We start from the raw sequence: 53,954 nt of genomic DNA, 5'->3' as shown, positions 1-53,954 counted from the left end.
GCCATGCTTTTCTCCGCACAATAAAAAGCCCGCCGAAGCGGGCTGTACTTACTCATTCATTACCGAAGATTGATTTCGGCCTTGTAATCGTTAACGCGGTCCTTGAAGTCTCGGGCCTCCTTGCTTTCGGTGAGGTCGCGACCCCACATGGCCGAATCCAAATAGCTTAAATAAGCAGAGTAGAGAGCCTTGATCCTCTCTCGCATAACGTCGCCGTCGGGATACTTATCGTATTCTGATTTGACGAGAGCTTTGATCTTGTCTCTGCTTTCAGTTGCACAGGCCTGAGCATCATCGCTAATTGTTTTTGATTGCTTTCCTTTTGCAGACGCAGCCATCTGTGACTTCAAGCCACACAGGTAAACTTGGCCCCCCATCTCAGCGTCAATGGGTGCCACTTTCTTCTCTTCGGCCATTGCGATTGCCGCAATGAAACACGCAAAAACACCGGCCGCAAAAGACAACTTCATATTTTTTACCTCCCAAATTAACCTAGGGAGGTTAGCAAAATAGGAAGTGAACTGCTGGCGTCACCCAACTTTCCTGCCAGTCAGCGCCTGCCGCAGTTTGTCAGCCACAGCAGAAGGCGATGTCTTGCCATCCTTGGATTTCGTTTTTCCGCCACCGAAGGGGTTCGTCATCTGTGCCCATTCGATCTTGGCGTCCATGGCCAGGAAGAGTTCGGGCATCGGCGTACGCCAGGCCAGGTCTGGAGACCAGCCAAGCCAGCCCGTGGCCACCGCGTAGAGCCGGTCAACATAGCTGCCGTCTTCTACGGCACTTACGCCGCCGGCTTGGCCTTTCCCGCGTCAGGGCCTTTCGGGTTGTACAGCGCCACCAGATAGGCATTCAACTGCACCGAAACTTCCAGCACGCCGGTCTGCCACACCTGCTCGGCGACCGCCTCGGCTGCCTTGCCTTTCAAGCCTGCGCCGCCGGCGATGATCACCGCGCAACCGTCAATGCTGAGGGCGTTGATTGCCTGAGATGCACCGCGCAATCCACCGAAGTGAGCCTCGATCGCCCGAACCGCACCAAGCGTTGGCTGGAGCGTGTACGTCTCGTCATCGAGCTTGATTTCGACGGTACCGTGAAGAGTCTTGCTCATGTTTCGAATCCTTTGGAGTCGGGGCCGAAGCCCCGCAGGTTAGGCAGCGGCGGCCGGGAGGATTTCCAGAATGTCGGAGTTGATGCCGATCGTGACGTTGCGGCGAACCACGTTGTCAGCGGCGCCGGCGGCGACGGTGTTGTTCATCACCTTGCCACGCAGGTAGAACGTGGTCGGAAGCAGCGCCGGGGTGGCGTCCGGGTCGCCGTCGTTCAGGGTGATCTTGATGTTGTAGTCGCCCTTGCTGCGGTCCTTGTGCGCGACCTTCAGCTTTGCCTGCCCCAGATCGCCGTTGTCGAGGCCGACAGTCAGGGTCAGATCGCCAGCGTCAGCGGTGCCCTTGTACTTGCGCACGCGGCCATCGCGTAGCGACGTAAAGGTCACAGAGCTGAACGTATCGCCGAACTCGCCCAGGTCTTCCACCTCGCCGATATCGACGTAGGTGTCTGCCTTGTAGAGCGCTTCGGTATCAGCACCGTTCTTGCTGCCGATGCCGATCCGGCAGCCGGCGGCTGTGTTGAGGTTGTCTTCGGCCATGGGGGTTCCTCCAAAGGCACATTGGATAAAGCCGCGGTGCGGCCGGGTGTGGGATTTAGTGGGTGGTGATAACGCGGACCGTGATCGATCCCTGGTACGTGACGCCGTCAGCATCACGCTGGGCGTCAGCTTGTTCGACTCGGACTGATACAGCGCGGCCGACGGCCAACGGCAAGCGGCGCTCATCCAGAGCCGCCACAACCTCGCCGCTGATCCGCTTGACCTCGGCCTGACCGTGCGCGTCTGACCAGACCGAAAGGTAGATCAGTCGCTGCTCGCGCTTCCTGCCGGCAATCGGCGTGGTGTTGGTGGAGATCTCCCGGTCAATCGAGACATACGGCATATCCGTATCCATGGGCGCGCCGTCGTAGATCGGGCAAGAGACCTCGGCCTCAAGCCGGGCGAACAGCGCTTCCTGCAACGCAACAGAAGGATCACTCATCGCTTGCTCCTATGCTGGCCTTGCGCAGCGTCCTGGCCACCGCTTCGCGGATGTTGGCGAGCACGAATTCGCGGTTCACGTCTTTGGCCGGCCGCAACCATGGATGAGCCGGCCGGGCTGGGATATCCGGGTACTTACCGTAGAACGTGGCTCCATCAGACTTGTTCTTCGTGTCACGGGCGCGCAGCGCGTTGCGTCGACCAGACAGCTTGGACTTGTCGCGGTTGACGGTGTGCTCACCGCCCACTGCGTTTCGGTCTGCTCGCCGATACAGGGTGCCGCTGTATCCCTTCGTCCCGTACTCCAGGAAGCGAAGATAGAAGAACCGCTGCGTGTCGCGCTTGCCCCGGATACCGATCTCGGCATTGAGGCCGCTCTTCGACACAAACACCTTCAGCGCAGCCGATGCGGCTCCCGTGTCCTTGGGAATCAGTTGCCTCATCGTGGTCAAGATCTTGTCAGCGCTTTCCTTCATCACCCCAACCAGCTCGTTATCCATGGTCGCGTGGATGTTGCGCAATGTCCGGCGCAACTTGAAATCGCCTGACATGCGTGAGCGGCGGGCCACGGCCTATTCCTTTGCCTTGGCTGGTTTTTCGGCGGCGGTTTCAGTTACCGGTTCCACCAGTCCGCGCTGCACAAGGTCAGCGCCGACCTTTGCCTCAACTGTGAATTCCTCGCCCTTCTCCCGGTCGCCGGTGGCGCCAGACAAAGCGCCCAATGCAATAACTCTCATGATTCACCTCTATGGATTCGGTACGTTCGAACACAGCAGCCGAAGCATGCTGTGCTCGTTGTCGATCAGCGCTGCGCCGATCAGGTAGGTGGTGGTGATTCCTTTCGCCGTGTGCACGATGCGATTTCCTGCGACGGCATCGGCCCTTGGCCGGACGCGGATCTCGGCGGTGACCACAACTTTCAATTGTTCGGCAACGGGAGATACCCGCCCAGTGGGCAACGTGATCTCAGACCAAAGCTTTCCGATCTCGGACCAGGTGGTATCGAACCCGCCGGATTTGTTTTTGGTCAGCACCGGCTTGAACATGGTGCAGCGATGACGCATCGGGCCTGCTCTCATCAGAAACGCTTCCTTGGCCAGAGAAGTCGGTCAACGGCCAGCGGAACAGCCGATGAGATAGTGCCGATCACAACGGCCTCGCGGTTGGCGTACCAGTGACCAACGAGCAGCAGTACCGCCTGCTCGACGTCCGGGGTGAAGGCCATTTGCTCAGGTCCAGTCGGCACCGATTCGACGAGCTCGCGATCACAGTGCATGGCCACGTGTGCCTTTGCGGCTTCGAGGTAACCGGTGATGAGTGAGTCCTCGTCGTCGCCGTCCACTCGGAGGTGGAGCTTCACTCGTGCCAGATCGATCATTTACTTGTTCTCTTTCGGGGCCGCCGCTTTCGATTGCTTAGGCGCGGAAGCCTTCGTCTGACCTTCGCCGTCGACTTCCTCCGCCAGCCCCTTGCCAATCAGGGTATGGCCGTATTCGTCATCGACTTCGTCGAACACCTGTCCGGCCCTCACCGAACTCGAGTCGGTACCCAGCAGCGTCGCGTTACCGGCGAATCCCCACAATGCTTTGATTTTCATGTTGCCTCCTAAACGAAAAGGCCGGCACAAAGGCCGGCCAGTGGACGGTGCGGGGATTAGGGCGCGACGGTGAAGCGGCCTTTGACCAAACCTTCACGGCGGCGCACACCCAGACCGAGGCGCTCTTCAACCAGCAGTGCGCGTTCGTTCTTGATGAACTGATCGTTGATCAGGCCCATCTTGAACAGGAACGACATGCGATCGAACAGCACGGACGAGCGCGCGAAGTTCGCCACCAGAAACTCGCCGCCGGTGTCGACATCACCCTCGTCGACACTGTCGGAAGTCACCACTGGACGGCCCCAGAGAACCGGCGTGACCAACCCTTGCAGGTTCGCGAACAGATAGCGGTTCTCGCCATCCTTCTGCAGCTCGATGTTCATCCAGTCGAGTTCGGTCATCACGATGCCGTCGGCGGACAGCATCGACTGTTTGCGAACCTGATAGATCGCACGACGCACCAGATCGATGGCGGTATCGCCAGCCTTGGTAAGCGCTGCGTCGTACACGGTGGCCTGGGTCATCAGGCCGTTCAGATTCTCACCGGTGCCGTCGCCCTTCAGAATCTGACGCTCTTCCTCGAGCTTCAGATCGTAGCGCAGCAGCTCCTGCAGGTAGGCCATCAGCTGGGGCACATCGTCCAGCGCCTCGTCGGTCACAGGCATCCAGACGGCGATCTTTTTGACCCGGTCGGTCTGGGTCGTGAAGGTCACGTTGCTGGTTGGCTTCAAACCACCTTCCGCAACCGGCGCTGCACCGCGGGTGTGCAGGTTTTCTTTGAAGTAGGTGTAGTTCTGGCCAGACACTGGAACGGTGGTCAAGAGATCCCGGATGCGCAGCTCTTGGCGGATGCCGGGCTGAATGACGGGATCGTAATTCGGCGCAACGATGCCGGCGCTGGTGACCTTCATTTCCTTCATGCTGGCCATGTCGGACTTGGTCACTTCGATATCGGCCAGGGAAACGCTCTTCGCCTGCAACGATTTATAAGCATCGTCGTTTTTGACCAGGTCGATGAAGCTCTTGGCCTCGCCTGGCTGGCTGCGCAGCTTGATGCCCTTCTCTTCCAGCTTCTGGACCTGCTCGATGACGCGCTCGATCTCGCCCTTCTGCTTTTCGATCTGAGACTTCATCTCGGTGGTGACGGTGTTGCCTTTCTGCATTTCGTCTGCAACCGCGTCGTACTTCTTTTGCAGGCCACTGAAACCTTCCTTCAGTTGGGTTTCGAGCGTGGCTTTTACTTCTTGGATTTGATCGGTCATGGCGACACCTTAAAAAAATTGTCAAAAGTGGTGGAGAGTGATTTCAGCCCTTCCACGATCGCCGTGGCCTCAGTTCCACCATCACGGTGCACTGCGGAGTAGCCGAGCGAGGCGACTGCTGCCGCCTCCTTCTGAGAAAGGCCCATGCGATCGCGCAGGGCCTTCTCAAAAATTCTGATGTCCGACTTAACGTCGGTGACTTGCGCCTCTGGGTTCATCCCGAAAGGCACCAAAGATGCTTCCCAGAGTTCTGCCTGCTTGATGATGCGGATGGTGCGGCCTTCCCGCTCTTCGTATGCCGCAAGGATCGTGTTGAAGCCGATCGACATACTGTCGAGCGTGCCCTCCTTCATCAGCTCGTAAGCATCTCGGGCATAGCTCACTGCCAAGTTGACTTTGCCTTTGATGTAAAGCCCGTGGCTGTCTTGGGTAAAGTCTGCCGAGCCCACCAGTCGAGTGAGGTCGTGAAACAGCGCCAACTTCAGGCGGCCGCCGCGAGTGGTCTTCACCTTGGTGAATGCGCCCGGAAGGATGACGTCATCGCCCAGGTCAACATTGTTGAATACCGCTGCATATCCCTCGAAGTTACCGGCGTCATCACTGGCCTTTACTTCAAAGGGCACTTCAATCTTGCTGAACATTGGTCTGCATCTCCCACCGGGTGACCCGGTCGTATTCTTCGCCAGCCAGCGGAGGAAGGTTTTCTTTACGGCGGACCTCGTTGATGGTCATCCAGCCAGATCCGCCGGAGCCGCCGAGGGCGCCCTTGTAGTAAGTGGCCCGGCCTGCGCTATCTGCGCGCAGCAGCCCCTCGACAACGAACTCGACGAATAAGGCAGTTCCTGCGAACAGCTTGTCGTTGATCTCGTCTTCGATAGCCTTGATGTAGGGGCTCAAGCCGAACGTGATGAAGCCGCTGGTTTGTTGCTCCAGGTTCGATCCCATGATTGAGGTCTTACCTGCGCGGTTGGCCAGGTAAAGCGGAACGCCCCAGATGCCGGCAAGCGCTTCTTCTTGAAACTGCTGGGACTCGATGAACTGACTGTCCTTCTGGGTCATGCCAGCAGGCACGATGGTCGGCCCACCTTCGAGCAGTCCCATCTTCCCGATGTCCTCGACGTCTCCGTCGCGGATTTTCGGAAACTTGTTCAGCACTTGGTCGCGCTGCTCGGACGTGAGGAAGTTTTCGTAAATGACATAGCCACCGGTGAAGCCGCCCTTTCGCATAAAGCGGGCCGACCAGTCCTGTGCCGCCTTGGCCAGGCCCATTGCTTCCTTGTGGAATTCAACCGGTGAGAGACCGCAGATCCCGTCAGCGCTGAACAACTTGAAATGCAGCATGTTCTGAGGCGAGACCGGGAAGCGCTTCCCGTTGAGGGTCACCCAGTACAGCAGATCGTCTTCGGTATCGATTTCGACCGCATCGGCACCGACCGGCACCAGGCCAATGAAGTCCCCGTTATCGGCTCGTTCGATCAGCGCGTACCCGTTGCCGCGCAGGGCCATGTTCACTACGGCTGCTTTGATGAAGTTCAGCATCGTCATATACGGGTTTGGCTTGGCCAAAATCCGTAACGCACGCTTGTTGTTCTTCACCAGAATTCGCCCGGCGGGCTGATCTTCGAACAACTTCAACGGCAACCCTGAAACCGTCTCACTGAGGATCTTGATGCAGGACCAGACAATGGGAATTGCCATGGCTTTCTTGGGTGTGATGACCGCGCCAGAGCGCGTCTGTCCGCCGATGTCTGTCTGTACCTCAACGTATTCGCCCGTCTTGGGATCGTTGAAGCCAAAGAAACTCCAGCTCATTGGGTTGTACCAGCGAGACGCCATATTGAGCCTATAGAAGTCCGGAGTATCCGTTTTTGAGGTAGTCGTCGATGTCGCCCTTGACCTCTTCGGGAGAGCCGAGGGTTGCGCCGAACGCCATTGCCAGGGCTGACATTCCATCGATGCGGCCAGTGGCTTTGTCCTTGGCAAACTTGCGATTGCCTGCCGGGTCTTTCTGAATCACCGCGTTGGATGCGCACATCGTGAGCACTGGGTGCATACCGTGGCTTAGCCTCCCGTTGAGAAGTTCTGACTCCAAGGCGTCGATGGCTGGGGTCATGTCCTTGTAGCCTTGGCCGTACTCGACCAGAGGCAAGGTCACGCCCTGGGCCTCGGCGTCACGTTTGAAGAGATCGATTCGGTAACGGTCGAAAGCAATGGCCTGGATGTCGCCGCCAAGCTCGGCAAGAATCCGAGCGATATCGGCGGCAACGTACGCGTAGTCCACGGTGGCCCCTGGGGTGGTGAACAGAAGGCCCTCACGCGCCCAGACCTCGTACGCTTCTCGGTCACGCTTGGCGCGCTCAGCCAGTCCCTGCTCAGGCGTCCAGAAGAACGGCCACACATTCCAGTTGCCGTCGCGCTTGCCGATGACGACGAAGGCCGTAAGGTCAGTCCTGAACGAAAGGTCAAGGCCGCCGTACAGATCCATGCCATCCGGGCTATCCGGATCATCGCCGCAGCTGACCCAAACACCTTTCGAGACGAAGACGGAAACCGTCGACACCCGCTGATTCAGGCAGAGGTTTCGGAACGTGTTCTCCGATGCCGGCATTCGATTGGCGCGCTCGGCCTGCTTCTCGAGATCCGACAGCGACCTGAATGAACCGAGAGCCGGATTGGCGGCCTTCCACCCTTCGGGGTCTGTGACCTTGCAATCCTTCGGCGCCTGGTAAACGTGACTGACGATGTGCGGGTCTTGAGATTTCTCCGCGTCGTCGAGCCAGATGCTGAACAGGTCACTGTCCTGCGCAGCCTGGGTACTGATCGCAATCAGAAGCGGCGCAGCGTGAGCACCCTGGGCCGTAGTGATCGCGTCAATGAAATCGCTTTGCGGGCCGCGCACCTGACCAATCTCATCGAGGATGGCCAGAATCGGAGACAGCCCGTGCGCAGTTTTCCCTTCGGCGGAAAGCGCGCGGTACTCAACGTTCAGCGGCGTGCCGATCAAGGTCTTGCTGCTCGGCACGATGTGGATCAGCGATTGCAACTCAGGGTTGAGCTGGATCATCTTCACCGCCAGCTTGAACACCAGGCCGGCCTGTTCTCGACTCATGGCGCCGGAAACGATCTGTGAATTCTGCACCGCCTCCGGGCCGACGATATGCGCCAGCAGGATGCCGGCGATTAAGCCTGTCTTGCCATTCTTCCGGGCGATGCTGAGGTAGGCGGTACTGGTTCCTGCCGGGTTGTCGTAGACCGCCAGGATGAAGTCTTTCTGGAACTGGTCCAACACCAGAGCCTTGCCGACGTGCTGCCCTTCTGGCACGCGGCAATATTTCTCGATGAATGCGATGACTTTTTCACCGCGCGTTCTGCGCCGGGCGGCCATCAGTGCATCGCCCGAGGGATCAGGTCATCGTCATCCTGGTTCGCCAGAACCTTCTCTGCAGCCCTCTGCTTGGTCGCCTTCTTGCCTTGGTCGCGCGACTCGCCTTGTGTTGCCTGGGCATGCACTTGCAGTGTCCGGCTCAATGCCACGGCGCGACGGCTCAAAGTCTCCAGAAGGTTGTGCTTGGGGTTGATCACCTGAGTACCGCGATCATTGGTCAGAACATCGCCTTCGATATCGATCTCTTTCTGAAGGCGCTCGATGTCAGACAGGCATCTGGCAAGGTTGCCAGCTAGGACCAGGTCGGAGTCGGTCCAGCTCTCTCGCGTGCGCGCGCGCACAATGGAATCCCAAAATGGCTTGTCGGCTTTGCGGATGTTGACGAAACTTGGTGGCTTCAGCGGCCCGGCGGCTGCGGCCTGCATAGCAGCAACCGCCGATGTCGCGCTATCGGAGCGGGTGCGCTTGGCTGTCATAGTTTTTCTCAATCGTGCCGCGTTGTGTTTTGGCGGCGTTTTCCGGGTTAGAGATGAAGAAGAGGGTCGAGGGCGGTCCTATGTGGCGAAAAACATCATATTTTGACCACCCCCTAGGGGCAGTGACGTGCCTCAACCGATCCCGTCATGGATTCGCTCAATCGCGGTTCCAGTGGTGGTTCGGGTCGACCGGGATGCCTGACACGTCGTGCCCTGGCAGGATGCCGGTCTTCTCCTGCCTCTGCTTGGCGCTGTCGTGACAGGGCTTGCATAGGCTCTGGAGATTCGACGCATCAAAGAACAGACTCTCGTCGCCCTTGTGAGGCTTGACGTGGTCAACGATGTTGGCCGCTTCGACGACGTCCATTGCTCGACACATGCGACAGGTTGGCTCTGCCTGCAACTGGTGCCAGCGGAGTCGGTACCAGCGCTTCGTCTTGTATAGGTGATGCCATGGCGAGGTGCTGGCCATCTCAAGCTACGACCACTCGCTTCAACTGCTCACTGAGCAGTGCGTCAAGGTGACGACTGAGCCGGGTGGACAGTTCGCCTTCAGACTCGGCAACCAATCGCACCGACTGATCTATCGCCTGCTCGAGTGGATCGAGAGTGATCGACGCTGCGCAATCTCGAAGCGTCTCGACTTTGCCGATTGCGAATTCGATACCGGAAGTGTCGACCTCGACCTTCAGGTTGCTGACTAGCTGGCCGCTGACGACGCCGCGCTCTTTCAGACTGAAGATAGTCTCGGAGATCCGCGGCGCCTCGCCGGGACTTCCGAGGCCTCGCTCGCACGACAGATCATGAGACGCGATCTGGACGTGATGCCCGTACTCGCTCCGAAGGGCGCGATCAATCAGCTCCAGCACATGGGACTTACCGCTACCCGTTGCGCCGATAACAACGATCTCTATTACCTTGGTCATGCTGCTTGTCCTCGCCGCGTGTCGCGACACAATTTGAGTGATGTGAAAACGTGTCGCGACTTACTCGGCCTTGCGGGTTGGTAGCTTGAAGTCAGTAACCCGATCGGCAATGTTGCGGATTTTCTCAACACCCAAGAAGCCAACCCAGCCGCCGGCGAATGTGGCCATGCTCTGTGGTAGGCCGAAGAAGTCCAGGCCGCTGATGATGGTCAGGGTCAGTCCACCGCAGATGGCGCCCTCCACCAGCATCTGGCGACGTGTGCCGCCACCGTAAGTGATCCGCAAGACGGCCATGGCGCAGGACAGCGCAGCCGCATAGAGGATTGGCGAATGCTGGCTCAACCACGCAAGCGCTATCGCCCATGTGTCTGGTTTGTCTGGCATGTTTGGCATCTCGGTTCCTCCCCAGTTAGGGAGTGAAGGAATTGGTTGTAGTCCCGTCCTGGGATCAGTTGGCTTGCGGCCGGCGGAAGCGGTTCGATTCGAGATTGGCCAGGCGATGGTCGATCGCGGCAAAGCGACGATCAATTGCCAGTTCAGATTCAGCCGGCTCCCTGATAGCAAACCGGTCTGCCGACACCAGAAACTGGGAGCCCATGCCTAAACCGATACCGGCGGCGACATATTGCCCATTCACCGTGAGCTGCATCTTCACCGACCAATTGGTGGCGATCTTGCTGTCCACCGTGCCGTCCTTAATGAACGCCTCGTTCAGGTAGGTCGTACCATCGATAACGACGAAAGGATTCGCAGGTTGATCAGCAGAGCCATGCGCAGGCTCTGCCGCAGCGAGATTGCCAATCTGGAAACGGATAACGCCGTCGTGGGTGATGGTGGTGACCCCGCCTTCGATCTTGATCTGGGTGCCAGCGCTCTTCGCCTTCTCAAGGCGATCGGCCAACTCCTCGGCAGTTTCGAGTCGCGAGTAGCTCAGGAACAGGCGCGGGCTGAACGAGTCATCGCCGTAGCTCGCATCGAACTCTTCAAACTCTGCAGCGTGCCGGTATTCCTCCGGCACCTTTTGCAGCTCGGCTTCCATGAACTGAACAAGGTTGGCGGCATTCTTGGGTAAGTCGTACTTGCTGTAGCTCGCGACCTCTACTGACACCATCTGGCGATCCGGCGCTTTGCTAGCGCTTCCGAAGGTGCAGGAGTTGATTTCGAACTCGCCGGCTTGCTTGTTTAACTTCCAGCCGGAGACACCCTGCACATAGTCGTGGCTTTGAATGCTGTTGGGCAGGTTCGTGCTCATCGCGCCAATGTGTGAAGCGATCGCCTCACAGGCGCCAGCGCGGACAGTGGATTCTTGTCTGATCGACGCGGTGTTTTCGGCGACCTGCTTCAGCAACTCATCAATCGTGACGTGCTTGGACATTACGGTGCTCCGGAACGAAAAAAGGCCCGCCGATATGGCGAGCCTTGGAATGGGTGCAGGTGGCTGGTGCAACTCTCCAACTCTGGTGGGGCGGATCGCCGGGTCACATACCCCGCCCTCTCATCGCGTAGCCGCCCATTGTCCGCACGGGATTAGACGACGCCTCTACCGACTTAGCCCAGCTGCCTGGGCGATAACCTGCATAACGTGCGTGTCTTCCCACGCTGCCCGCCTGAGCCGACCCCGATAGCACACAGGTTTGGATTGCTCATGCTGCCGGTGTTCTTTCGTAACGCGTGACGAACCGGCGATACCGCGTCCAGGCCCGCCCAAAGGCCCACCCTGGCTGTGGCTTACGCTCAAATAAAATTCTTGGCACAAAAAAGCCCGACGCAATGGCCGGGCTTTGTCTGTTGTGTCGCGCTTGAAAAGCTGAACACGGTTCCATGAAAACAGGTGTTTATCCGGCAGGAAAGAACTTTTTACGCTGCGAGGCGAATTTCCTCGATCGCGCAATCAATCCACGCTACACCGGCCTTGATCACCTCCCGTGCCGAACGTTCGGAGATCCTCGCCGACTCGCCAACTCTGACCATCGTCCACTTCGCACCGAAGTACAGCCAGATGAAATTCCCCATCTGCTCGTCACGCTGAGCCAGCTTGGCCACCGCGCGATCAACTACCAAGGCGGTGTCATCCGTGACGCAATAGTTCTTCACGCCGCCCTCGGTCACGTTGTTGTCACGGATCAGCGCGTACAGCGGAGACACGTACCGGGGCACACCCATTCCATCCATGCGCCACCACCCCCATTGCTCCAGCAGGTATTCGGTGTCACCCAGTGGCTTGTCTGCGTACGTTCGTTTTTTCATGCTGCCTTCCTCGGGTTTGGCTCATCCATGCCGAACAGCTCCCGCAGCAGCTTGTCAGCGATCTTGTTTTTTGCGTTGCCTTCAGTGATCCAGCGCCTGGCGAAGTCCTCGAAGCCCAGGTTGGCGCGAGACGCGTGCCAGTCGGCAATGATGTCCATGAAAGCCGCCGAGCCGATCCGGCCATTGTGTTTTTCCAGCAGTAGGCGATTTCCCTGTTTCAGGAACTGGCACTCGACCGGGGTCAAGCTTTTGCGCGGCAGCGCCGCCGTTACGTTGTTCATAGCGTGGCACTCCGAACTTTCAGATATTCATTTGGCTTCATGTTGTTCCGGGCTTGGGCGGATAGCGCGAGGCTCCATGATCGATACGCGTCCGCCGGCGAACTGCCGATGCCCATCCAAGGCTTGCCTTTGGAGAAGCAGCAGTAGGTGGAATCGCGGCCGAAGATGGTCACCTTTGGCGGGCGCCCAGTGAAAACAGTCTTCCGATGACCCAGCCAGTCCTTGACCGCGGGCCAAATGATTTGCTGTTCTGCTTTCGAGAAGTCCGTCTTGCCGTTGTTTTCGTGCACCTCGGCGAGGCCATAGTCCTCGTTCGCGACCCAGAGCCGGAAACCGCTTGGCACGTGCAGGATGTCGTACCCCTTCCGCGCCCAGGCCCAATCATCTGGGTAGTCACGGATCGACGTAGCGATCAATTCAGCTTCCGGATACTCGGGTGCCTTGACCACTACCGCACCTTTCGGGAGGACGACTGCCCTGCCCGGTTCCAGCAATGGCGTTTTTGAAACCTCGCAGTTGGTTGCTTCGTCAGTTGCCGTGCGGGGTGTCTCCGGCGGGCGTTCCGGCGAACTGTTGAAATTCTCAAATCTAAAGCCGGTCAATCGACGGAACATCTGTTTCAGCTCGATCATGCCTTTTTCCTCCCCTTGTACTGTTCGGAGAAGGGGCGGGCGATCTCCACCTCTTCTTGGGTGGGCTCGCGGCCCGCAAAGTTTACGAAACGGCCAAATTGACCTTGGCGCTGTACCAGGCATGAGCCAGCTTCCGCCTGACGTCCCTTGTCGAGGATCAGCTCAGTAACTCCCTGTTCTCCCATTTCAGACTCTCGGTCGTAGTGCACCAAGATCACCGCGTCCGCATCCTGCTCGATCTGGCCACTCTCCTTGAGGTCGCTCGCTTGCGGCTTCTTGTTGGTCCGATTGGTGGGGCCACGGTTTAATTGAGCAAGCACCAGTATCGGAATCGCGAGCTCTCGACTGAGGTTCATGATTGCGATGGACACCTTGGCCACCGCATCCGCCCGGTTCTGCGACTTCCCATCACTCCCTACGATTTGCACGTAGTCGATCATCAGGATGTCCAGCCCGACCTCACGCCGGAGCTTGAGCGCTTCGGCGCGAATCGCCGGCATCGTCAGCCCGGGCGTGTCCAGCAGGTAGAGCTCAGCATCTTTGATTTTTCCGGCCGCGACGCCGATCCGTGTCCACTCCTCCTGCTCCAGGCACTTGACCTCATCCATCCGGCGCAGATCTACGCCGCCCAGACTCGCGATCGTCCTCAGCGTCAGTTGCTCGCCCGGCATTTCGAGACTAACAACCAGTCCGACGCCGCGACCTTGGGTGGCAACGTGATTCATGATTTGCAGTCCCAGCATCGTCTTGCCGCTACCAGGTCGGCCCCCTATCACGACCATCGATTTCTGGCGAAGGAAGCCAATCAGCTTGTCGAGATCCGCAAGCCCGGTGGATAGCTTCGGTGGCGCTCGATCGTTGAGTACGTCGTCCATGTGGTCGAGCACCGCCGGCAACACGTCACTCATGCGCTTGTAACCGGCTTTGCCGGATGCTTGCAGGTCTCGCAGGTCTGCCAGCGCCAGTCCGCACTGATCGAGGATTTCATCCGCCGGTAGGTCATCATCGACGCAGGTGTCAACGATGCGCCCGAGATCACGAAACTGGCGCACTAGCGCCCACTTCCTAATGGTCTGGGCGTAACTCTTCCAGTTAGCTGCTGACGGAACGCCACGGCAAATATCGATGGTGTATTGCAGGGTGGATGCCCCGCTCGGCAGATAGCGCTGTATTGACCCGAGAGTCACTGCGTCGACTGGCATCCGCTGCCCATGGCAGTCGCAAATTACATCGAACAGCGCCGCGTTATCTTCGTGCCAAAAGTCTCCCGATTTCATCTGAAGGATGATCTCGTCCAGCATTCCGGCGCTTTGATTGAGCGAGGCAATCATGATTGCGCCCAGCACGCCCTGTTCTGCCTCAATGCGGTAATACTTGTCCTCTTCGCTCATGTGCGCCCCCGTGCCGAGGCCCAGGTGAAGCCGACCAGCAGCGCGTTGTTCTCACGCAGCCGGTCCAGTGCCCGGGCTCCGATGTATTGCTCGAGGCTTGGCGTCGATTTCCCGTCAGCGTTCTGTTTCGACGTGGCCGGCAGATTGGAGACCACCACAGTGGGGAGAACCATCTGATACCTTCGATCAACGATTTCGTGGAGCACGCCCAGCTCGTATTCGCTCCCCTTCTGCGCGCCGATCTCATCGACCACCAACAAATCAAAACTCGCCAGCTCATTGATCACGTCGCCCTCCGTATAACCGGAGTCCCGCGCCATTGAGCGCTTGAACACTCGGACAATCTCAGCGGCCGTGGTGATCACTGCCACCGCCCCGTGCTGGCGAATAACGTGCTGAACGATGCCGCTGGCCAAGTGAGTTTTGCCGGTGCCGATATTTCCGCACATCAGCAGATTGCGGCCTGCCTGGAAATGCTCGCCGAAGTTATCGGCATAGCCCCGGCACGTTTCGAGCGCCTGGATCATGGCCGGTGTGTTGGCTCGATAGGTGGCGAAGGTGCTTTCGGCGAACCGAGGCGTGATACCCGAGCCCACAAGGGCGCTGTTGACGCTTTCAGCTTGCAGGTTGGCCAGCGCCAGCGAATGTTCCTCGCTGGACCGAGGCGCTACGCGTAGGCCGTGGAATTGGCACTGCTTGCACGGACGCACAGCCATCGAACTATCGAACTGCTCAACCTCGGAGCGATCAACCTCGCCATGAATCGGGCAGTTGCCGACGAAAGTGCGCTGCTCAGGCTGGCGACGAAAATTAGAACGCTGGGCCATTGCCGCCTCCTTGGTACATTTCTTCGGTGTGCTGTGGCAGGTTGTTGTAGGTCGAAGGCTTACCGCCCTTCGCGCCAGCGCCTGGCAGAACCGAATCGGGATAGATGTCCGACCAACTGCTGGTAGTGGACTTATCCAGCACTGCGTCCGGCTCTGGATGGTTGGCCAGCTTCTTGGCGATCAGCTCGCAGGCGCGGAGTGTCAGCGGCGCCCGTTTGGCCTTTCGCATTTCGCAGAAATCTGCCCACGCCTTTTCGGAAGCGTTCGCCGGTTTGGCCATCAGCGGATCGAACTTCTGAGCCTTCGACTTCCCACCCTTCTCTAGCGCCTTGTCGCCTTCTTTTTGGTTAAGGATGGTTAATGGGTGGTTAATGGATGGTTTGGGTGCACGCTGTGCACCCCGTTCTGTCGTGGCATGCACCCCGTTCTGTTCTGGCATGCACCCCGTTGCGTCGTCTGGTGCACCCCGTTCGGCACGGGGTGCATCCCGTGCACCCCGTTTAAGATCAAGGTCATAGCACACAGGAACGCGATCGCGCTGGGTGATGTAGGCCGCTGCAATTGCCTGATTGCCTCGAAGGATCAGCCCGGCCGCTTCCAAATCTCGGAGCCGATATTGAACCGTGCGAGGTGCCAGCCCAGTGTCCAGCGCGAGACTGGAAACCGCGGGGAAAGCAGCGCGCCCCGACTGGTCTGCGTAGTTGGCCAAGCACAGCAAAACGTGCCGCGAATGCGACTCGGTGACTTCCTGCTGTGCAAGCGCCCATGCCATGGCTTGAACGCTCATAGATCAAGCTCCCCAGTCACGCGGCGAATGAAGGCGTCGTAGGTCTCAGCCATTACCAGCCCCTGATTCTCCAAGGCCTCGCGATACGCCTTGGCCGATCCATAGAGAACCCAGCGATCACGCTCTGGCAGGCCTTTGAATGCCGCGTAACTCGGCCACGGACCGGCAATCACCGAAACCGGACCTTTCTCGGCGGTAGTGGTTTGCGTGAGGCGGTTCATTGCAGTGTCTCCCCTGGTTTGCGGCCAACGTGACCCGCCAGGGTTTCCATTGACCCTCCAGAAAGTCGAAGCACCAGCAAATGCAGCGCAGTACCCGCATTGATCACTTCATCGTTCATCGTCGCGGTTATTTGCGCGTTGCCTGCTGCAAGCGTGGCCAGCCCTCCGAGCCTTACTCGGTCGTTGTAGTTGAAAGCCGCGCACGCCAGTTCAAGATCAGTCAAATGAATGAAGTTTTCGGGCGAAACTGGCTGAGCCAGAGACTCCGAAATCGGGATCTGCATGTCTGGTGGGGTCTCGCCGGCCAGCAGGCACTTGCTCGCGATCTCCCAATGCTCGTCGGAAACCTTCTTGGCATCTGCGCCTGTCTTGCGCTCGAACAGTACCTTCAACGTCCAGTACGCCTCGATCAGCCCGACGTATACGTCATCCCGAACTTCGATGGCGCCACCATCCTCCACGAACTCCGTCGCATCCTTGACGCACTCGAAGCACTTCAACAGCAATGCAGCATCCGCAAACTTTTCGAAGAAAGCCTGATCAATTGTTTCGGGCTGCGCAGGCTTGGGAAAATCAATAACTTTACTCATGCAGAAGTCCTCTGGCGCAGCTTGAACCGGCCTTGCTGAATATCAGGATGGGTGGCGCGCTCGGCCGTCTCGAAGGTGCATTCGGCCGCGAACCGGTCGAAGCGGCGGGTGATGTCTGCTGTTGGCCAGATCGCGTATGGCTGGGCGCCGTCGTCAGCGTGCGCACTGCGAACCATGGCGAACGGCAGTGGCGCGCCGGCGATATCGCGCATCACGGCGTTGATAACCCAATGCGGAAGGCCGTGGCGCAGGTTAATGCGCTCGCGGATCGTGGTCATCGACTCAAAACCAGCCGGCCTTGAGTCGAGGTAACGGACCTGCTCGACCTGGGCGACACGGGTTTCGATCCGATCCAGCGCCAGCCGCTGCTCGGCCTGCTGGCGCTCGATGGTAATCACCGCGTTGGCCTGCGCCAGCAACTGCTCGCCGGGCGTCATTGGGCGTTGATAGCTGCCCGTCCTGCGAATGCTCGGCAGCACCTCGCCCACTACCCACGCTTCGAAGGCCTCGGCCGCTGGCATCTTCGAGCGCATGATAAGCCGGTAAAGATCGCGTTCAGGGATGACCTTTACATGCCGGACCTGACCCGCCATTTCGACGGGGTAGGTCTTCGATGCTTTGCAGTGGTTGCGCACCGCTTGATCGGTATCGGAATACTCGAGCAGATCGGCGACGTCCTTGGCGACAAACCATGGCTCGCCCTGATCATCGGTGATCACTCGGATCTCGGCGCCGCTGAAGCTGAAGGGAGTCAGGTTCATTGAGTGACCTCCGATCCGAACGCGAGCCAGTTGATATCGACCCGGCAGGCGCGAGCGATCTCGGCAATGTAAGAGGTTCGCTTCGTCCTCCCGCTTTCGATCTGGCTGATTGAGGTTTGCTCAATGCCGGCCAGCTTTGCGAGTTCGTCTTGACTCAGTCCGATAGACTCTCGAGCCAGCAGCAGCCGCTCGGCGAGGCTCGTACTTGGACCATCAGGAATGCATGACACGTTTTCCGATCGGTGATTTTGTGGCGAGGGTTCAGACTCGCCCAGCTCTTTGAACTGGTCGATGGCGCTGTAAACTCCGCCAAAACCGGTATCGCTGAAATACTTCGCGAGTTCGGCCAGGGCGCCAGCGGATTTACCGCCCCCGTGCAGATGATCGAGGTGGATGGCGCTAGTCAGTGCGTATTGCCATTCGAGCAGATCTTTGGCCGCGAGCAGTTGAAACTCAGCCTCTTGAGCCGCTTCTTGCATAGTTGGAAGTGGACTGTTCATTTGGCGACTCCCTGGTGCGGGATGTTCGCCAGCTTGTAAGCGGCCGCAGCGCCAGCGTCGGCCATGGACATCGACAGCAACGCAAGCGAGTTGATCAGCCAACCGGCGCTCATTGCGAGTTCGTCAGTGAGCTCGTTGTGATTAGCAGCATGAGCGATGAGCTCACCAATGGCGGCTACTCCATGCAGCGCGCTGATCTGAAAATTGTCATTGGCGTTGTCGATCAATTTCAGCTGGTCGACCTGCTCGGGCGTGAGTTTCGTCCCCTTCGCTGAGACGGCCGGAAATTCACGCTCAACGTCGACAATCAACTGGTTCCACATTGGCGCTTTCATTGAGCGTCCTCCTGCTTGCGTTGAACAGAACGAAGCAGCGCGGCGACGGTGCCACTGAGGAAGCTGAGGGCGCGAAGTTCGGCGCAGTAGCAGATCTCGCCATAGTTCGTGACGAAGTCGAGTCGCGAGGCCAGCTGCTCGACACCCTCGGCCAGGTCTCGGGCCAGTTCAATTCCATGATCAATGTCCCCTCCATCAAGGACCTCAAGCAGGTTGTTGTTGATTCCGCCGAACGCGATGCGCGACAGAGCTGGTTGTTGCGTTGTTTGTGGCGCGGTGCTATTTTCTGAACTCATTTTGGTTTTCCTGAAGCAAAGTGATACCGAGACACCCGTTGGCGCGGGTGCCGACTTGAAGGCTCGACTTAGGTCGGGCTTTTTTGTGCCTGGCGTTTAGGTTTCCCCATCATCCACGACACAAAATTAATGCAACCCCCTCCCCTGAGAGGGTCGTTACCTACCCGGGACGGGCTGGCGGAATAGTTGTTCGAGCGCGCATATCACATCTCCAAAAATTGCAACTCATGCCTAAACAGTGCGAAGGCAGGGGTCCGCTTTAACGATTAAAAATTTTCACAAAGGTGCACCTGTCGCCTTTTCGACTGAAGTCGTCGCAATTAATGAAAATTCTAGAAAAATAACTAGCCGCGCATTGCGCGAATCAGAGTTTGCGCATGCGGAAACTTTCGACTTGGCGTGCAGTTTCCATTGACGGCGATGCTCGAACGTCTGAGAGGTCACTGCGACATACCACTGGATGAATTCACAGCACCCCCAAAGGACTGTGCTCGAACCGAGGGCTGAGCCACAATTTGCTCCATGGTCGGCAGCCGTTCTGCCAGTTCAGGCCAGACCAAGTGCCAGTCGTGCGGTCGAAGCTCTTTTCTCGTAACTAGTCCAGAAGTAGCTCTCTCAATTCCAGAGGCCATTTCAGCTGATGCTATTTTTTGTCCGTAAGCGATGCGTCGCAGGTAACCAGCGGTCGTCTGCGTATCAGCAATGGCTTGTGGGGACGCAGTTTTCAGCCACTCCAAGAGGGCTTTGTTTCTTGCATTCATGGATAAATTCTCTTTTATCTATGCACAAAAGATAACCCAGAGGTTACCAAGCGACAACACCTAAAGGGAATTTACCCGCAGATCATTTTTTTGGGATCATGGATCGCATGGATATTTTCGAAGTTCGTCGTCAAAACCTGCGATTGCTGGTTAAAGAGAAATTTAACGGCAAGATCGCAGCGCTGGCCGAGGCTGTTGACCGCGCCGCCAGTTACCTCTCGCGCTGCCTAACTGATAATCCCAGCCACCGCAAAGGCATAGGCGAAAGGGTGGCGCGAGATATTGAGAGCAAGCTTCTTTTACCTCTCAATTGGCTCGACGTGGACAGAAGCGCAACATCTGGCCAACCCCTCGCACCAGGCGCAAGTAGCCCGGAGCATGAAGACGAATTTGGCTTGCAGCCGATGGACGCTTGGGATGAAAACACTCCCGTAAGCGCGGATGAGGTTGCTGTCCCGTTCCTTCGGGAAGTCGAGTTGTCCGCCGGATCAGGAAGGTTCTCTGTTGAGGAAAGCACGGATGCAGCGCTGCGCTTCAGCAAGCGGGACTTGAGGAAAAGTGGTGTTCAGTTTGATCAAGCTCGGTGCGTGAAGGTTCGGGGCAACAGCATGCTACCGATCCTCAGGGATGGAGCCACTGTAGGGGTGGATATTGGAAAGAGCTCGATCGGCGAGGTAGTCGATGGTGAACTGTATGCGATCAGTCACAACGGCCAGCTTCGCGTAAAGCAGGTCTATCGATTGCCGACCGGCATCCGATTGAGGAGCTTTAACCGTGAAGAACACCCCGATGAGGACTACACATTTGCCGAGCTAGGCAATGAAGAGATGCGCTTTATTGGCCATGTATTTTGGTGGGCGATGTACGCGAGGTAATGCCCACCTCTCGAAGGTAACCGCCAAACGGCGGTTTTTTTTCGCCCGCAAAATAAAAAATAACCTACAGGTGTTGCTTTAAAAATAACCTCAGGGTAACTTTGTTCCATCGCAGCCTTGCATGGAGCTACCCAAATGATCACCCCAACCATCACCGCACACGGCTTTACAGGCTTCCTCGGTCGTGGTGCAGCTCCTCGTGAGCTGGAGTGCCTGCTGGCTGTTGCAGCCGGGCGGACTTCGAAGGAAGTGGCGCGTGATCTCGGGGTCGCTCCAGACACGATCGATAAACGCCTGCTGGCACTCACTACGAAACTCGGTGTTACCCGGCGCGCTGCATTGGTGGCCGAGGCCTTCAAGCGGGGATTGATCTCACCAGCGGCTGTATTGGCAATGATCCTGGCTGTACACGCTTCGATGGCGGAAGACCCAGCGCTTCGTGTTCGCCGAGGCAGTGGTGAGCGCCGCGTCGAAACCCGCGTGGCCGTGCGCCGCATTGAGGTCGCCCTCACCGCTTAACCCAATCTGATTTTTCGCGAAAGCCAAAACCGCGGCCGGGATTCGATCGGCCTTAAAAAGCTTCACCCAACCCACGAAAGAGGATTCACCTCATGTTAAGCAAATTGTTCGGCAAGAAATCTGGCCAAGCCCGCGCAGCAGTAGCGAAGCTGGCGAACCGCGACCTGATGGAAGCAGTCGTCTACGGCAGCATCTACGTCGCGGCGGCTGACGGCGACCTCGAAGACAGCGAGCTATCCAAAATCGAGACCATCCTCAGCAACAACCCGGCCCTGCAAGGTTTCGGCGCGGAGCTGTCCAACACCATCGACCGCGCCAAGACCGATTTCAAATCCGGCGCCCGCATCCTTCGGCAGAACGCTGAAAAGGAACTGGGCGACCTGGCGCACTCCCCCTCCGAAGCTCTGACCGTACTCAACGTGATGCTGACCGTTGCCGAGGCTGACGGTGAGATCGAGCCGGCCGAACTGACGGCGCTGGAGCGTAGCGCGAAGCTCCTCGGGCTCAACCTGAAAGACCACCTGTAACCATGCTGGCCAACCTCGGCAGTAAGGCGCGTTCGCTGGCAGCCTACGGGCTCGCTGGTGGCGTCGTCTTCGTCGACTCGGCGAGTCGCATCATTTCAATGGTGGGCGACCTGGTGCTGGTCGCCTTGCTGCTGGTGGTGCTGATGGCGGGAAAGTCGAAGACCAAATAATCGGCCGGGCGGTCCAACCGCCCCGCCGCTCTCAAGGAGCAGGACCATGTTGATTCTTACCCGCCGATCTGGCGAGACGATCCGTATCGGCAATGACGTCAGCGTCACTGTTTTGGGTATCACTGGACAGCAAGCGCGCATCGGGATATCCGCGCCGGAGTCGGTCGCAGTACACCGTGAGGAAATTCACCAGCGCATTCAGGCAGGCATCCCTAAAAAGCCGGTAATGAGCCCGGCGGAAGCCCATGCCCAATTCATCGAGGATCACCTCGGCAAGCTGCCGGTTGATCAACAGCCGATGCACATCGACGACCGCGTCCGAATGGTCAACGCCGAGCCGGCCTTCCTCACTGTCGTGTTCAAGCTACCGAGCCTGAACGACGCCCAGGCACTGATAGCGCACCTGCCATATGGGCAGAAGGCGCTCGGTACCGAAGCAGAGGTGTTCGGTTACTCGGCCGGCAACCTGATGGAGAACCCCCCATGCGAGCAATGATCATCGCCGCCTTGCTGCTGATCGCCGGCCAAGCCATCGCCAGCGAGCAGGTCATCAGCGTCCAACACGACAGCCAACGCGGCGTGACTTGCTGGATCTTGAACAACACCGGAATCAGTTGCTTGCCGGATAGTTCGCTCCCAGAGCAGGCCACCCCCTCTAATCATGCAGGTCGGGCATCTCAAGCCAGTTCAGACCAAGTAAAGGCGTCGTTGGTGGCCGCCCCGCTCCCACAGGTCGAGAGGTTCCAGCTATGACCATAATTCCAGAAGGCGCAGTGATCGTTAAAGGCCAGGGCAACGAGTTCGCAAACCTTGGCTCACGCCTAGTTCGCTTCGGCCAGGCTCTGCAAGAACCCAGCACCACAGTCAGCGAGCTGGCCAAGTTGGCCGGCGCCTGCGGGATCTCGCTGAAGTTGCGGGCAGTAAGTGAGTCGGGAGGCGATCGCGATGAGTAAGCCAAATGCAGCCCAGAAGCTCGCCGCCGATCTGGCGATGCTGGCGAAGGCCGCGACGCCCGGGCCATGGGTCACTGATGGCGATTACGTGAACGAACACGGGAGCGTCACCCACGCCTACATCGCAAATGGTCGGCGCGGCGGCGGGCGTATTGCTGGCGCCTTCGCCAACTGCTTGGTGAAGACCGATGAACAGTGCCGGGCCAACGCCGCGTTCATTGCTGGAGCGAACCCCAAAGCGGTGCTGGTGCTGACGGGTGAAATCGAACGACTGCAAAACAAGGTCGACGCACTCATAGCGGCCGCACCCGTCGCCGGAGGTCTTCAATGATCAAGCGCCAAGCAATCTCGCCCACAGCGCTGCCCGCCATCGGCCAGCCGTTCGCCGGCGGCTTCTACGCTGGGCGACTGTTCTTTGATGGCGCTGAGCACGCCCTTATTGATGCCGGCCGAGAGTTCGAGCAGCCCGCGCAATGGTGGGACCGGTCCGGCCCGCGACTGAATGTTCGCGCCAGCAAGTCATACCACGATGGCTTGGCCAACACCCGAGCGATGGCCGAGGCAGGAAGCGCGATCGCGCAGAAGGTGCTGACCATGTCGATCCGTGGGCACCGGGGCTGGCACATCCCGGCGATCGAGGAGTTGCAGCTGATGCGAGCCAACCTGCTGCAGCTCGAACCTTGGGACAAGCACTGGCCCGCCGACGGCGCTGGCGGGCCAGCCCAGGCATTCGCATTGCGGGAGTACTGGTCGAGCACGCAGAAGTCATCCGCCGGCAGTGCCTGGTGTCTTCACATGCTGCCTTGGTGCACGCCGGACACGAACTGGACGAGCAAGGAAAAGGCTGTTCGGCCGGTACGCACCCTGCCAATCAAGACCGGTGCCTTCGTGCACGCCCCATCGACTGATTCGCCAGCAGCAGCCGCGGATGTGCAAGGACTTTCCAATTCGGCGGCGGTGGCCAGCGTGATCGAACGCTTCGTGAACGAAGACACCGGCAAGTTCTACGGGCGCACCGATGCGCTAGTGGCCGAACTGGCACTCATTGCAGGAGGTCGCGTATGAGTGCCGATCTGACTAAGTTGAAATCAGAGCTGCTGCTGGCGATCGAGAAGGCCGAGCATAAGCCAGGTCAGTGGGCAGAAACAGCACAGAGCATGGGCGGCATCTGTTCTCCCGGTCAACCGTTCAAAGTCGGGGAGCCATGGGCGAAAGAAATTCCATGGGCCAGCTTCAGCTTCAAACGCGACTCCTGGCTAGCAGTAGCAGCCGTGAACGCATTGCCTCGTTTTCTAGCGGAGATCGACGAGCTCACGCTTCGGGCTTGTTATTGGAGGCAGCGCGCCAAGAGCGCGGAAGGGCATCTCTGCTCTAGCGATACCAAGGCCGCAGCCATGGCATTGCAGGCGCGCACCGAGTTCGCTGGCGAGGAATGGGAGAAACTAAGCGGCTGCCAGCGGGCCAAGTTGTTGACAGCCGCAGCCATTGTGATTGGCACCGTTAACGCTCGTCGTGACTTGCGAGAACCGAAGCATAAGTGCGACGAGGTCGATCATGGCTAAGACCATCCTGCGCGTTCGTCAAGGCGCTATCGCCTACTACTTGAACGAGTCATCGGTGGGTGCCAAGAACAGCGGTCGTCGATTCATCCTGAGTCGCACCAGCGACCACGGAAAAACAAAAGACGGTTGGATCAAGGTCAACTCGACGGAGCACCAGGGGCTGGTCGACTCGGAAGGCGAAGCCGAGCGGTTCGCCGCCTGCGCCAGACTGTTCGCAAGTAAGCCACATCGCCCGCACGTTGATCGGCACCACATCCGTGGAATGGCCGGTAAGTGGGAAGGCGTGGCATTTCAAGCTCGCGTGACGCATGGGCGTGACGCGACACAAAACGCAAATCAAGAAATCGTGTCGCGACACGAAGGGGGCGGTTATGTTTCTGACGCCTGAAGAGGTTGCAGACCTGACCGGCTACAAGCGGCCGGCAGCGCAAATACGGTGGCTTACAGCCGAAAGATATGGCTTTGCAGTCGGTGGGGATGGGCACCCGAAAGTCCTACGCCAAGTTGTCATTGGCAGGATGGGTGGAGTTCAATCAAGGAAGGAGCCGGAACTTCGGCTGGGGTGAGGTGAATACAGATGCGTCCTCGCAAGAAAGACCGGCACCTGCCGGCGTGCATGTACGAGAAGCATGGCGCTTATTACCTGGTGCGCAAAGGCAAATGGAAGCGCTTGGGCTCGGACTTTCAAGCCTCGCTCGCTGAGTACGCCAAGCTGCTCGACAAGGGCAGCCAGGGCGGAATGCCGAAGCTGATTGATGACGCGCTCGAGCACATGCGCAACCGGGTGAAGCCAAAGCTCAAGCCCAACACCATTACGCAGTACGAGGCCGCTTGCGAACAGCTCAAAGAGACGTTCGCCGACTTCGAGCCGAGGGAAGTTATGCAGCGGCATGTTGTCGCCCTGAAAATGCACGGGGCGAGCACGCCCAATATGTCGAATCGAGTAATCTCGGTTCTGCGCGCTGTGTTCAATTACGCCTTGGAAAAACAGCTGGTCGATTCAAATCCGTGCATCGGTGTTAAACGTCACCCCGAACACAAACGAGACCGTTACATCACTCACGCCGAATTCGAAGTGATCTGCGCCAACTCAAGCGAAAATATGCGTGTGATTTATGAGATGTGCTATCTGACTGGGCAGCGCATTGGTGACGTTCTTGCTATTCGACTTGCCGATATAACTGCTGACGGAATAGCGTTCAAACAAGAAAAGACCAGCGCCAAACTTATCGTTCAAATGACTCCCGATCTTGAAGCGCTGATTGCACGAACTAAGGCGCTTACTCGCAAGATACGTGGCCTCACACTTTTCTGCTCTCCGCGCGGCGGAAAGCCTGTTCATTACAGCTCGGTCAAAGATGCATTTGCGATCAGTTGCAAGAAGGCTGGCGTCGAGGATGCTTCACTTCATGACCTGCGCGCGAAGTCCCTTACAGACACCGACGACCAAGGCAACGATGCGCAGAAGCTCGGCGGGCACACAGACGCCAAGATGACGCAACGTTATCTGCGCCTTCGCAAAATCAACGTAGGACTGCCGCCAACAATGCCGAAAAAATCCCTGTAGTATTAGACAGATGTGAGTTGTCAAATAGACAGGTAGAGCTGAACCCCGCGTATGACAGACCTTTCAAGCCACACTCCGATGATGCAGCAGTACTGGCGCCTGAAGAACCAGCACCCGGATCAGCTGATGTTCTATCGCATGGGCGATTTCTACGAAATCTTCTATGAAGACGCGAAGAAGGCAGCCAAGTTGCTGGACATCACTCTGACAGCGCGCGGGCAGTCGGCGGGGCAGGCGATTCCGATGTGCGGGATTCCTTACCACGCGGCGGAAGGGTATCTGGCGAAACTGGTCAAGCTCGGCGAGTCGGTGGTGATCTGCGAGCAGGTTGGCGACCCGGCCACCAGTAAAGGCCCGGTAGAGCGCCAGGTTGTACGAATCATCACGCCGGGAACGGTCAGCGACGAGGCGCTGCTGGATGAGCGCCGCGACAACCTGATTGCTGCTTTACTGGGTGACGAGCGTCTGTTCGGTCTGGCGGTGCTGGACATCACCAGCGGCAACTTCACCGTGCTGGAGATCAAGGGCTGGGAAAACCTGCTGGCGGAACTGGAGCGCGTCAATCCGGTTGAGCTTTTGATCCCGGACGATTGGCCGAAGGATCTGCCGGCGGAAAAACGCCGTGGCGTGCGTCGTCGTGCGCCGTGGGATTTCGAGCGTGACTCGGCGCTGAAAAGTCTCTGCCAGCAGTTTTCCACACAAGACCTGAAAGGCTTCGGCTGCGAAACCCTGACCCTGGCCATCGGCGCCGCCGGTTGCCTGTTGGCCTACGCCAAGGAAACCCAGCGCACCGCCCTGCCCCACTTGCGCAGCCTGCGCCACGAACGTCTCGACGACACCGTGGTACTGGACGGCGCGAGCCGGCGCAACCTGGAGCTCGACACCAATCTGGCCGGTGGCCGCGACAACACCCTGCAATCAGTCGTCGATCGCTGCCAGACCGCCATGGGCAGCCGCTTGCTGACCCGTTGGTTGAACCGTCCGTTGCGCGATCTGACTGTATTGCTGGCGCGCCAGACCTCGATCACCTGCCTGCTCGACGGTTACCGCTTCGAAAAGCTGCAACCGCAGCTCAAGGAAATCGGCGACATCGAGCGCATTCTTGCGCGGATCGGCCTGCGCAATGCCCGTCCACGAGACCTCGCGCGCCTGCGTGATGCCCTCGGCGCGCTGCCGGAACTGCAAGTGGCAATGACCGATCTCGAAGCGCCGCACCTGCAAGGCCTGGCAACCACCACCAGCACTTACCCGGAACTGGCGGCGCTGCTGGCAAAAGCCATTATCGATAACCCACCTGCGGTAATCCGTGATGGCGGTGTCCTGAAGACCGGTTACGACAGCGAACTGGATGACTTGCAATCGCTGAGCGAAAACGCCGGGCAGTTCCTGATCGATCTGGAAGCGCGGGAGAAAGCCCGCACCGGCCTGTCCCACCTGAAAGTCGGCTACAACCGCATTCACGGCTACTTCATCGAGTTGCCGAGCAAACAGGCGGAATCGGCTCCGGCAGACTACATCCGGCGCCAGACGCTGAAAGGCGCCGAGCGCTTCATCACGCCGGAACTGAAAGAGTTCGAAGACAAGGCGCTATCCGCCAAGAGCCGCGCCCTGGCGCGCGAGAAGATGCTCTACGAGGCGCTGCTGGAAGATCTGATCAGCCAGTTGCCGCCGTTGCAGGACACCGCTGGCGCACTGGCCGAACTGGACGTGCTGAGCAACCTTGCCGAACGTGCGCTGAACCTTGATCTGAACTGCCCGCGTTTTGTCAGCGAGCCATGCATGCGCATTACCCAGGGTCGCCACCCGGTGGTCGAGCAAGTGCTGACCACGCCGTTCGTGGCCAACGACCTGAGTCTGGATGACAACACGCGCATGCTGGTGATCACTGGCCCGAACATGGGCGGTAAATCCACCTACATGCGTCAGACTGCTCTGATCGTGCTGTTGGCGCATATCGGTAGCTTCGTGCCGGCTGCCAGTTGCGAACTGTCGCTGGTCGATCGGATCTTCACCCGGATCGGTTCCAGCGATGACTTGGCCGGTGGCCGTTCGACCTTCATGGTGGAAATGAGCGAAACCGCCAACATCCTGCACAACGCGACCGAGCGCAGTCTGGTGCTGATGGACGAAGTCGGCCGCGGTACCAGCACCTTCGACGGTCTGTCGCTGGCATGGGCGGCGGCTGAGCGTCTGGCGCACCTGCGTGCCTACACGCTGTTCGCGACTCACTATTTTGAACTGACTGTTCTGCCGGAAGCCGAGCCGCTGGTGGCCAACGTGCATCTCAACGCCACCGAGCACAACGAGCGCATCGTGTTCCTGCACCATGTGCTGCCGGGGCCTGCGAGCCAAAGCTACGGCTTGGCGGTTGCACAACTGGCAGGTGTGCCAAGCGAAGTGATCGTGCGTGCCCGCGAGCACTTGAGCCGCCTGGAAGATACGGCATTGCCGCATGAGGCACCGAAACCAGCCGCCAAAGGTAAACCGGCCACGCCACAACAGAGCGACATGTTTGCCAGCCTGCCGCATCCGGTACTGGATGAGTTGGCTAAACTGGATATCGACGACATGACGCCACGCCGTGCGCTAGAAATGCTCTATGCATTGAAGAACCGGATATAAGCACTGAAGAAGCGGATATAACGCAAACGGCTTCAAGCTGTTAGAATCTCGCGCGGTTTGGGATGCTGCTGGCTAATAGCCTGGCCAGCAGGCATCGCTCCCGAACCTGGCGACCCCAACCGTGAAGGGGCAACGCTGCCGCCGCCTGAGGAGAAAATTAGAAATGACCTTCGTCGTCACCGACAACTGCATCAAGTGCAAGTACACCGACTGCGTAGAAGTCTGTCCGGTGGACTGCTTTTACGAAGGCCCGAACTTCCTGGTCATTCACCCGGATGAGTGCATCGACTGCGCCCTGTGCGAACCAGAATGCCCGGCCGTAGCCATTTTCTCCGAGGACGAAGTTCCGGAGGAGATGCAGGAGTTCATTCAGTTGAACGTCGAGCTGGCCGAGATCTGGCCGAACATCACCGAGAAGAAAGAATCGATGCCGGATGCCGAAGAGTGGGATGGCGTCAAAGGCAAGATCAAAGACCTCGAACGCTGATCTGCCCCGCGTTCAATAAAAAGGCCCCTTGCGGGCCTTTTTGCTTTTCCGGGATTGCTTTTTTGCAGACAAAAAAAGGGGCGGTTTGACCCGCCCACATTTTTTCCCTATTCCCTGTGTTCCTTTTCATCGTCCTGATGAATCGCGTCCTGCGATGTCCTTTCCCCTCGTCCTTGAAGGGCGTGTCTGTCCGTCGACACAACCCCGATACTAAAGAGTTCCCTGCCAAGAGCAATTGGCGCTGGAGGCTGGAATGGGCTGTCATAAGCACTTCAAATTAATAAATCAATATATAAATCAATAAGTTAGAAAAATACCGCAATCAGAATAGACGTCTGCCTCCGTGCAAATCTTGCGAACACTTACGAAAGAGTAAGCCGAAGCTTACACAGAGAGACTACAAATGATGGAAATGCTGACCGTATGTCCGGCAACAAAAAACCCCGAACCAGTCGGGGCTTTTTGTGGGCGGTGGTTCGATGCGCTTACTGGAACAACGACTCGCTCGACAGGCCATTCTTCTCGAGAATTTCCCGAAGGCGCTTGAGGCCCTCCACCTGGATCTGTCTCACCCGTTCCCGGGTCAGGCCAATCTCAAGACCTACGTCTTCCAGTGTGCTGCTCTCGTGGCCGCGCAGACCGAAGCGGCGTATGACCACCTCGCGCTGCTTGTCGGTCAGCTCCGACAGCCATTGATCGATGCTCTGCGACAAGTCGTCATCCTGCAGCAGTTCGCATGGATCGGTTGGCCGATCATCCGTCAGGGTGTCCAGCAGGGTTTTATCCGAATCCGGACCCAGCGAGACGTCGACCGAAGAAACCCGCTCGTTCAGGCCCAGCATGCGCTTGACCTCGGCCACTGGTTTTTCCAGCAGGTTGGCGATTTCTTCGGGTGAAGGTTCGTGGTCGAGCTTTTGCGTCAGCTCCCGTGCAGCCCGCAGGTACACGTTGAGCTCCTTGACCACATGAATCGGCAGCCGAATGGTCCGGGTCTGATTCATGATGGCGCGCTCGATGGTCTGACGAATCCACCAGGTCGCGTAGGTCGAGAAGCGGAAACCGCGTTCGGGATCGAACTTTTCCACCGCGCGGATCAATCCGAGGTTGCCCTCTTCGATCAAATCCAGCAGCGACAACCCCCGATTGACGTAACGCCGGGCGATTTTGACCACCAGCCGCAGGTTACTTTCAATCATGCGCTTGCGCCCGGCGGGATCGCCACTTTGCGACAAGCGCGCAAAATGAACTTCTTCCTCCGGGGAGAGCAATGGGGAAAAGCCGATTTCGTTGAGATACAACTGCGTGGCATCGAGTGCCCGCGTGTAGTCGATGTACTTATGTTGTTTAAGTGAAGCGGAGTGTTTGGATTTGGAACGAACGGAAGGTGGAGCAGCCCCTTCATCATTCGACATCGAATCCGAATCGATGCCGGCCTCCATAAGGAGAACCTCATCGTCGATGTCAAACTCCGGCACTTCTTTACTGAGAGCCATTGTTATAGTCCTTTGGTGAGTTCGACCCCAAGCTCAAGCGACGCCTTTATCCTTGGCAGCGCTGGAGCCTGTCCCCTCTACGTGACGGAACAGGCTGGCTTACAAATCAACGTCTTGGCAGGAACTGCAGCGGATCTACAGGTTTACCTTGTCGGCGAATCTCAAAATGCAGTTTCACCCGGTCTGTACCCGTTGACCCCATTTCGGCAATTGTCTGTCCGACCTTGACCTGCTGTCCCTCCCGAACCAACAGCCGACGGTTGTGACCGTAAGCACTGACGTAGGTTTCGCTGTGTTTGATGATGACTAATTCGCCGTAGCCCCTTAAGCCACTCCCGGCGTATACCACCGTCCCATCAGACGCAGCTAAAACAGGCTGTCCCAAATCCCCGGCGATATCAATTCCTTTATTCAAACTACCGTTTGAAGAGAATTTTCCAATCAGAATGCCATTAGATGGCCATCCCCAGCCGGTCGGGGCTGGACCCGCTGGAGGCAGTGGAGCTTGGGTTTGCTTGTTGGCGACGGACGGTACTGCACCAGTAGAACCGCCCGCAGAACCGGTGGTTGTAGTGGTGGTTGTGCCATTTGCCTGACGCCGGATTACCGTAGTTTTGCTGGATGATGAAGGCGAAGAACTGGCGTTGCTTACCACCGCCGTGGACGTTGAACCGGCGCGGCCGTCGAAGCGAATTGTCTGACCCGGATGGATCGTATACGGCGTAGGAATATTGTTCCGGGCTGCGAGGGCTTTGTAGTCCCAGCCGTAGCGAAAAGCGATGGAAAACATCGTATCGCCCGGACGGACTACATATTGCCCGGTCGTCACTGTAGGACGCTGCGCGACTGCATTGTTGCGATCGACTACCCGGACATTGCTCGATTTGGTGCTGGAGCAACCCACCAGCAAGGTGCTCAAGACAAGGCCAGTCACCAGGCGCTGAAAGCTCGTGTTACCCATACGCTGCGCAATGACTGTGAGACTCACCCGCCGCTCCCTTTGTGGTGGCTGAAAAATTTTGAATGCCGGATTTCGGCATAAGTGTCGCAAGTATAACGGGCCGAATCGGCTTTACCTTTAATGAAGCGAAATCGCTTCGCGCACACGTTTGCAAGCTGACAATCTGCGCCGTTTAAACCATCGTCGCCGGAGTAAGACCGAGGCGAACGAAAGGAATTCAGCGCCTGTGCATAAATGCTCAGGCCAACGGCCCATTGAGCAAAGGCACGAAGCGAACAGCGCCCAAAACGTGTCGTGAGAAACCGTGCTCTTCACGCACGATCAGCATCAATTGCTGTACTTCCCCCGAGCCTACCGGGATCACCAGACGTCCACCCGGAGCCAACTGATCGAGCAACGCTTGCGGCACGTCGGTGGCCACGGCTGTAACGATAATGCCGTTGTAAGGCGCCAGGGCCGGCCAGCCTTCCCAACCGTCGCCCCAACGAAACACCACGTTGCGCAAGTTCAACTCGACCAGACGTTCCTTGGCGCGATCCTGCAGAACCTTGATGCGCTCAACCGAGAACACCCGCTCCACCAGTTGCGACAACACGGCCGTCTGATAACCCGAACCGGTGCCGATCTCCAGTACCTTGTCCAGCGGACCGGCCTCAAGCAGCAGCTCGCTCATGCGCGCCACCATATAAGGCTGGGAAATGGTCTGGTTATGGCCAATGGGCAGCGCCGTGTCTTCATAAGCGCGGTGCGCCAGCGCTTCGTCGACAAACAGGTGTCGCGGCGTGCGGCGAATCACTTCCAGCACCTTGGCGTTGGACAAGCCTTCTTCGTACAGGCGCTGGATCAAACGTTCCCGCGTGCGCTGGGACGTCATGCCGATGCCGCTGCGCATTCTGTCTTCGTGTTCACGAGCCATCAGCGCAGTCCCTCCAGCCAGCCGTCGAGACTTCTGAAGGCATCGTTGAAGGTGCGATCGAGCTGCAAAGGGGTGATGGAAACATAGCCTTGCATCACGGCATGAAAGTCCGTGCCCGGTCCGCCATCTTCAGCATCGCCAGCGGCAGCAATCCAATAACCGGCTTTGCCGCGTGGATCGACGACTTTCATCGGCGCCGCCGCCCGGGCACGATGGCCAAGTCGGGTCAGCTGAATACCGCGAATATGGTCGATGGGCAGATTGGGAATGTTCACGTTGAGCACCGTGCGCGGCGGCAGATCGAGCCCGGCATGGGCCTCGACCAGTTTGCGCGCAAAGTAGGCCGCCGTAGGAAGATTATCCACCTGACGTGAGACCAGCGAAAAGGCAAACGACGGACGTTCGAGGAATCGCCCTTCAAGGGCGGCCGCCACTGTCCCGGAATACAACACATCATCGCCAAGATTGGCGCCGAGGTTGATACCGGAAACCACCATATCCGGCTCACGTTCCAGCAGACCATTAAGGCCCAGATGCACGCAGTCGGTCGGTGTGCCATTGAGGCTGATAAAGCCGTTGGCCAGATATTGCGGGTGCAACGGACGGTCGAGCGTCAGCGAACTGCTGGCGCCGCTTTTGTCCTGCTCCGGGGCGATAACTACGCACTCGGTGTAATCCGCCAGCGCAGCATAAAGCGCGGCGAGACCGGGTGCGGTTACCCCATCGTCGTTAGAAATCAGAATACGCATGGGCTGTCCGTCTGCCCCACCGGCACCAGATCAACGAGTTCGCGCACCAATACGGTGGCGAAGCATCCGGCCGGGAGGACGAATTCCAGTTGCAGAATGTCAGGCTGGGGATAATGCCACGTCAACCCGCCAATGGGCAGCCGCAGGATGCGACGTTCGTGGCTCATGCCGGCGTGAATCAACCAATCTCGCAGATCCGCTTCACGGGCGGCAATCCCCTGCTCCAGATCATGGACAGCGCCAGCGGCCGGGGAGTCACCTTCGCCCCACTGCGGGCCGGTGGGATGCAGGTCGAGAATCGCCAGACGCGGATCGCTGCATTCAGCTTCACCGGCTGGAAAAAAGCTGCGGCTGTCGGTGAATGCCAGCAGATCGCCAACCAGCGCGCGCTGCCAGGTGCCATCGGCGACCCGCGCCGCCAGCACCTGATTGAACAGAAAACTGCGTGCCGTCGACAGCAGTCGCGAGCGCACATTGCGTTGCTCAGGCAACGCCTTGCGCGCCGCCCACGCACGCGCATCGACGACGTTGCCGCCGTCATGGCCGAAACGCTGAGCGCCGAAATAATTGGGAATGCCTTGCTTGGCGATCAGTTGCAGACGCTCTTCAATAGCCGCTTTATCGCCGGCGAATTGGGTCAGGCGCAGGGTAAAACCATTGGCCGAATGCGCGCCGCGTTGCAGCTTGCGCTTGTGGCGGGTGGTTTTGAGAATCTTCAGCGTATCGTTTTCCGCTGCCGACAGATCCGGATCAGCCTTGCCCGGCAGCTGCACGCTGAACCACTGACGGGTCAGCGCCTGACGATCCTTCAGCCCGGCATAACTGACCGTGCGCAGAGGCACACCGGCAGCCTTGGCGATGCGCCGTGCAGCCTCTTCAGTATTGAGGCCGCGTTTTTCGACCCAGATCCATAGGTGTTCGCCGTCACCGCTAAACGGAATATCGAGGACTTCATCGACCTGGAAATCTTCAGCGATGGCTTTCAGTACTGCGGTGCCGAGGGGTTCGCCATAGGCCCGCGGGCCGAGCAATTGCAGTTCATTCATGCGCGCAGCAACAAGGCAACGGAGTGCACGGCAATGCCTTCTTCGCGACCGACAAAGCCAAGCTTCTCGGTAGTAGTAGCTTTCACGTTCACTTGATCCAACTCAACTTGAAGATCCGCAGCGATCAGCGCGCGCATCGATTCGATATGCGGGGCCAATTTGGGTGCCTGCGCGACGATGGTGTTATCGACGTTGCCGACTTTCCAGCCTTTGGCGTGGATCAGCCCGACCACATGGCGCAACAACGCACGGCTGTCGGCGCCCTTGAACTGCGGATCGGTGTCCGGAAAGTGTTTGCCGATATCACCCAGCGCAGCGGCGCCGAGCAAGGCATCGCTCAAGGCGTGCAGCAGGACGTCACCGTCGGAATGAGCGAGCAGCCCGAAGCTGTGTGCGATTTGCACGCCGCCCAGAGTAATGAAATCGCCTTCAGCGAAACGGTGCACATCATAGCCGTGGCCAATACGCATAAGAAAAAACGCCCCGATTTTTGTCAGGGCGTGATTCTACCTGCATTAACCGCGCAGAGCGCGTGCGTGATGCTGCAAGTGGTCGTCTATAAAGCTTGAGATGAAGAAATAGCTGTGGTCGTAGCCCGGTTGAGAGCGCAAGGTCAGCGGATGGCCCGCTTGTTTTGCTGCTTGTTGCAGGGCTTCCGGTTTGAGTTGGGTGGCGAGGAAGTCGTCGCGATCACCTTGGTCAACCAGCAGCGGCAGCTTTTCATCGGCCTCGGCGATCAGCGCGCAGGCATCCCATTCTTTCCACTTCGAACGGTCTTCGCCCAGGTAACGGGAGAACGCCTTCTGCCCCCACGGGCAATCCATTGGATTGTTGATCGGCGAAAACGCCGACACCGATTGGTAACGCCCCGGATTGCGCAATGCACAAACCAGCGCTCCGTGACCGCCCATAGAGTGCCCGCTGATGCTGCGCTTATCGGACGCCGGGAAATGCGCTTCAACCAGTGAAGGCAATTCCTGCACGACATAGTCATGCATCCGATAGTGCCGCGACCAGGGTTCCTGCGTGGCATTCAGATAAAAACCGGCACCGAGACCGAAATCCCACGCGCCATCCGGATCGCCCGGGACATCAGGGCCGCGCGGACTGGTGTCCGGCGCCACGATGATCAAGCCCAGCTCGGAGGCCATGCGCATGGCGCCAGCCTTCTGCATGAAGTTCTCATCGGTGCAGGTCAGACCCGACAGCCAATACAACACCGGCAGCTTGCCGCCCTGCTCCGCCTGCGGCGGCAGGTACACGGCAAATACCATGTCGCAACCGAGCACGTCGGATCGGTGGCGATAGCGCTTGTGCCAACCACCGAAACTTTTCTGACAGGAGATGTTTTCCAGACTCATGTAAAGACTCCTACGCGGCCACAGCAACAAGCCTTCACGACTTGTTGCCATGTCACCACGATTGATCAGAAATGAATGACGGTGCGAATGCTCTTGCCTTCGTGCATCAGGTCGAACGCCTTGTTGATATCTTCCAGGCCCATGGTGTGGGTGATGAAAGTATCCAGCGGGATTTCGCCGCTTTGCGCCATGTCGACATAGCTTGGCAACTCGGTACGGCCGCGCACGCCACCGAACGCCGAACCGCGCCAGACGCGACCGGTGACCAACTGGAATGGACGGGTAGAAATTTCCTGACCCGCGCTGGCAACACCGATGATTACCGACTCGCCCCAGCCTTTATGGCAGCACTCAAGGGCTGCGCGCATCAGTTGCACGTTGCCGATGCATTCGAAGGAGAAGTCGACGCCGCCATCAGTCATGTCGACGATCACTTCCTGGATCGGACGATCGAAGTCTTTCGGGTTCACGCAGTCGGTGGCGCCGAGCTGCTTGGCGATTTCGAATTTGGCCGGGTTGATATCGATAGCGATGATGCGTGCAGCCTTGGCTTTCACCGCGCCGATCACTGCAGACAGGCCGATGCCACCCAAACCGAAGATCGCCACGGTGTCACCCGGTTTGACTTTGGCAGTGTTGAGCACTGCGCCGATACCGGTGGTGACACCGCAACCGAGCAGGCAGACCTTTTCCAGTGGCGCATCTTTAGAGATCTTGGCCACGGAGATTTCCGGCAACACGGTGTATTCCGAGAACGTCGAAGTACCCATGTAGTGGAAAATCGTTTCGCCCTTGTAGGAAAAGCGCGAAGTGCCATCCGGCATCAGGCCTTTGCCCTGAGTCGCACGAATCGCCTGACACAGGTTGGTCTTGCCCGACTTACAGAATTTGCACTGGCCGCATTCCGGGGTGTATAGCGGAATCACGTGATCGCCGACGGCAACCGACGTCACGCCTTCGCCGATGGCTTCAACGATTGCGCCACCTTCGTGGCCGAGGATCGACGGGAAGATGCCTTCCGGGTCAGCGCCGGACAGGGTGTAAGCGTCGGTGTGGCAAACGCCGGAAGCCACCACGCGCAGCAACACTTCACCAGCCTTGGGCATGGCGACATCGACTTCTACGATTTCCAGCGGCTTCTTGGCCTCGAAGGCAACGGCGGCGCGCGACTTGATCATGCTGACTCTCCAGTGAATCCATTGAATAAAAAAACCAGACAAGGAGTGTAATACATGGCTTTACGATGAATAATCAGGCCAAAAGCAAAACATTATTGCCACACAGGGATAATCCCGATGTCCGAAAACCGCTGGGAAGGCATCGACGAGTTCGTCGCCGTCGCCGAATGCAGCCAGTTCACCGCCGCTGCCGAACGTCTTGGGGTTTCTTCCTCGCACATCAGTCGACAAATCGTACGACTGGAAGAGCGCTTGCAGACACGCCTGCTCTATCGCAGCACACGTCGCGTGACGCTGACCGAAGCCGGGCAAACCTTTCTCCAGCACTGTCAACGATTGCAGGACGGTCGCGAAGAAGCCTTGCGCGCGGTCGGTGATTTGACCAGCGAACCGAAGGGCATGCTGCGCATGACTTGCGCGGTGGCCTATGGCGAACGTTTTATCGTGCCGCTGGTGACGCGATTCATGGGGCTGTACCCACAACTGCGCATCGATATTGAATTGAGTAACCGCCAGCTCGATCTGGTGCATGAAGGGCTGGATCTGGCGATTCGACTGGGTCGACTACAGGACTCGCGCTTGGTCGCCACACGGCTGGCGCCAAGGCGCATGTATTTGTGCGCATCACCGTCCTACGTCGAACGGTATGGACGCCCACACAGCTTGTCCGAATTGACCCGACACAATTGCCTGATCGGCAGTTCGGACATCTGGCAGCTTGAGCAAAACGGCCGGGAATTTTCCCAGCGGGTACAGGGAAACTGGCGCTGCAACAGTGGGCAAGCGGTGCTGGATGCCGCGCTACAAGGGGTTGGATTGTGTCAGTTGCCGGATTATTACGTGCTGGAGCATCTGCACAGTGGCGCGTTGATTTCGTTGCTGGAGGCGCATCAGCCGCCGAACACGGCGGTGTGGGCGCTGTATCCGCAGCAGCGACATTTGTCGCCGAAGGTGCGCAAGTTGGTGGATTTTCTCAAGGAAGGATTGGCCGAGCGGCCGGAGTATCGAATTTAAAGGTTTTGATCTTCTAGCGGCGGTTAGTCCAACGCTGCCGCAACCATTCCAGATCTTCAGGACGGGTCACCTTGAGGTTATCCGCGCGCCCCTCGATCAGACGCGGCGCCAGGCCCGCCCATTCCATCGCCGAGGCTTCATCGGTGATCACGGCATCCGCCACCAGGCTGTCCGCCAACGCCCGATGCAACGCGCCAAGGCGGAACATCTGCGGCGTATAGGCCTGCCAGATCACACTGCGATCGACGGTCTCGACCACACGACCGTTTTTGTCGACCCGCTTCAGCGTGTCGCGCGCAGGCACTGCGAGCAAACCACCCACCGGATCACTCGCCAGTTCAGCGAGTAACTTGTCGAGATCATCGCGACTCAGGTTGGGCCGTGCCGCATCGTGCACCAGCACCCAATCCTCATCATCGGCACCTTGGGCATGCAGATGCAGCAAGGCATTGAGCACCGAACCGGAGCGCTCGGCACCGCCCTCAACCCGCTGAATACGCGGATCGTTGACGCAGGCGAGGTTCGGCCAATAAGGATCATCAACAGCAAGACTGACCACCAAGCCCTTGAGGCTCGGGTGATCAAGAAAACAGCCGAGGCTGTGTTCGAGAATTGTGCGCCCGCCCAGTTGCAAGTATTGCTTGGGACGGTCCGCGGCCATACGGGCACCGACGCCCGCGGCAGGAATCACGGCCCAGAAGGCCGGCAGGGAATCGATCATTGGGCCAACTGGTAAAGGGTTTCGCCGTCCTTGACCATGCCCAGCTCATGACGAGCCCGCTCTTCAACGGTCTCCATGCCTTTCTTCAGCTCGCTGACTTCTGCGTCCATCACCCGGTTGCGCTCCAGCAAACCTTCGTTCTCGGCATGTTGCTCAGCAATCTGCTGATTCAGCTCGGCGACTTGCGCCAGACTGCCATTGCCCACCCACAGGCGGTACTGCAGACCGGCCAGCAGCAAGAGCAAAACGAGAAACAACCAGTAAGGACTGCGCATCGAATATCAGGTATCCAGTGAAAAAAGACAGCCACGCCAAAACTTTGAAACGTCTGATAGCACGAAGCCTGGAAGATCCAGGCTTGTGCTGTTAAGGCATCAGATTAGTGGCAAATCCATCGCTGTCACGACTTTTCCGACACAATCCGGTGTCTTTTTACCATTTACAACTTAGCCGCGGAACTCGGAGCGACCGTTGTACTTGGCCTTGCCATTCAACTGCTCTTCGATACGCAGCAGTTGGTTGTACTTGGAAACGCGGTCGGAACGGCACAGCGAACCGGTCTTGATCTGGCCAGCCGAGGTGCCCACAGCCAGGTCGGCAATGGTCGAATCTTCGGTTTCGCCGGAGCGGTGCGAGATCACGGCGGTGTAACCGGCAGCCTTGGCCATCTGGATGGCTTCCAGGGTTTCGGTCAGGGTGCCGATCTGGTTGAACTTGATCAGGATCGAGTTGGCGATCTTTTTATCGATGCCTTCTTTCAGGATCTTGGTGTTGGTCACGAACAGGTCGTCGCCTACCAGTTGAACCTTCTCGCCGATCTTGTCGGTGAGGATCTTCCAGCCAGCCCAATCGGACTCGTCCAGACCGTCTTCGATGGAGATGATCGGGTAACGCTCGGTCAGGCCTTTGAGGTAGTCAGCGAAACCTTCAGCGGTGAACACCTGGCCTTCGCCGGACAGGTTGTACTTGCCGTCTTCGTAGAATTCGCTGGCCGCGCAGTCCAGTGCCAGGGTCACGTCGGTGCCCAGTTTGTAACCGGCGTTGGCCACGGCTTCGGAGATCACTTTCAAAGCGTCTTCGTTGGACGCCAGGTTCGGTGCGAAACCGCCTTCGTCGCCAACGGCAGTGCTCAGGCCACGGGCCTTCAGCACAGCTTTGAGGTGATGGAAAATCTCGGTGCCCATGCGCAGACCTTCCGAGAAAGACTTGGCGCCAACCGGCTGAACCATGAATTCCTGGATGTCGACGTTGTTATCGGCGTGCTCGCCACCGTTGATGATGTTCATCATCGGCACCGGCATCGAGTAAACACCCGGTGTGCCGTTCAGGTTAGCGATGTGTGCGTACAGCGGCAGATCCTGATCCTGTGCAGCAGCCTTGGCCGCAGCCAGGGACACGGCGAGGATGGCGTTGGCGCCCAGGGTCGCTTTGTTTTCAGTACCGTCGAGTTTGATCATCGCGTGATCCAGCGCTTTCTGGTCGCTTGGGTCGGTGCCCAGCAGCAAATCGCGGATCGGACCGTTGATGTTGGCTACCGCTTTGAGCACGCCCTTGCCCAGGTAACGGCTCTTGTCGCCATCACGCAGCTCGAGCGCTTCACGCGAGCCAGTGGATGCACCGGACGGCGCGCAAGCGCTGCCGATGATGCCGTTGTCGAGAAGCACGTCCGCTTCCACGGTGGGATTGCCACGGGAGTCGAGAACTTCACGACCTTTGATGTCGACGATTTTTGCCATTGTTGTAAACACTCCAAAGTTGACGAAAACGACGCAGCTAGAGGAAATCTTTTTACCGTCGGCAAGGGGTGTACGGCGGGCAGCTTGCAGACGATAACGCTCATGCCCGAGGGCATGAGCGACAAATCGTGCGGTACTTTACCGGAGAATTGAGGTTTACGCGGTTTCTACCGTCGGAAAACTCTTCACCAGTTCGTCCAAGGCTTTGAGCTGGGCCAGGAATGGCTCCAGTTTGTCCAGACGCAAGGCGCAAGGGCCGTCGCATTTGGCGTTGTCCGGATCCGGGTGAGCTTCGAGGAACAGACCTGCCAGGCCTTGGCTCATGCCAGCCTTGGCCAGATCCAGAACCTGCGCACGGCGACCGCCGGCGGAGTCGGAACGACCGCCAGGCATTTGCAGCGAGTGGGTCACGTCGAAGAATACCGGGTACTCGAACTGCTTCATGATGCCGAAGCCGAGCATGTCGACCACGAGGTTGTTGTAGCCGAAACTCGAACCACGCTCGCAGAGAATCAATTGATCGTTACCCGCTTCCACGCACTTGTTCAGGATGTGCTTCATTTCCTGAGGCGCGAGAAACTGGGCTTTCTTGATGTTGATGACAGCGTTGGTCTTGGCCATCGCGACGACCAGATCGGTCTGGCGCGACAGGAAGGCCGGCAGTTGAATGATGTCGCAGACCTCCGCGACGACCGCGGCCTGGTCAGGCTCGTGGACGTCGGTGATGATCGGCACGCCGAAGGCTTGTTTGATGTCCTGGAAGATGCGCATGCCCTCTTCCAGGCCAGGACCGCGATAAGAGGCGACAGAAGAACGGTTGGCCTTGTCGAAACTGGCCTTGAACACGTAAGGGATGCCGAGTTTTTCGGTGACCTTCACGTACTCTTCGCAAACCTGCATGGCCATGTCACGGCTTTCCAGCACGTTCATGCCGCCGAACAGCACCATGGGTTTGTCGTTGGCAATCTCGATGTCGCCGACGCGGATGATCTTCTGTGCCATCGGGGTTACGCCTTCTTCTGGTGTTGAGCCAACGCTGCTTTGACAAAACCGCTGAACAGCGGATGGCCATCACGTGGTGTCGAGGTGAACTCAGGGTGGAACTGGCAAGCGACGAACCATGGATGATCCGGTGCTTCGACCACTTCAACCAGCGCAGCATCGGCGGAACGACCGGAGATTTTCAGGCCGGCTTCGATGATTTGCGGCAGCAGGTTGTTGTTCACTTCGTAACGGTGACGGTGACGCTCGACAATCACGTCCCTGCCGTAGCAATCGTGCACTTTGGAACCGGCTTCGAGCAGGCAGTCCTGAGCGCCAAGGCGCATGGTGCCGCCCAGGTCAGACGATTCGGTACGCACTTCAACGGCGCCGGTGGCGTCTTCCCACTCGGTGATCAGACCAACGACCGGGTGACCGCTGGCGCGATCGAACTCGGTGGAGTTGGCGTCTTTCCAGCCCATCACGTTACGGGCGAACTCGATGACCGCCACTTGCATGCCGAGGCAGATGCCGAGGTAAGGAACCTTGTTTTCGCGAGCGTACTGAACGGCAGTGATCTTGCCTTCCACACCACGCAGACCGAAGCCACCCGGTACCAGAATCGCGTCAACACCTTCCAGCAGCGCAGTGCCCTGGTTTTCGATGTCTTCGGAATCGATGTAGCGCAGGTTGACCTTGGTACGGTTGCTGATGCCGGCGTGACTCATCGCTTCAATCAGCGATTTGTAGGCGTCCAGCAGTTCCATGTACTTGCCGACCATGGCGATGGTGACTTCGTGTTCCGGGTTCAGCTTGGCATCTACCACCGCTTCCCACTCGGACAGGTCAGCGCTGCCGCATTGCAGGCCAAAACGCTCGACAACGAAATCATCCAGGCCCTGGGAGTGCAGGATGCCCGGGATCTTGTAGATGGTGTCGGCGTCTTCCAGCGCGATCACCGCACGTTCTTCAACGTTGGTGAATTGCGCGATCTTGCGACGAGACGAAATGTCGATCGGGTGATCGGAGCGGCACACCAGTACGTCTGGCTGCAGGCCGATCGAACGCAGTTCCTTGACGGAGTGCTGGGTAGGCTTGGTCTTGGTTTCGCCAGCAGTGGCGATGTACGGAACCAGGGTCAAGTGCATCAGCATCGCGCGCTTGGCGCCGACTTCGAAACGCAACTGGCGGATGGCTTCGAGGAACGGTTGCGACTCGATGTCACCCACGGTGCCACCGATTTCGACCATCGCCACGTCAGCGTCACCGGCACCCTTGATGATGCGGCGCTTGATTTCGTCGGTGATGTGCGGAATCACCTGGATGGTTGCACCCAGGTAGTCACCACGGCGCTCTTTGCGCAGCACGTGCTCGTAGACACGGCCGGTGGTGAAGTTGTTGTTCTGGGTCATGGTCGTGCGGATGAACCGCTCGTAGTGGCCCAGGTCCAGGTCGGTCTCGGCGCCGTCGTGGGTGACGAACACTTCACCGTGCTGGAACGGGCTCATGGTGCCCGGGTCGACGTTGATGTACGGATCCAGCTTAAGCATGGTGACCTTAAGCCCCCGCGCCTCCAGGATGGCCGCCAATGAAGCCGAGGCAATGCCTTTCCCCAATGAAGAAACAACACCGCCCGTGACGAATATGTAGCGCGTCATGAAAAACCCTAGAAGTCTGCGTTAAAGCGGTACGAGCCGCCGGGGAAAGCGAAGGAAGGCCGAAGCCCCCGATCACCTGCATTAATCACAGTGCACCTTTCAAAAAAACCGCCGCGTTGGGACAGACCGGCAGATGAAACACCGGTACGTTGCTCGCTACACATTTTTTGGAATCGCCCAGCAAAGACTGCTTGGTAATCGGCAACTCCTGCAATTCAGGCGAATCCACAGAAGTTGTATCAAGAAGGGAGCGTAGTCTACCGGAATGCCCCTTTCATCTCAAACCTTGATCTTCGTCTGTTGGCTGCCAATGCAATTGCCAGCCGTCCTGCCCATTGCCATCAAGACCCGGCAGGTTCGCCACCGCGAGCAATTCTTCGCCCCGAAACAGCAGCGGCAATCTGCCACGCACGAAGCCCGGCACCGCGCGTTCATTGAGCAGCCGCTTAAGATCGCGACGGCCGCGATCCGCGAGATGCATCACTTCGCCGCCCTGACGATAGCGGATCTGCAACGGCCCGACGGGAGTCTGACCGCTGAACATGACACGTCCGTTATCGGGCAAGCGTAGCGGTGACGACAGGTCATGCCAGTCGCTGCCGATCATCGGTGCTCGCAGCCACTTGCCGCTCAACCACCACAGACGACCGACGCTGCGGTGCAACTCGCCATCGGCCAGACGCCAGACCGGTGTCGCATCGTGGGCGGCGTCGCACAGATCCGACCAACCCGACCAATGGTCAGTGTCGGGCAACCGTGTCAGCGGTTCGAGCCAGTGACTCAAGGCATTTCGCTGACGAGCGGCAGACAGCGCGGCCAGCGGCGCCAACTCAAGTGAGCGCAATCCCAGCCATTCGAATTCATGACGGGTGAGGGCCTGGGCCAGATCCACCTGCGCCAACTCGTTAAGCAAGCCTTGCGCCTCGCGCAGATGCGCGGCGCTGCGGGCCATGCTGGCCTGCGCTTGCGGCCAGCGTCCGGTCAGCGCCGGCATGACCTGATGGCGCAGATAATTACGCGAAAACTGCCGGTCCTGATTCGACGGATCTTCAATCCAGTGCAATTGATGAGTTTGTGCGTAGGCTTCCAGCTCCGCGCGGGTAACATCGAGCAACGGCCGAACCAAAGCCCCCTGCCCCAGCGGACGCTGTTGTGGCATCCCCGAAAGACCGCGCATTCCCGCACCGCGCATCAGACGGAAAAGCAGGGTTTCGGCTTGATCATCACGGTGCTGACCGGTCAGCAAGACGTCATCAGACTGCGTCACCGAACTGAACACCGCATACCGCGCATCCCGCGCCGCCCGTTCCAGACTCGCCCCCGGTTGCACCGTCACCCGCTCCACTCGTAACGGAACCCCCAGCGCATCGCAGACAGACTGGCAATGCGCCGGCCACGCATCGGCCGCAGCCTGAAGGCCGTGATGGATATGGATGGCGCTTAGCGCCGGAAGGGATTCGGATTTAGCGAGATGAGCGAGCAGATGCAGCAGGACGGTGGAGTCGAGACCACCGGAGAAAGCGATGCGCCAATGAGCGGCATTGCGCCAAGGCTCAAGACTCAGCAGAAGCCTTGCAGGCAAATCAATCGATGATCGATCCATATCTTTCTCTTTGCCCAAATCAAATGTGGGAGCGAGCCTGCTCGCGATAGCGGTGTAACAGCCAACACATTGGTTGAATGTTACCCCCTCTTCGCGAGCCGGCTCGCTCCCACATGGGTATTGCGCAGTCGACTTAGAGACCGTAGCTCATCAGTCGATCATAACGGCGCTTCAACAGCGCTTCGTTGTCGAACTTCTTCAGCATCGCCAGTTGCGAGCTAAGCTCGGCACGGATCGAAGCCGCAGCGCTTGCCGGATCACGGTGCGCGCCGCCCAGAGGCTCGCCAATCACCTTGTCGACAATGCCCAGGCCCTTCAGACGCTCGGCGGTGATGCCCATCGCTTCAGCGGCATCCGGCGCTTTTTCGGCGGTTTTCCACAGAATCGACGCGCAACCTTCCGGCGAGATCACCGCATAGGTCGAGTATTGCAGCATGTTCAGCTGATCACAGACACCGATCGCCAAAGCACCGCCGGAACCACCTTCACCGATAACAGTGGCGATGATCGGGGTCTTCAGGCGCGACATGACCCGCAGGTTCCAGGCAATCGCTTCGCTCTGGTTGCGCTCTTCAGCGTCAATGCCAGGGTAGGCGCCCGGGGTGTCGATGAAGGTCAGGATAGGCATTTTGAAACGCTCGGCCATTTCCATCAGGCGACAGGCCTTGCGGTAGCCTTCCGGACGCGGCATACCAAAGTTGCGGCGTACCTTCTCGCGCACTTCACGGCCCTTCTGGTGACCGATGATCATCACCGGTTGATCGTCCAGACGGGCGATGCCGCCAACGATCGCAGCGTCGTCGGAGAAGTGACGGTCGCCGTGCAGTTCGTCGAACTCGGTGAAGATGTGCTCGATGTAATCGAGGGTGTACGGGCGTTTCGGGTGACGCGCCAGGCGTGCGATCTGCCAGCTGGTCAGCTTGCCGAAGATGTCTTCGGTCAGCGTTTTGCTCTTGTCCTGCAGGCGGGAGATCTCATCGCCGATATTCAGCGAATTGTCATTACCGACCAAGCGCAACTCTTCGATCTTGGCTTGCAGGTCGGCGATCGGCTGTTCGAAATCTAGAAAATTCGGGTTCATAGGCGTCCGTCTTGGGTCGTGTCCCAAATGAGCTTGGGCCGGCCGGTTGTCTATTCGCGCCCTACCTTAAGGAAAAGGCGCGCTAAGGTCGAGATTAAAAATTCAGGTCGCGGGCAAGGCGCTTGATAGCACCCTGCCGGTCAACGGTATTGGAGGAAGACGTTGTCTCGCCCGAACTGGTCACGCAGGGCTTGAATCAACGCATCCGCCGGGTCGATCCGCCAGGTCTCGCCGAACTGCAGCAAGGTCTTCGCATCAGGACTGGTGTACTCCATGGTGATCGGGCACGCCCCGCGGTGACGCTTGAGCAAATCACCCAACCAGCGTAGCTGATCGCCTTTCAGATCCTGGGTCTGCAGTTTCAGACGCAGGCTCTCGGCGAGGTTGGTACGCGCATCTTCCATGCTCATCACCCGCTTGACCCGCAGGCGCAGGCCGCCGGAGAAGTCATCGTTGCTGACCTCACCTTCAACAACCACCATCGCGTCGGTCTGCAACAACGACTGCGCGGAATGGAACGCTTCGGCAAACAGCGACGCCTCGATCCGTCCGGAGCGGTCGTCGAGGGTGATGAAGCCCATCTTGTCGCCCTTTTTGTTCTTCATCACTCGCAGGGCAATGATCATCCCGGCCACGGTCTGCGTATCGCGGGCCGGTTTCAGATCGATGATGCGCTGACGGGCAAAACGGCGGATCTCGCCTTCGTATTCGTCAATCGGGTGACCGGTCAGGTACAGGCCCAAGGTGTCTTTTTCACCCTTGAGGCGCTCCTTGAGAGTCAATTCCTTGGCCTTGCGATGAGTCGCATAAACGTCAGCATCTTCCTCGACAAACAGCCCGCCAAACAGGTCGGCGTGACCACTGTCGTGGGTGCGAGCGGTTTGCTCGGCAGCCTTGATCGCCTCTTCCATCGCCGCCAGCAGCACGGCGCGGTTGCGGTCGATGTTGGCCTGATAAGCCTTTTGTTCGTCGTGGAAATACGGCCCAAGACGATCCAGTGCGCCGCTGCGGATCAGACCGTCGAGGGTGCGCTTATTAATGCGCTTGAGGTCGACACGGGCGCAGAAATCGAACAGATCCTTGAACGGGCCTTCCTGACGCGCCTCGGTGATCGCTTCCACCGGACCTTCGCCGACACCTTTGATCGCGCCGAGGCCGTAAACAATGCGGCCGTCGTCGTTCACCGTGAACTTGAATTCCGAAGTATTCACATCCGGCGCGTCGAGACGCAGCTTCATGGTGCGAATTTCTTCGATCAAGGTCACGACCTTGTCGGTGTTGTGCATGTCCGCCGACAGTACCGCGGCCATGAATGGCGCCGGGTAGTGAGTTTTCAACCAGGCCGTCTGGTACGACACCAGACCATAAGCGGCAGAGTGAGACTTGTTGAAGCCATAACCGGCGAATTTTTCCACCAGGTCGAAAATGTTACCGGCGAGGTCAGCGTCGATATTGTTGGTCTTGCAACCTTCAATGAAGCCGCCGCGCTGCTTGGCCATCTCTTCGGGCTTTTTCTTACCCATTGCCCGACGCAGCATGTCCGCACCGCCGAGAGTGTAACCGGCCATGACCTGAGCAATCTGCATCACCTGTTCCTGATACAGGATGATGCCGTACGTCGGCGCCAATACCGGCTTGAGGCCTTCGTATTGGTAGTCGGAGTGCGGATACGCCAGTTCGGCGCGACCGTGCTTACGGTTGATAAAGTCGTCAACCATGCCGGACTGCAGCGGGCCCGGACGGAACAGGGCCACCAGTGCGATCAAGTCTTCCAGACAGTCGGGCTTGAGTTTTTTGATCAGCTCTTTCATGCCGCGGGATTCAAGCTGGAAGACCGCCGTGGTTTCAGCTTTTTGCAGCAGCGTGTACGTCGGCTTGTCATCCAGCGGGATAAACGCGATATCCAGCGGCGGCTCGTCGACCTTGGCGCGGTCACGGTTGATGGTCTTCAGCGCCCAGTCGATAACCGTCAGGGTGCGCAGACCGAGGAAGTCGAACTTCACCAGACCGGCCGCTTCAACGTCGTCCTTGTCGAACTGGGTTACCAGACCGTCACCGGCCTCGTCGCAGTAGATCGGCGAGAAATCAGTCAGCTTGGTCGGCGCGATCACCACACCACCGGCGTGCTTGCCGACGTTACGCACAACGCCTTCAAGCTTGCGCGCCATCTCCCAGATTTCCGCAGCCTCTTCATCGACCTTGATGAAGTCACGGAGGATTTCTTCCTGCTCGTAGGCTTTTTCCAGGGTCATGCCGACTTCGAACGGAATCATCTTCGACAGGCGATCCGCCAGGCCGTAGGACTTGCCCTGCACCCGCGCCACATCTCGCACCACAGCCTTCGCCGCCATGGAACCGAAAGTGATGATCTGGCTTACCGCGTTGCGGCCGTATTTCTCGGCCACGTAGTCGATCACCCGGTCACGACCGTCCATGCAGAAGTCGACGTCGAAGTCGGGCATCGATACCCGTTCCGGGTTAAGGAAACGTTCGAACAGCAGGTCATATTCCAGCGGGTCAAGGTCAGTGATTTTCTGTACGTAAGCCACCAGCGAGCCGGCACCCGATCCACGGCCAGGACCTACTGGTACGCCGTTGCTCTTGGCCCACTGGATAAAGTCCATCACGATCAGGAAGTAACCCGGGAAGCCCATCTGGATGATGATATCCAGCTCGAAATTCAACCGGTCGACATAGACCTGACGCTTGGCCTCGTAATCTTCGGTGGTGTCTTTTGGCAGCAGAACCGCGAGTCGCTCCTCCAGACCGTCGAAGGACACTTTGCGGAAATACTCGTCGATGGTCATGCCATCGGGAATCGGGAAGTTGGGCAGGAAGTGCGTGCCCAGTTTCACGTCGATGTTGCAGCGCTTGGCAATCTCGACGGTGTTTTCGATGGCGTCGGGAATGTCGCTGAACAGCTCAGCCATTTCCTCGGCACTTTTGAGGTATTGCTGGTCGCTGTAATTCTTCGAACGCCGTGGATCATCGAGGGCGCGGCCCTCACCGATGCATACGCGGGTTTCGTGGGCAGCGAAGTCTTCCTGCTTGATGAAGCGCACATCGTTGGTGGCCACCAGCGGCGCGCCAAGCTTGTCAGCCAGGGCCACGGCGCCATGCAGTTGCTCTTCATCGTTGGGACGGTTGGTGCGCTGGATTTCCAGATAGAAGCGATCCGGGAACACGCTCATCCATTCGCGCGCCAGGGCTTCGGCTTCAGCCGGGTTGCCACCGATCAGCGCCATGCCGATCTCGCCTTCTTTGGCGGCGGACAGCATGATCAGGCCTTCGTTGGCTTCGGCGACCCACTGGCGCTCGATGATAATCATGCCGTTGCGCTGGCCGTCGATGAAGCCGCGCGAGATCAACTCGGTGAGGTTGCGATAACCCTTGGCGTTCATCACCAACAGACTGATTCGGCTCAGTGGCGCGTCCGGATCCTTGTTCGACAGCCAGAGGTCGGCGCCGCAGATCGGCTTGATGCCCGCGCCCATGGTGTTTTTATAGAATTTGACCAGGGAGCACATGTTGTTCTGATCGGTGACCGCCACGGCCGGCATGTTCATGCCGGTCAGCGCCTTGACCAGTGGCTTGATCCGCACCAGCCCGTCGACCAGGGAGTATTCAGTGTGCAGGCGTAGATGAACGAATGAAGCCGGCATAGTGATCCTGTCCAGTTACATAGAGACAACAAGGCCCGGATTGTACCGGGCCTCGAACAAAACATCAGCCTTGCGACTAAACCTGCGTCAGCCCTTCCAGTGCCTCGTATGCCTGACGCACCGGGGCGAACGAGCGCCGGTGAATCGGCGTCGGGCCAAGACGCACCAACGCTTCCAGATGAACGGGCGTCGGATAGCCTTTATGGCCACCAATGCCGTAACCCGGGTAAATCAATTCGAATGCGGCCATCTCGCGGTCACGGCTGACCTTGGCCAGAATCGATGCCGCTGCGATGGCTGGAACTTTGCCGTCGCCCTGCACCACGGCTTCAGCGCGCATCGGCAATTGCGGGCAGCGGTTGCCGTCAATCATCGCCAGTTTCGGTTGAATGTGCAGGCCGGCCACGGCACGCTGCATGGCCAGCATGGTTGCGTGCAGAATGTTCAGTTCGTCGATTTCTTCGACTTCGGCACGAGCAATGCACCAGCTCAAGGCTTTTTCGATGATCTCGTCGTAAAGCTTTTCGCGTTTGGCTTCGGTGAGTTTTTTCGAGTCGTTGAGGCCAAGGATCGGTCGGTTTGGATCAAGGATCACCGCCGCCGTTACCACCGCACCGCACAATGGGCCGCGACCGACTTCATCGACACCGGCCACCAGCTCTTCGACTTCGGCGACCAGGGTGAAATCCAGGCCCATCTGCAGATCTTTTTTGCTCATCGCGTTTGACCGATCAGGTTGAGGACGGCATCCGCCGCCTGATTGGAAGCGTCCAGCCGCAGCGTGCGATGGATTTCGTCGAAGCCGCGAGTCTGCTCTTCACCGCCCTCGATCAGGGGCGAAAGGGTCTGTGCCAATGCCTCGACTGTCGCATCATCCTGCAACAGTTCCGGAACCAGCAGGCGCTGGGCCAGCAGGTTCGGCAGAGACACGTACGGGCTCTTGACCATGCGCTTGAGAATCCAGAACGTCAGCGGGGCCAGACGATAAGCCACCACCATCGGCCGCTTATACAGCAAGGCTTCAAGGGTCGCCGTACCGGAGGCGATCAACACCGCATTGCACGCGGCCAGGGCCAGATGAGACTTGCCGTCGAGCAAGGTCACTGGCAAATCGCGGCCCGCGAGCAACTCTTCAAGTTGCATGCGGCGTTCTGCATTGGCGCAAGGTATGACGAAACGCAGCCCGGGGCGCATGGCACGCAAACGCTCGGCGGTATCGAGGAAAAGCGCCCCCAGACGGGCGACTTCGCCACCACGGCTACCGGGCATCAATGCCACCAGCGGGCCGTCGGGCAGACCCAACTCGGCACGTGCAGCAGCGCGATCAGCCTCCAGCGGAATGGTATCGGCCAGCGTGTGACCGACGAACCGAACCGGCACGCCTTTCTCTTCGTAAAATTTTGCTTCGAACGGCAGCAGCGTCAACATCAGGTCGCAGCCTTCGCGAATCTTCAACACGCGCTTCTGCCGCCACGCCCACACCGACGGGCTGACGTAATGCACGGTCTTGATCCCGGCCTGACGCAGCTTGAGTTCGATATTGAGGTTGAAGTCCGGCGCATCGATGCCGATGAACACGTCAGGCTTTTCGGCGATCAGCGTGGCGATGAGTTCCTTGCGGCGCTTGAGCAACTCGCGCAACCGACCAAGCACCTCCACCAGCCCCATGACCGACAAGCGTTCCATGGGGAAGTAGGAGGTCAGGCCTTCGGCCTGCATCAACGGTCCACCGACACCGATAAATTCGACTGCCGGATGCTGTGCCTTTAGGGCGCGCATGAGACCGGCGCCCAGAATGTCACCGGAAGCCTCACCCGCCACCAGCGCAATACGCAGACTGGCCATGATCAGCGGGTGATGCCGCGAGTCGACGACTGGATCGAATCACGGAACACCGCGACTTCCGGGAACTGAGCAGCAGGTTCAGCCAGTTCGGCCAGTGCCTGCTCGACCGTCAGGCCTTGGCGATACACAGTCTTGTAGGCGCGACGCAGTGCGTGGATAGCGTCTTCGCTGAAACCACGACGGCGCATGCCTTCGAAGTTCATGCTGCGCGCTTCAGCCGGATTGCCAAACACGGTGACAAACGCCGGAACGTCTTTACCGATTGCCGTGCCCATACCGGAAAAGCTGTGGGCGCCGATGTGACAGTACTGATGCACCAGGGTGAAACCGGAGAGGATCGCCCAGTCTTCGACATGCACATGGCCAGCCAACGCGGTGTTGTTGACCAGGATGCAGTTGTTGCCGATGACGCTGTCGTGACCGATGTGGGCGTAAGCCATGATCAGGTTGTGATCGCCCAGCGTGGTTTCCGAACGGTCCTGCACGGTGCCACGGTGAATCGTCACGCCTTCACGGATGACGTTGTGGTCACCGATCACCAGACGAGTTTCTTCACCTTTGTATTTCAGATCGGGCGTGTCTTCGCCTACCGAGGAGAACTGGTAGATGCGATTCTGCTTGCCGATGCGGGTCGGGCCTTTGAGGATCACATGCGGCCCGATTACGGTACCCTCGCCGATTTCCACACCTGCGCCGATGATCGACCACGGGCCGACCTCGACGCCGTCAGCCAGAACGGCCGACGGATCGATGATTGCGCGAGGGTCAATCAAACTCATAGCTTGCGTTCCGCACAGATGATTTCAGCAGAGCAGACTGGCTTGCCGTCGACCGAAGCCTGGCATTCGAATTTCCAGATCTGGCGCTTGCAGCTGATGAACTTGGCTTCGAGGATCAACTGATCGCCCGGCAACACTGGCTGGCGGAAACGCAGCTTGTCGGAACCGACGAAGTAATACAGGGTGCCGTCGGCCGGTTTGACGTCGAGCATTTTGAAACCGAGGATCCCGGCAGCCTGAGCCATCGCTTCGATGATCAGCACACCCGGCATGATTGGGTGCGCAGGGAAGTGACCATTGAAGAAGGGTTCATTGATGCTGACATTCTTGTAGGCGCGAATGCGCTTGCCTTCAGTGTCCAGTTCCACCACCCGGTCCACCAGCAGGAACGGGTAACGGTGAGGCAGGTATTCGCGAATCTCGTTGATGTCCATCATTTCGGGGGGAAGCCTATGTAAAGATTGGGAGCGCGACTGACGCGCACTCCTCTAGCAAATCAAGGAGGCAGTCTAGAGGCTGTGCACACTTGATATGGAAATGGTATCAGCCATCTGATGAAGCATTGCCGTCAGGGGTCACTTCCCCTACGCGCTTTTCCAGCTGTTTCAAACGTCGCGCGATGTCATCGAGCTGACGGATGCGTGCCGCGCTTTTGCGCCATTCGGCAGCCGGTTGCATGGCTGTGCCGGAAGAATAGGCACCCGGCTCGGTAATCGAGTGGGTCACCATGGTCATCCCGGTCAGGAAAACGTTGTCGCAAATATCAATGTGCCCGACCAGACCGACACCGCCAGCAAGCATGCAATGCTTGCCGATTTTGGTGCTGCCGGAGATCCCGACGCACGCAGCCATGGCGGTGTGATCACCGACCTGGACGTTGTGGGCGATCTGGATCTGGTTGTCGAGCTTAACGCCATTGCCGATCACGGTATCGGCCAACGCACCGCGGTCGATGGCGGTATTCACGCCAATCTCCACATCGTCGCCGATGGTCACGCCACCGATCTGGGCGATTTTCTGCCAGATACCTTTTTCGTTGGCAAAGCCGAAGCCTTCCCCACCGAGTACGGCACCGGACTGGATAACCACACGCTTGCCGATGCGCACATCGTGATACAGCGTCACCCGTGGAGCAAGCCAGCCGCCCTCACCGATTTCGCTGCGCGCACCGACCACACAATGGGCGCCGAGCGTGACTTGCGCTCCAATCCGCGCACCGGCCTCGATCACCACGAAAGGACCGATGCTGGCGGTTGGATCAACCACCGCATCGGCAGCAATTACCGCCGAGGGATGAATCCCCGCAGTGGCCTTTGGCTTGGGATCGAACAAGTGAGAGATACGCGCATAGGCCAGGTAAGGATCCGGCACCACCAATGCATTACCGGCAAAACCTTCGGCATCCGCTTCCTTGAGCAGCAAGGCTGCAGCCTGCGAACCCGGGAGGTATTTGCGATATTGAGGATTTGCCAGAAAGCTCAACTGAGCTGGGCCAGCCTCTTGCAAAGTGGCTAGCCCAGTAATTTTCTTCTCCGGGTCGCCACGCAGGGTGGCGCCGAGGAACTCGGCCAACTGGCCGAGCTTGATAGTCACGGTCATGGGTTACTTCAGCTGATTCATGCGCTCGATAACCTGGCGCGTGATGTCGTACTGAGGTTTGACATCAATCACTGCGCCACGCTCGAACACCAGGTCAAAACCACCTTTCTTGATGACTTCTTCCACTGCCCCATCCAGTTTCGGCTTCAGTTGCTTGAGCATTTCGCGGTCGGCAACGGCTTTGGCTTCATTGAGTTCCTTGGACTGGAACTGGAAGTCACGGGCCTTTTGCTTGAATTCCAGCTCCAGACGCTCGCGCTCACCTTGCTGCATCTTGTCGCCACCGGCCATCAGACGATCCTGAATGCCCTTGGCGCTGCTTTCGAGAGTTTTCAGCTTGGTCAGTTGCGGACCGAACTTCTTCTCGGCATCCACGGCGTATTTCTTCGCCGCGTCGGATTCCAGCAGTGCCATCTGATAGTTCAGAACAGCGATTTTCATGTCGGCGAACGCCGGACCTGCCACCAGTACGGAGGCCAGAAGAACCAATTGAGTCAACTTACGCACGATGCACCCCTACAAAATCCATTGTCGTTATCTTGGGTCAGACGCTTAGAACGTCTGGCCGAGGGAGAATTGGAACACTTGAGTTTCAGCTTCATCCGGTTTCTTGATCGGCATTGCCAACGCGAAGCTCAGAGGACCCAGCGCGGTGACCCAGGTCACGCCTACACCGACGGAACTGGCCATGTTGCTCAGACTGATGTCGTTGCACTTGGTGTTCGACGACGAGCCGTTGGCGTTGGTGGTGTCCTTGCACTGCGAGTCGAAAACGTTACCCACATCCCAGAATACCGAGGTACGCAGGGAGCGCTGATCCTTGACGAACGGCAGTGGGAACAGCACCTCAACACCGCCCTGGATCAGGACGTTGCCACCGAACGGCAGTGGATCCTGGTCCGGGTCAGCAATGGTGCCCGGATTCGTG

At 58.5% G+C, this 53,954-nt stretch carries 70 protein-coding genes and 1 pseudogene (2 of these 71 running past the window's edge); 16 read left to right on the top strand and 55 right to left on the bottom strand.

Annotated elements, in window-relative coordinates:
- The 32 genes from ACA043_RS05980 to ACA043_RS05825 all read right to left on the bottom strand — a co-directional run.
- A protein-coding gene (locus ACA043_RS05980; RefSeq protein WP_497658802.1) for a tape measure protein crosses the window boundary here: on the bottom strand, positions 1-5 show its 5' end (the start). 3,427 nt of this gene lie to the left of the window's left edge; only the first 5 of its 3,432 coding nucleotides appear in the window; it begins with the start codon at positions 3-5; its stop codon lies off the left edge, out of view.
- A gap of 54 nt (positions 6-59) precedes the next feature.
- Complete coding sequence (locus ACA043_RS05975) at positions 60-470, bottom strand: hypothetical protein (RefSeq protein WP_497658801.1); 411 nt, start codon at positions 468-470, stop codon at positions 60-62.
- A 60-nt stretch (positions 471-530) separates the two neighbouring features.
- A complete protein-coding gene (locus ACA043_RS05970) occupies positions 531-689 on the bottom strand; it encodes a hypothetical protein (protein WP_497658800.1) in 159 nt (52 codons plus the stop codon).
- Between the two features lie 92 nt (positions 690-781).
- A complete protein-coding gene (locus ACA043_RS05965) occupies positions 782-1,108 on the bottom strand; it encodes a hypothetical protein (RefSeq protein ID WP_497658799.1) in 327 nt (108 codons plus the stop codon).
- A 39-nt stretch (positions 1,109-1,147) separates the two neighbouring features.
- Positions 1,148-1,645, bottom strand: coding sequence for a hypothetical protein (locus ACA043_RS05960; protein WP_127648850.1), 498 nt, complete (start codon positions 1,643-1,645; stop codon positions 1,148-1,150).
- Positions 1,646-1,700: 55 nt separating this feature from the next.
- Positions 1,701-2,087: a DUF3168 domain-containing protein gene (locus tag ACA043_RS05955; protein ID WP_497658798.1), complete on the bottom strand. Its 387-nt coding sequence runs from the start codon at positions 2,085-2,087 to the stop codon at positions 1,701-1,703.
- Positions 2,080-2,655, bottom strand: a complete 576-nt coding sequence (locus ACA043_RS05950) for an HK97-gp10 family putative phage morphogenesis protein (RefSeq protein WP_497658797.1) — start codon at positions 2,653-2,655, stop codon at positions 2,080-2,082. Before ACA043_RS05950 ends, ACA043_RS05955 begins: the two co-directional genes overlap by 8 nt.
- 3 nt (positions 2,656-2,658) lie before the next feature.
- On the bottom strand, positions 2,659-2,823 hold the full coding sequence (locus ACA043_RS05945) for a hypothetical protein (protein ID WP_497658796.1): 165 nt from the start codon (positions 2,821-2,823) through the stop codon (positions 2,659-2,661).
- A gap of 9 nt (positions 2,824-2,832) precedes the next feature.
- The gene (locus ACA043_RS05940) at positions 2,833-3,165 is read right to left on the bottom strand and encodes a head-tail adaptor protein (RefSeq protein ID WP_497658795.1); all 333 of its coding nucleotides are present in this window, start codon (positions 3,163-3,165) and stop codon (positions 2,833-2,835) included.
- Positions 3,165-3,464, bottom strand: coding sequence for a head-tail connector protein (locus ACA043_RS05935; protein WP_497658794.1), 300 nt, complete (start codon positions 3,462-3,464; stop codon positions 3,165-3,167). The genes ACA043_RS05940 and ACA043_RS05935 overlap by 1 nt, the downstream gene beginning before the upstream one ends.
- Positions 3,465-3,683 carry a DUF7302 family protein gene (locus ACA043_RS05930; RefSeq protein WP_497658793.1) on the bottom strand — a complete coding sequence of 73 codons (219 nt, stop codon included), beginning with the start codon at positions 3,681-3,683 and terminating at the stop codon, positions 3,465-3,467.
- Between the two features lie 56 nt (positions 3,684-3,739).
- On the bottom strand, positions 3,740-4,945 hold the full coding sequence (locus tag ACA043_RS05925; protein ID WP_497658792.1) for a phage major capsid protein: 1,206 nt from the start codon (positions 4,943-4,945) through the stop codon (positions 3,740-3,742).
- Complete coding sequence (locus ACA043_RS05920; protein ID WP_258450325.1) at positions 4,942-5,586, bottom strand: HK97 family phage prohead protease; 645 nt, start codon at positions 5,584-5,586, stop codon at positions 4,942-4,944. The genes ACA043_RS05925 and ACA043_RS05920 overlap by 4 nt, the downstream gene beginning before the upstream one ends.
- The gene (locus tag ACA043_RS05915) at positions 5,570-6,781 is read right to left on the bottom strand and encodes a phage portal protein (RefSeq protein ID WP_497658791.1); all 1,212 of its coding nucleotides are present in this window, start codon (positions 6,779-6,781) and stop codon (positions 5,570-5,572) included. The genes ACA043_RS05920 and ACA043_RS05915 overlap by 17 nt, the downstream gene beginning before the upstream one ends.
- A gap of 7 nt (positions 6,782-6,788) precedes the next feature.
- A complete protein-coding gene (locus ACA043_RS05910) occupies positions 6,789-8,330 on the bottom strand; it encodes a terminase large subunit (protein WP_497658790.1) in 1,542 nt (513 codons plus the stop codon).
- Positions 8,330-8,806: a phage terminase small subunit, hendrixvirinae-type gene (locus ACA043_RS05905; RefSeq protein WP_127648860.1), complete on the bottom strand. Its 477-nt coding sequence runs from the start codon at positions 8,804-8,806 to the stop codon at positions 8,330-8,332. Before ACA043_RS05905 ends, ACA043_RS05910 begins: the two co-directional genes overlap by 1 nt.
- 157 nt (positions 8,807-8,963) lie before the next feature.
- Positions 8,964-9,185, bottom strand: coding sequence for an HNH endonuclease (locus ACA043_RS05900; protein ID WP_497658789.1), 222 nt, complete (start codon positions 9,183-9,185; stop codon positions 8,964-8,966).
- Between the two features lie 94 nt (positions 9,186-9,279).
- Entirely contained in the window at positions 9,280-9,732 is a 453-nt protein-coding gene (locus tag ACA043_RS05895; protein ID WP_497658788.1) for a hypothetical protein, read from the bottom strand.
- Positions 9,733-9,792: 60 nt separating this feature from the next.
- On the bottom strand, positions 9,793-10,125 hold the full coding sequence (locus ACA043_RS05890) for a phage holin, lambda family (protein ID WP_085731213.1): 333 nt from the start codon (positions 10,123-10,125) through the stop codon (positions 9,793-9,795).
- A 55-nt stretch (positions 10,126-10,180) separates the two neighbouring features.
- Positions 10,181-11,107, bottom strand: coding sequence for a phage tail tip fiber protein (locus tag ACA043_RS05885; RefSeq protein WP_497658787.1), 927 nt, complete (start codon positions 11,105-11,107; stop codon positions 10,181-10,183).
- A gap of 482 nt (positions 11,108-11,589) precedes the next feature.
- Positions 11,590-11,979 carry an antiterminator Q family protein gene (locus tag ACA043_RS05880; protein ID WP_353188529.1) on the bottom strand — a complete coding sequence of 130 codons (390 nt, stop codon included), beginning with the start codon at positions 11,977-11,979 and terminating at the stop codon, positions 11,590-11,592.
- Positions 11,976-12,260, bottom strand: coding sequence for a hypothetical protein (locus ACA043_RS05875; protein WP_497658786.1), 285 nt, complete (start codon positions 12,258-12,260; stop codon positions 11,976-11,978). The genes ACA043_RS05880 and ACA043_RS05875 overlap by 4 nt, the downstream gene beginning before the upstream one ends.
- Positions 12,257-12,892, bottom strand: coding sequence for a hypothetical protein (locus tag ACA043_RS05870; protein WP_497658785.1), 636 nt, complete (start codon positions 12,890-12,892; stop codon positions 12,257-12,259). The genes ACA043_RS05875 and ACA043_RS05870 overlap by 4 nt, the downstream gene beginning before the upstream one ends.
- A complete protein-coding gene (locus tag ACA043_RS05865; RefSeq protein WP_497658784.1) occupies positions 12,889-14,283 on the bottom strand; it encodes a replicative DNA helicase in 1,395 nt (464 codons plus the stop codon). Before ACA043_RS05865 ends, ACA043_RS05870 begins: the two co-directional genes overlap by 4 nt.
- Complete coding sequence (locus ACA043_RS05860) at positions 14,280-15,110, bottom strand: ATP-binding protein (protein ID WP_497658783.1); 831 nt, start codon at positions 15,108-15,110, stop codon at positions 14,280-14,282. The genes ACA043_RS05865 and ACA043_RS05860 overlap by 4 nt, the downstream gene beginning before the upstream one ends.
- On the bottom strand, positions 15,094-15,897 hold the full coding sequence (locus ACA043_RS05855; RefSeq protein WP_497658782.1) for a phage replication initiator YdaU family protein: 804 nt from the start codon (positions 15,895-15,897) through the stop codon (positions 15,094-15,096). The genes ACA043_RS05860 and ACA043_RS05855 overlap by 17 nt, the downstream gene beginning before the upstream one ends.
- A complete protein-coding gene (locus ACA043_RS05850; RefSeq protein WP_497658781.1) occupies positions 15,894-16,118 on the bottom strand; it encodes a hypothetical protein in 225 nt (74 codons plus the stop codon). Before ACA043_RS05850 ends, ACA043_RS05855 begins: the two co-directional genes overlap by 4 nt.
- The gene (locus ACA043_RS05845) at positions 16,115-16,708 is read right to left on the bottom strand and encodes a hypothetical protein (RefSeq protein WP_497658780.1); all 594 of its coding nucleotides are present in this window, start codon (positions 16,706-16,708) and stop codon (positions 16,115-16,117) included. The genes ACA043_RS05850 and ACA043_RS05845 overlap by 4 nt, the downstream gene beginning before the upstream one ends.
- Positions 16,705-17,469, bottom strand: coding sequence for a BRO-N domain-containing protein (locus tag ACA043_RS05840; RefSeq protein WP_497658779.1), 765 nt, complete (start codon positions 17,467-17,469; stop codon positions 16,705-16,707). Before ACA043_RS05840 ends, ACA043_RS05845 begins: the two co-directional genes overlap by 4 nt.
- Complete coding sequence (locus ACA043_RS05835; RefSeq protein WP_497658778.1) at positions 17,466-17,969, bottom strand: helix-turn-helix domain-containing protein; 504 nt, start codon at positions 17,967-17,969, stop codon at positions 17,466-17,468. Before ACA043_RS05835 ends, ACA043_RS05840 begins: the two co-directional genes overlap by 4 nt.
- A complete protein-coding gene (locus ACA043_RS05830; protein ID WP_497658777.1) occupies positions 17,966-18,304 on the bottom strand; it encodes a hypothetical protein in 339 nt (112 codons plus the stop codon). Before ACA043_RS05830 ends, ACA043_RS05835 begins: the two co-directional genes overlap by 4 nt.
- Complete coding sequence (locus ACA043_RS05825; protein ID WP_497658776.1) at positions 18,301-18,600, bottom strand: hypothetical protein; 300 nt, start codon at positions 18,598-18,600, stop codon at positions 18,301-18,303. Before ACA043_RS05825 ends, ACA043_RS05830 begins: the two co-directional genes overlap by 4 nt.
- 868 nt (positions 18,601-19,468) lie before the next feature.
- Between ACA043_RS05825 and ACA043_RS05820 the strand changes: the two genes are divergently transcribed.
- The 15 genes and pseudogenes from ACA043_RS05820 (at position 19,469) to fdxA (ending at position 28,643) form a co-directional block, all read left to right on the top strand.
- Positions 19,469-20,236 carry a S24 family peptidase gene (locus ACA043_RS05820; protein ID WP_497658775.1) on the top strand — a complete coding sequence of 256 codons (768 nt, stop codon included), beginning with the start codon at positions 19,469-19,471 and terminating at the stop codon, positions 20,234-20,236.
- Positions 20,237-20,371: 135 nt separating this feature from the next.
- A complete protein-coding gene (locus ACA043_RS05815; protein WP_497658774.1) occupies positions 20,372-20,755 on the top strand; it encodes a LuxR C-terminal-related transcriptional regulator in 384 nt (127 codons plus the stop codon).
- 92 nt (positions 20,756-20,847) lie between these two features.
- Entirely contained in the window at positions 20,848-21,282 is a 435-nt protein-coding gene (locus tag ACA043_RS05810; protein WP_497658773.1) for a tellurite resistance TerB family protein, read from the top strand.
- Positions 21,283-21,284: 2 nt separating this feature from the next.
- Positions 21,285-21,452 carry a DUF3927 family protein gene (locus ACA043_RS05805; protein ID WP_497658772.1) on the top strand — a complete coding sequence of 56 codons (168 nt, stop codon included), beginning with the start codon at positions 21,285-21,287 and terminating at the stop codon, positions 21,450-21,452.
- Between the two features lie 46 nt (positions 21,453-21,498).
- Positions 21,499-21,675: pseudogene (gene csrA / locus ACA043_RS05800) on the top strand (carbon storage regulator CsrA); the annotation flags it as partial.
- Positions 21,676-21,935: 260 nt separating this feature from the next.
- Complete coding sequence (locus tag ACA043_RS05795) at positions 21,936-22,205, top strand: hypothetical protein (RefSeq protein WP_497658771.1); 270 nt, start codon at positions 21,936-21,938, stop codon at positions 22,203-22,205.
- The gene (locus tag ACA043_RS05790; protein ID WP_497658770.1) at positions 22,202-22,405 is read left to right on the top strand and encodes a hypothetical protein; all 204 of its coding nucleotides are present in this window, start codon (positions 22,202-22,204) and stop codon (positions 22,403-22,405) included. The genes ACA043_RS05795 and ACA043_RS05790 overlap by 4 nt, the downstream gene beginning before the upstream one ends.
- The gene (locus ACA043_RS05785; protein WP_497658769.1) at positions 22,398-22,736 is read left to right on the top strand and encodes an ead/Ea22-like family protein; all 339 of its coding nucleotides are present in this window, start codon (positions 22,398-22,400) and stop codon (positions 22,734-22,736) included. The genes ACA043_RS05790 and ACA043_RS05785 overlap by 8 nt, the downstream gene beginning before the upstream one ends.
- Positions 22,733-23,470, top strand: a complete 738-nt coding sequence (locus ACA043_RS05780) for an Lcl C-terminal domain-containing protein (RefSeq protein WP_497658768.1) — start codon at positions 22,733-22,735, stop codon at positions 23,468-23,470. Before ACA043_RS05785 ends, ACA043_RS05780 begins: the two co-directional genes overlap by 4 nt.
- Positions 23,467-23,967, top strand: coding sequence for a hypothetical protein (locus ACA043_RS05775; protein WP_497658767.1), 501 nt, complete (start codon positions 23,467-23,469; stop codon positions 23,965-23,967). Before ACA043_RS05780 ends, ACA043_RS05775 begins: the two co-directional genes overlap by 4 nt.
- Entirely contained in the window at positions 23,960-24,355 is a 396-nt protein-coding gene (locus ACA043_RS05770) for a hypothetical protein (RefSeq protein WP_497658766.1), read from the top strand. Before ACA043_RS05775 ends, ACA043_RS05770 begins: the two co-directional genes overlap by 8 nt.
- Entirely contained in the window at positions 24,339-24,533 is a 195-nt protein-coding gene (locus tag ACA043_RS05765; protein ID WP_123587084.1) for a DUF4224 domain-containing protein, read from the top strand. Before ACA043_RS05770 ends, ACA043_RS05765 begins: the two co-directional genes overlap by 17 nt.
- A gap of 11 nt (positions 24,534-24,544) precedes the next feature.
- Positions 24,545-25,534 carry a tyrosine-type recombinase/integrase gene (locus tag ACA043_RS05760; protein WP_497658765.1) on the top strand — a complete coding sequence of 330 codons (990 nt, stop codon included), beginning with the start codon at positions 24,545-24,547 and terminating at the stop codon, positions 25,532-25,534.
- Positions 25,535-25,585: 51 nt separating this feature from the next.
- Positions 25,586-28,156, top strand: a complete 2,571-nt coding sequence (mutS, locus tag ACA043_RS05755) for a DNA mismatch repair protein MutS (RefSeq protein ID WP_497658764.1) — start codon at positions 25,586-25,588, stop codon at positions 28,154-28,156.
- Between the two features lie 163 nt (positions 28,157-28,319).
- Positions 28,320-28,643 carry a ferredoxin FdxA gene (fdxA, locus tag ACA043_RS05750; RefSeq protein WP_054047139.1) on the top strand — a complete coding sequence of 108 codons (324 nt, stop codon included), beginning with the start codon at positions 28,320-28,322 and terminating at the stop codon, positions 28,641-28,643.
- 485 nt (positions 28,644-29,128) lie between these two features.
- On the opposite strand, the gene rpoS is transcribed toward fdxA, so the two are convergent.
- The 8 genes from rpoS to ACA043_RS05710 all read right to left on the bottom strand — a co-directional run bounded on the left by rpoS (position 29,129) and on the right by ACA043_RS05710 (position 36,347).
- Complete coding sequence (rpoS, locus tag ACA043_RS05745) at positions 29,129-30,136, bottom strand: RNA polymerase sigma factor RpoS (RefSeq protein ID WP_489880874.1); 1,008 nt, start codon at positions 30,134-30,136, stop codon at positions 29,129-29,131.
- A 106-nt stretch (positions 30,137-30,242) separates the two neighbouring features.
- A complete protein-coding gene (locus tag ACA043_RS05740) occupies positions 30,243-31,124 on the bottom strand; it encodes a peptidoglycan DD-metalloendopeptidase family protein (protein WP_489880873.1) in 882 nt (293 codons plus the stop codon).
- A gap of 211 nt (positions 31,125-31,335) precedes the next feature.
- Entirely contained in the window at positions 31,336-31,971 is a 636-nt protein-coding gene (locus tag ACA043_RS05735) for a protein-L-isoaspartate(D-aspartate) O-methyltransferase (protein ID WP_177327338.1), read from the bottom strand.
- Positions 31,972-32,012: 41 nt separating this feature from the next.
- Positions 32,013-32,762 (bottom strand): 5'/3'-nucleotidase SurE, encoded by a 750-nt coding sequence (gene surE / locus ACA043_RS05730; RefSeq protein WP_187679138.1) that lies wholly within the window; start codon positions 32,760-32,762, stop codon positions 32,013-32,015.
- Positions 32,750-33,808 (bottom strand): tRNA pseudouridine(13) synthase TruD, encoded by a 1,059-nt coding sequence (gene truD, locus ACA043_RS05725; RefSeq protein ID WP_187679139.1) that lies wholly within the window; start codon positions 33,806-33,808, stop codon positions 32,750-32,752. The genes surE and truD overlap by 13 nt, the downstream gene beginning before the upstream one ends.
- Positions 33,805-34,278 carry a 2-C-methyl-D-erythritol 2,4-cyclodiphosphate synthase gene (ispF, locus tag ACA043_RS05720; RefSeq protein ID WP_497658763.1) on the bottom strand — a complete coding sequence of 158 codons (474 nt, stop codon included), beginning with the start codon at positions 34,276-34,278 and terminating at the stop codon, positions 33,805-33,807. The genes truD and ispF overlap by 4 nt, the downstream gene beginning before the upstream one ends.
- 45 nt (positions 34,279-34,323) lie before the next feature.
- A complete protein-coding gene (fghA, locus tag ACA043_RS05715; RefSeq protein WP_497618198.1) occupies positions 34,324-35,169 on the bottom strand; it encodes an S-formylglutathione hydrolase in 846 nt (281 codons plus the stop codon).
- A 65-nt stretch (positions 35,170-35,234) separates the two neighbouring features.
- Positions 35,235-36,347, bottom strand: a complete 1,113-nt coding sequence (locus ACA043_RS05710; RefSeq protein WP_497658762.1) for an S-(hydroxymethyl)glutathione dehydrogenase/class III alcohol dehydrogenase — start codon at positions 36,345-36,347, stop codon at positions 35,235-35,237.
- Between the two features lie 117 nt (positions 36,348-36,464).
- Here ACA043_RS05710 and ACA043_RS05705 point away from each other — a divergent pair, with 117 nt between their 5' ends.
- Positions 36,465-37,361, top strand: a complete 897-nt coding sequence (locus ACA043_RS05705; protein WP_187679142.1) for a LysR family transcriptional regulator — start codon at positions 36,465-36,467, stop codon at positions 37,359-37,361.
- A gap of 13 nt (positions 37,362-37,374) precedes the next feature.
- Here ACA043_RS05705 and ispD read toward each other — a convergent pair whose 3' ends face one another.
- The 15 genes from ispD to bamA form a co-directional block, all read right to left on the bottom strand.
- Entirely contained in the window at positions 37,375-38,082 is a 708-nt protein-coding gene (ispD, locus tag ACA043_RS05700) for a 2-C-methyl-D-erythritol 4-phosphate cytidylyltransferase (protein ID WP_489880871.1), read from the bottom strand.
- Positions 38,079-38,357 carry a cell division protein FtsB gene (gene ftsB, locus ACA043_RS05695; protein WP_095189352.1) on the bottom strand — a complete coding sequence of 93 codons (279 nt, stop codon included), beginning with the start codon at positions 38,355-38,357 and terminating at the stop codon, positions 38,079-38,081. Before ftsB ends, ispD begins: the two co-directional genes overlap by 4 nt.
- Before the next feature lie 171 nt (positions 38,358-38,528).
- The gene (gene eno / locus ACA043_RS05690) at positions 38,529-39,818 is read right to left on the bottom strand and encodes a phosphopyruvate hydratase (protein ID WP_042557893.1); all 1,290 of its coding nucleotides are present in this window, start codon (positions 39,816-39,818) and stop codon (positions 38,529-38,531) included.
- A gap of 156 nt (positions 39,819-39,974) precedes the next feature.
- Positions 39,975-40,820 (bottom strand): 3-deoxy-8-phosphooctulonate synthase, encoded by an 846-nt coding sequence (gene kdsA, locus ACA043_RS05685; RefSeq protein WP_187679144.1) that lies wholly within the window; start codon positions 40,818-40,820, stop codon positions 39,975-39,977.
- Positions 40,821-40,825: 5 nt separating this feature from the next.
- Positions 40,826-42,457, bottom strand: a complete 1,632-nt coding sequence (gene pyrG / locus ACA043_RS05680; RefSeq protein WP_497658761.1) for a CTP synthase — start codon at positions 42,455-42,457, stop codon at positions 40,826-40,828.
- Between the two features lie 274 nt (positions 42,458-42,731).
- A complete protein-coding gene (tilS, locus tag ACA043_RS05675; RefSeq protein WP_497658760.1) occupies positions 42,732-44,060 on the bottom strand; it encodes a tRNA lysidine(34) synthetase TilS in 1,329 nt (442 codons plus the stop codon).
- A 133-nt stretch (positions 44,061-44,193) separates the two neighbouring features.
- Positions 44,194-45,141: an acetyl-CoA carboxylase carboxyltransferase subunit alpha gene (locus ACA043_RS05670; RefSeq protein ID WP_187679147.1), complete on the bottom strand. Its 948-nt coding sequence runs from the start codon at positions 45,139-45,141 to the stop codon at positions 44,194-44,196.
- A gap of 140 nt (positions 45,142-45,281) precedes the next feature.
- Positions 45,282-48,803: a DNA polymerase III subunit alpha gene (dnaE, locus tag ACA043_RS05665; RefSeq protein WP_187679148.1), complete on the bottom strand. Its 3,522-nt coding sequence runs from the start codon at positions 48,801-48,803 to the stop codon at positions 45,282-45,284.
- 76 nt (positions 48,804-48,879) lie between these two features.
- Positions 48,880-49,506 (bottom strand): ribonuclease HII, encoded by a 627-nt coding sequence (gene rnhB / locus ACA043_RS05660; RefSeq protein WP_187679177.1) that lies wholly within the window; start codon positions 49,504-49,506, stop codon positions 48,880-48,882.
- Positions 49,507-49,517: 11 nt separating this feature from the next.
- A complete protein-coding gene (gene lpxB, locus ACA043_RS05655) occupies positions 49,518-50,648 on the bottom strand; it encodes a lipid-A-disaccharide synthase (protein WP_497616665.1) in 1,131 nt (376 codons plus the stop codon).
- Positions 50,649-50,650: 2 nt separating this feature from the next.
- A complete protein-coding gene (gene lpxA, locus ACA043_RS05650) occupies positions 50,651-51,427 on the bottom strand; it encodes an acyl-ACP--UDP-N-acetylglucosamine O-acyltransferase (RefSeq protein ID WP_187679149.1) in 777 nt (258 codons plus the stop codon).
- Entirely contained in the window at positions 51,424-51,864 is a 441-nt protein-coding gene (gene fabZ, locus ACA043_RS05645) for a 3-hydroxyacyl-ACP dehydratase FabZ (RefSeq protein WP_003222142.1), read from the bottom strand. Before fabZ ends, lpxA begins: the two co-directional genes overlap by 4 nt.
- A 106-nt stretch (positions 51,865-51,970) precedes the next feature.
- Positions 51,971-53,026: a UDP-3-O-(3-hydroxymyristoyl)glucosamine N-acyltransferase gene (gene lpxD / locus ACA043_RS05640; RefSeq protein ID WP_401272032.1), complete on the bottom strand. Its 1,056-nt coding sequence runs from the start codon at positions 53,024-53,026 to the stop codon at positions 51,971-51,973.
- 3 nt (positions 53,027-53,029) lie between these two features.
- Positions 53,030-53,533: an OmpH/Skp family outer membrane protein gene (locus ACA043_RS05635; RefSeq protein ID WP_042557882.1), complete on the bottom strand. Its 504-nt coding sequence runs from the start codon at positions 53,531-53,533 to the stop codon at positions 53,030-53,032.
- Between the two features lie 45 nt (positions 53,534-53,578).
- Positions 53,579-53,954, bottom strand: the end of a protein-coding gene (gene bamA, locus ACA043_RS05630; RefSeq protein ID WP_187679151.1) for an outer membrane protein assembly factor BamA. The gene runs 2,000 nt beyond the window's last position; the window shows 376 of its 2,376 coding nt (coding positions 2,001-2,376); the start codon falls outside the window, past its right edge; its stop codon occupies positions 53,579-53,581.

This window comes from Pseudomonas sp. LBUM1648 (assembly GCF_059716145.1).
Note: the sequence above shows the minus strand (reverse complement) of the source record. Positions and strands in the feature narration are given on the sequence as shown.

Coding starts and splice junctions, on each gene's coding strand:
- ACA043_RS05975 (WP_497658801.1), bottom strand. CDS start 470: ATGAAGTTGTCTTTTGCGGCCGGTGTTTTTGCGTGTTTCATTGCGGCA.
- ACA043_RS05970 (WP_497658800.1), bottom strand. CDS start 689: ATGCCCGAACTCTTCCTGGCCATGGACGCCAAGATCGAATGGGCACAG.
- ACA043_RS05965 (WP_497658799.1), bottom strand. CDS start 1,108: ATGAGCAAGACTCTTCACGGTACCGTCGAAATCAAGCTCGATGACGAG.
- ACA043_RS05960 (WP_127648850.1), bottom strand. CDS start 1,645: ATGGCCGAAGACAACCTCAACACAGCCGCCGGCTGCCGGATCGGCATC.
- ACA043_RS05955 (WP_497658798.1), bottom strand. CDS start 2,087: ATGAGTGATCCTTCTGTTGCGTTGCAGGAAGCGCTGTTCGCCCGGCTT.
- ACA043_RS05945 (WP_497658796.1), bottom strand. CDS start 2,823: ATGAGAGTTATTGCATTGGGCGCTTTGTCTGGCGCCACCGGCGACCGG.
- ACA043_RS05940 (WP_497658795.1), bottom strand. CDS start 3,165: ATGAGAGCAGGCCCGATGCGTCATCGCTGCACCATGTTCAAGCCGGTG.
- ACA043_RS05935 (WP_497658794.1), bottom strand. CDS start 3,464: ATGATCGATCTGGCACGAGTGAAGCTCCACCTCCGAGTGGACGGCGAC.
- ACA043_RS05930 (WP_497658793.1), bottom strand. CDS start 3,683: ATGAAAATCAAAGCATTGTGGGGATTCGCCGGTAACGCGACGCTGCTG.
- ACA043_RS05925 (WP_497658792.1), bottom strand. CDS start 4,945: ATGACCGATCAAATCCAAGAAGTAAAAGCCACGCTCGAAACCCAACTG.
- ACA043_RS05920 (WP_258450325.1), bottom strand. CDS start 5,586: ATGTTCAGCAAGATTGAAGTGCCCTTTGAAGTAAAGGCCAGTGATGAC.
- ACA043_RS05915 (WP_497658791.1), bottom strand. CDS start 6,781: ATGGCGTCTCGCTGGTACAACCCAATGAGCTGGAGTTTCTTTGGCTTC.
- ACA043_RS05910 (WP_497658790.1), bottom strand. CDS start 8,330: ATGGCCGCCCGGCGCAGAACGCGCGGTGAAAAAGTCATCGCATTCATC.
- ACA043_RS05905 (WP_127648860.1), bottom strand. CDS start 8,806: ATGACAGCCAAGCGCACCCGCTCCGATAGCGCGACATCGGCGGTTGCT.
- ACA043_RS05900 (WP_497658789.1), bottom strand. CDS start 9,185: ATGTGTCGAGCAATGGACGTCGTCGAAGCGGCCAACATCGTTGACCAC.
- ACA043_RS05895 (WP_497658788.1), bottom strand. CDS start 9,732: ATGACCAAGGTAATAGAGATCGTTGTTATCGGCGCAACGGGTAGCGGT.
- ACA043_RS05890 (WP_085731213.1), bottom strand. CDS start 10,125: ATGCCAAACATGCCAGACAAACCAGACACATGGGCGATAGCGCTTGCG.
- ACA043_RS05885 (WP_497658787.1), bottom strand. CDS start 11,107: ATGTCCAAGCACGTCACGATTGATGAGTTGCTGAAGCAGGTCGCCGAA.
- ACA043_RS05880 (WP_353188529.1), bottom strand. CDS start 11,979: ATGAAAAAACGAACGTACGCAGACAAGCCACTGGGTGACACCGAATAC.
- ACA043_RS05875 (WP_497658786.1), bottom strand. CDS start 12,260: ATGAACAACGTAACGGCGGCGCTGCCGCGCAAAAGCTTGACCCCGGTC.
- ACA043_RS05870 (WP_497658785.1), bottom strand. CDS start 12,892: ATGATCGAGCTGAAACAGATGTTCCGTCGATTGACCGGCTTTAGATTT.
- ACA043_RS05865 (WP_497658784.1), bottom strand. CDS start 14,283: ATGAGCGAAGAGGACAAGTATTACCGCATTGAGGCAGAACAGGGCGTG.
- ACA043_RS05860 (WP_497658783.1), bottom strand. CDS start 15,110: ATGGCCCAGCGTTCTAATTTTCGTCGCCAGCCTGAGCAGCGCACTTTC.
- ACA043_RS05855 (WP_497658782.1), bottom strand. CDS start 15,897: ATGAGCGTTCAAGCCATGGCATGGGCGCTTGCACAGCAGGAAGTCACC.
- ACA043_RS05850 (WP_497658781.1), bottom strand. CDS start 16,118: ATGAACCGCCTCACGCAAACCACTACCGCCGAGAAAGGTCCGGTTTCG.
- ACA043_RS05845 (WP_497658780.1), bottom strand. CDS start 16,708: ATGAGTAAAGTTATTGATTTTCCCAAGCCTGCGCAGCCCGAAACAATT.
- ACA043_RS05840 (WP_497658779.1), bottom strand. CDS start 17,469: ATGAACCTGACTCCCTTCAGCTTCAGCGGCGCCGAGATCCGAGTGATC.
- ACA043_RS05835 (WP_497658778.1), bottom strand. CDS start 17,969: ATGAACAGTCCACTTCCAACTATGCAAGAAGCGGCTCAAGAGGCTGAG.
- ACA043_RS05830 (WP_497658777.1), bottom strand. CDS start 18,304: ATGAAAGCGCCAATGTGGAACCAGTTGATTGTCGACGTTGAGCGTGAA.
- ACA043_RS05825 (WP_497658776.1), bottom strand. CDS start 18,600: ATGAGTTCAGAAAATAGCACCGCGCCACAAACAACGCAACAACCAGCT.
- ACA043_RS05820 (WP_497658775.1), top strand. CDS start 19,469: ATGGATATTTTCGAAGTTCGTCGTCAAAACCTGCGATTGCTGGTTAAA.
- ACA043_RS05815 (WP_497658774.1), top strand. CDS start 20,372: ATGATCACCCCAACCATCACCGCACACGGCTTTACAGGCTTCCTCGGT.
- ACA043_RS05810 (WP_497658773.1), top strand. CDS start 20,848: ATGTTAAGCAAATTGTTCGGCAAGAAATCTGGCCAAGCCCGCGCAGCA.
- ACA043_RS05805 (WP_497658772.1), top strand. CDS start 21,285: ATGCTGGCCAACCTCGGCAGTAAGGCGCGTTCGCTGGCAGCCTACGGG.
- ACA043_RS05795 (WP_497658771.1), top strand. CDS start 21,936: ATGCGAGCAATGATCATCGCCGCCTTGCTGCTGATCGCCGGCCAAGCC.
- ACA043_RS05790 (WP_497658770.1), top strand. CDS start 22,202: ATGACCATAATTCCAGAAGGCGCAGTGATCGTTAAAGGCCAGGGCAAC.
- ACA043_RS05785 (WP_497658769.1), top strand. CDS start 22,398: ATGAGTAAGCCAAATGCAGCCCAGAAGCTCGCCGCCGATCTGGCGATG.
- ACA043_RS05780 (WP_497658768.1), top strand. CDS start 22,733: ATGATCAAGCGCCAAGCAATCTCGCCCACAGCGCTGCCCGCCATCGGC.
- ACA043_RS05775 (WP_497658767.1), top strand. CDS start 23,467: ATGAGTGCCGATCTGACTAAGTTGAAATCAGAGCTGCTGCTGGCGATC.
- ACA043_RS05770 (WP_497658766.1), top strand. CDS start 23,960: ATGGCTAAGACCATCCTGCGCGTTCGTCAAGGCGCTATCGCCTACTAC.
- ACA043_RS05765 (WP_123587084.1), top strand. CDS start 24,339: ATGTTTCTGACGCCTGAAGAGGTTGCAGACCTGACCGGCTACAAGCGG.
- ACA043_RS05760 (WP_497658765.1), top strand. CDS start 24,545: ATGCGTCCTCGCAAGAAAGACCGGCACCTGCCGGCGTGCATGTACGAG.
- mutS (WP_497658764.1), top strand. CDS start 25,586: ATGACAGACCTTTCAAGCCACACTCCGATGATGCAGCAGTACTGGCGC.
- fdxA (WP_054047139.1), top strand. CDS start 28,320: ATGACCTTCGTCGTCACCGACAACTGCATCAAGTGCAAGTACACCGAC.
- rpoS (WP_489880874.1), bottom strand. CDS start 30,136: ATGGCTCTCAGTAAAGAAGTGCCGGAGTTTGACATCGACGATGAGGTT.
- ACA043_RS05735 (WP_177327338.1), bottom strand. CDS start 31,971: ATGACGTCCCAGCGCACGCGGGAACGTTTGATCCAGCGCCTGTACGAA.
- surE (WP_187679138.1), bottom strand. CDS start 32,762: ATGCGTATTCTGATTTCTAACGACGATGGGGTAACCGCACCCGGTCTC.
- truD (WP_187679139.1), bottom strand. CDS start 33,808: ATGAATGAACTGCAATTGCTCGGCCCGCGGGCCTATGGCGAACCCCTC.
- ispF (WP_497658763.1), bottom strand. CDS start 34,278: ATGCGTATTGGCCACGGCTATGATGTGCACCGTTTCGCTGAAGGCGAT.
- fghA (WP_497618198.1), bottom strand. CDS start 35,169: ATGAGTCTGGAAAACATCTCCTGTCAGAAAAGTTTCGGTGGTTGGCAC.
- ACA043_RS05710 (WP_497658762.1), bottom strand. CDS start 36,347: ATGATCAAGTCGCGCGCCGCCGTTGCCTTCGAGGCCAAGAAGCCGCTG.
- ACA043_RS05705 (WP_187679142.1), top strand. CDS start 36,465: ATGTCCGAAAACCGCTGGGAAGGCATCGACGAGTTCGTCGCCGTCGCC.
- ispD (WP_489880871.1), bottom strand. CDS start 38,082: ATGATCGATTCCCTGCCGGCCTTCTGGGCCGTGATTCCTGCCGCGGGC.
- ftsB (WP_095189352.1), bottom strand. CDS start 38,357: ATGCGCAGTCCTTACTGGTTGTTTCTCGTTTTGCTCTTGCTGCTGGCC.
- eno (WP_042557893.1), bottom strand. CDS start 39,818: ATGGCAAAAATCGTCGACATCAAAGGTCGTGAAGTTCTCGACTCCCGT.
- kdsA (WP_187679144.1), bottom strand. CDS start 40,820: ATGGCACAGAAGATCATCCGCGTCGGCGACATCGAGATTGCCAACGAC.
- pyrG (WP_497658761.1), bottom strand. CDS start 42,457: ATGACGCGCTACATATTCGTCACGGGCGGTGTTGTTTCTTCATTGGGG.
- tilS (WP_497658760.1), bottom strand. CDS start 44,060: ATGGATCGATCATCGATTGATTTGCCTGCAAGGCTTCTGCTGAGTCTT.
- ACA043_RS05670 (WP_187679147.1), bottom strand. CDS start 45,141: ATGAACCCGAATTTTCTAGATTTCGAACAGCCGATCGCCGACCTGCAA.
- dnaE (WP_187679148.1), bottom strand. CDS start 48,803: ATGCCGGCTTCATTCGTTCATCTACGCCTGCACACTGAATACTCCCTG.
- lpxB (WP_497616665.1), bottom strand. CDS start 50,648: ATGGCCAGTCTGCGTATTGCGCTGGTGGCGGGTGAGGCTTCCGGTGAC.
- lpxA (WP_187679149.1), bottom strand. CDS start 51,427: ATGAGTTTGATTGACCCTCGCGCAATCATCGATCCGTCGGCCGTTCTG.
- fabZ (WP_003222142.1), bottom strand. CDS start 51,864: ATGATGGACATCAACGAGATTCGCGAATACCTGCCTCACCGTTACCCG.
- lpxD (WP_401272032.1), bottom strand. CDS start 53,026: ATGACCGTGACTATCAAGCTCGGCCAGTTGGCCGAGTTCCTCGGCGCC.